At 68.1% G+C, this 56,751-nt stretch carries 51 protein-coding genes (2 of these 51 running past the window's edge); 29 read left to right on the top strand and 22 right to left on the bottom strand.

Annotated features, from left to right (window positions below; translation table 11 throughout):
- Nucleotides 1-1,187 carry the 5' portion of an aspartate aminotransferase family protein gene (locus CFB50_RS25425; protein ID WP_089447576.1) on the bottom strand. It extends 169 nt beyond the left edge of the window, so 1,187 of the gene's 1,356 nt are visible here — the first part of the coding sequence; it begins with the start codon at nt 1,185-1,187; the stop codon falls past the left edge of the window.
- A 105-nt stretch (nt 1,188-1,292) separates the two neighbouring features.
- On the opposite strand from CFB50_RS25425, the gene CFB50_RS25420 reads away from it, so the two are divergent.
- A complete protein-coding gene (locus CFB50_RS25420; protein WP_071332648.1) occupies nt 1,293-2,243 on the top strand; it encodes a LysR family transcriptional regulator in 951 nt (316 codons plus the stop codon).
- Nucleotides 2,244-2,333: 90 nt separating this feature from the next.
- Here the strand turns inward: CFB50_RS25420 and CFB50_RS25415 are convergent, their stop codons facing one another.
- The 3 genes from CFB50_RS25415 to CFB50_RS25405 are packed head-to-tail and all read right to left on the bottom strand — an operon-like array spanning nt 2,334 to nt 4,412.
- Nucleotides 2,334-3,572: an MFS transporter gene (locus CFB50_RS25415; protein WP_089447575.1), complete on the bottom strand. Its 1,239-nt coding sequence runs from the start codon at nt 3,570-3,572 to the stop codon at nt 2,334-2,336.
- Nucleotides 3,569-3,904, bottom strand: coding sequence for a hypothetical protein (locus tag CFB50_RS25410; protein ID WP_089447574.1), 336 nt, complete (start codon nt 3,902-3,904; stop codon nt 3,569-3,571). The genes CFB50_RS25415 and CFB50_RS25410 overlap by 4 nt, the downstream gene beginning before the upstream one ends.
- 37 nt (nt 3,905-3,941) lie before the next feature.
- A complete protein-coding gene (locus tag CFB50_RS25405; protein ID WP_089447573.1) occupies nt 3,942-4,412 on the bottom strand; it encodes a MarR family winged helix-turn-helix transcriptional regulator in 471 nt (156 codons plus the stop codon).
- Between the two features lie 169 nt (nt 4,413-4,581).
- Between CFB50_RS25405 and CFB50_RS25400 the strand changes: the two genes are divergently transcribed.
- Nucleotides 4,582-5,073 (top strand): 2,4'-dihydroxyacetophenone dioxygenase family protein, encoded by a 492-nt coding sequence (locus CFB50_RS25400; protein WP_089447572.1) that lies wholly within the window; start codon nt 4,582-4,584, stop codon nt 5,071-5,073.
- Between the two features lie 93 nt (nt 5,074-5,166).
- Here the strand turns inward: CFB50_RS25400 and CFB50_RS25395 are convergent, their stop codons facing one another.
- Both CFB50_RS25395 and CFB50_RS25390 read right to left on the bottom strand, forming a co-directional pair.
- Nucleotides 5,167-6,315, bottom strand: a complete 1,149-nt coding sequence (locus tag CFB50_RS25395) for an epoxide hydrolase family protein (protein ID WP_089447571.1) — start codon at nt 6,313-6,315, stop codon at nt 5,167-5,169.
- A 76-nt stretch (nt 6,316-6,391) separates the two neighbouring features.
- Entirely contained in the window at nt 6,392-7,351 is a 960-nt protein-coding gene (locus CFB50_RS25390; protein ID WP_089447570.1) for a GlxA family transcriptional regulator, read from the bottom strand.
- A 135-nt stretch (nt 7,352-7,486) separates the two neighbouring features.
- On the opposite strand from CFB50_RS25390, the gene CFB50_RS25385 reads away from it, so the two are divergent.
- Nucleotides 7,487-8,287 (top strand): SDR family NAD(P)-dependent oxidoreductase, encoded by an 801-nt coding sequence (locus CFB50_RS25385; RefSeq protein ID WP_089447569.1) that lies wholly within the window; start codon nt 7,487-7,489, stop codon nt 8,285-8,287.
- A 265-nt stretch (nt 8,288-8,552) separates the two neighbouring features.
- A complete protein-coding gene (locus CFB50_RS25380; RefSeq protein ID WP_089447568.1) occupies nt 8,553-8,849 on the top strand; it encodes a hypothetical protein in 297 nt (98 codons plus the stop codon).
- A gap of 21 nt (nt 8,850-8,870) precedes the next feature.
- Here CFB50_RS25380 and CFB50_RS25375 read toward each other — a convergent pair whose 3' ends face one another.
- The 3 genes from CFB50_RS25375 to CFB50_RS25365 form a co-directional block, all read right to left on the bottom strand.
- Nucleotides 8,871-10,211: an MFS transporter gene (locus tag CFB50_RS25375; protein ID WP_089447567.1), complete on the bottom strand. Its 1,341-nt coding sequence runs from the start codon at nt 10,209-10,211 to the stop codon at nt 8,871-8,873.
- Between the two features lie 87 nt (nt 10,212-10,298).
- The gene (locus CFB50_RS25370) at nt 10,299-11,642 is read right to left on the bottom strand and encodes an MFS transporter (protein ID WP_089447566.1); all 1,344 of its coding nucleotides are present in this window, start codon (nt 11,640-11,642) and stop codon (nt 10,299-10,301) included.
- Between the two features lie 178 nt (nt 11,643-11,820).
- The gene (locus CFB50_RS25365; RefSeq protein WP_089427583.1) at nt 11,821-12,780 is read right to left on the bottom strand and encodes an MBL fold metallo-hydrolase; all 960 of its coding nucleotides are present in this window, start codon (nt 12,778-12,780) and stop codon (nt 11,821-11,823) included.
- 177 nt (nt 12,781-12,957) lie between these two features.
- Between CFB50_RS25365 and CFB50_RS25360 the strand changes: the two genes are divergently transcribed.
- The gene (locus CFB50_RS25360; RefSeq protein WP_089447565.1) at nt 12,958-14,607 is read left to right on the top strand and encodes an IclR family transcriptional regulator; all 1,650 of its coding nucleotides are present in this window, start codon (nt 12,958-12,960) and stop codon (nt 14,605-14,607) included.
- Nucleotides 14,608-14,853: 246 nt separating this feature from the next.
- On the top strand, nt 14,854-14,997 hold the full coding sequence (locus CFB50_RS25355; protein WP_256979251.1) for a hypothetical protein: 144 nt from the start codon (nt 14,854-14,856) through the stop codon (nt 14,995-14,997).
- A 131-nt stretch (nt 14,998-15,128) separates the two neighbouring features.
- Here CFB50_RS25355 and CFB50_RS25350 read toward each other — a convergent pair whose 3' ends face one another.
- Nucleotides 15,129-17,999 (bottom strand): alkaline phosphatase family protein, encoded by a 2,871-nt coding sequence (locus CFB50_RS25350; RefSeq protein ID WP_089447563.1) that lies wholly within the window; start codon nt 17,997-17,999, stop codon nt 15,129-15,131.
- Between the two features lie 268 nt (nt 18,000-18,267).
- Nucleotides 18,268-18,750, bottom strand: a complete 483-nt coding sequence (locus tag CFB50_RS25345) for an Lrp/AsnC family transcriptional regulator (protein WP_021159229.1) — start codon at nt 18,748-18,750, stop codon at nt 18,268-18,270.
- Between the two features lie 284 nt (nt 18,751-19,034).
- Here CFB50_RS25345 and CFB50_RS25340 point away from each other — a divergent pair, with 284 nt between their 5' ends.
- The 3 genes from CFB50_RS25340 to CFB50_RS25330 all read left to right on the top strand — a co-directional run bounded on the left by CFB50_RS25340 (nt 19,035) and on the right by CFB50_RS25330 (nt 22,296).
- Nucleotides 19,035-19,682, top strand: a complete 648-nt coding sequence (locus CFB50_RS25340) for a LysE family translocator (RefSeq protein WP_089447562.1) — start codon at nt 19,035-19,037, stop codon at nt 19,680-19,682.
- A 41-nt stretch (nt 19,683-19,723) separates the two neighbouring features.
- Nucleotides 19,724-20,155, top strand: a complete 432-nt coding sequence (locus CFB50_RS25335; RefSeq protein WP_069251485.1) for a YqaA family protein — start codon at nt 19,724-19,726, stop codon at nt 20,153-20,155.
- Between the two features lie 158 nt (nt 20,156-20,313).
- Nucleotides 20,314-22,296, top strand: a complete 1,983-nt coding sequence (locus CFB50_RS25330; protein WP_089447561.1) for a methyl-accepting chemotaxis protein — start codon at nt 20,314-20,316, stop codon at nt 22,294-22,296.
- Nucleotides 22,297-22,332: 36 nt separating this feature from the next.
- Here the strand turns inward: CFB50_RS25330 and CFB50_RS25325 are convergent, their stop codons facing one another.
- On the bottom strand, nt 22,333-23,994 hold the full coding sequence (locus tag CFB50_RS25325; protein WP_089447560.1) for an acyl-CoA synthetase: 1,662 nt from the start codon (nt 23,992-23,994) through the stop codon (nt 22,333-22,335).
- A gap of 168 nt (nt 23,995-24,162) precedes the next feature.
- On the opposite strand from CFB50_RS25325, the gene CFB50_RS25320 reads away from it, so the two are divergent.
- The 7 genes from CFB50_RS25320 to CFB50_RS25290 all read left to right on the top strand — a co-directional run bounded on the left by CFB50_RS25320 (nt 24,163) and on the right by CFB50_RS25290 (nt 33,964).
- The gene (locus tag CFB50_RS25320) at nt 24,163-24,918 is read left to right on the top strand and encodes a Crp/Fnr family transcriptional regulator (RefSeq protein ID WP_174943712.1); all 756 of its coding nucleotides are present in this window, start codon (nt 24,163-24,165) and stop codon (nt 24,916-24,918) included.
- Nucleotides 24,919-25,146: 228 nt separating this feature from the next.
- A complete protein-coding gene (locus CFB50_RS25315; RefSeq protein ID WP_089447559.1) occupies nt 25,147-28,314 on the top strand; it encodes an efflux RND transporter permease subunit in 3,168 nt (1,055 codons plus the stop codon).
- A gap of 36 nt (nt 28,315-28,350) precedes the next feature.
- Entirely contained in the window at nt 28,351-29,580 is a 1,230-nt protein-coding gene (locus CFB50_RS25310) for an efflux RND transporter periplasmic adaptor subunit (protein ID WP_089447558.1), read from the top strand.
- 5 nt (nt 29,581-29,585) lie between these two features.
- Nucleotides 29,586-31,112 (top strand): efflux transporter outer membrane subunit, encoded by a 1,527-nt coding sequence (locus CFB50_RS25305; protein ID WP_089448413.1) that lies wholly within the window; start codon nt 29,586-29,588, stop codon nt 31,110-31,112.
- A 28-nt stretch (nt 31,113-31,140) separates the two neighbouring features.
- Nucleotides 31,141-31,836 carry a heavy metal response regulator transcription factor gene (locus tag CFB50_RS25300; protein WP_011355331.1) on the top strand — a complete coding sequence of 232 codons (696 nt, stop codon included), beginning with the start codon at nt 31,141-31,143 and terminating at the stop codon, nt 31,834-31,836.
- Nucleotides 31,833-33,272 (top strand): heavy metal sensor histidine kinase, encoded by a 1,440-nt coding sequence (locus tag CFB50_RS25295; RefSeq protein WP_089447557.1) that lies wholly within the window; start codon nt 31,833-31,835, stop codon nt 33,270-33,272. The genes CFB50_RS25300 and CFB50_RS25295 overlap by 4 nt, the downstream gene beginning before the upstream one ends.
- A 104-nt stretch (nt 33,273-33,376) precedes the next feature.
- Nucleotides 33,377-33,964 carry a LysE family translocator gene (locus CFB50_RS25290; RefSeq protein ID WP_089447556.1) on the top strand — a complete coding sequence of 196 codons (588 nt, stop codon included), beginning with the start codon at nt 33,377-33,379 and terminating at the stop codon, nt 33,962-33,964.
- A gap of 10 nt (nt 33,965-33,974) precedes the next feature.
- Here CFB50_RS25290 and CFB50_RS25285 read toward each other — a convergent pair whose 3' ends face one another.
- Entirely contained in the window at nt 33,975-34,820 is an 846-nt protein-coding gene (locus CFB50_RS25285; RefSeq protein WP_089448412.1) for an AraC family transcriptional regulator, read from the bottom strand.
- A 175-nt stretch (nt 34,821-34,995) separates the two neighbouring features.
- Between CFB50_RS25285 and CFB50_RS25280 the strand changes: the two genes are divergently transcribed.
- On the top strand, nt 34,996-35,790 hold the full coding sequence (locus CFB50_RS25280) for an SDR family NAD(P)-dependent oxidoreductase (protein WP_089447555.1): 795 nt from the start codon (nt 34,996-34,998) through the stop codon (nt 35,788-35,790).
- A gap of 24 nt (nt 35,791-35,814) precedes the next feature.
- Here the strand turns inward: CFB50_RS25280 and CFB50_RS25275 are convergent, their stop codons facing one another.
- From CFB50_RS25275 to CFB50_RS25255, 5 genes are all read right to left on the bottom strand, one after another.
- Nucleotides 35,815-36,189 carry a hypothetical protein gene (locus CFB50_RS25275; protein ID WP_089442751.1) on the bottom strand — a complete coding sequence of 125 codons (375 nt, stop codon included), beginning with the start codon at nt 36,187-36,189 and terminating at the stop codon, nt 35,815-35,817.
- Between the two features lie 214 nt (nt 36,190-36,403).
- Nucleotides 36,404-37,474, bottom strand: a complete 1,071-nt coding sequence (locus CFB50_RS25270) for an AI-2E family transporter (RefSeq protein ID WP_089447554.1) — start codon at nt 37,472-37,474, stop codon at nt 36,404-36,406.
- 129 nt (nt 37,475-37,603) lie between these two features.
- A complete protein-coding gene (locus CFB50_RS25265) occupies nt 37,604-38,713 on the bottom strand; it encodes an NADH:flavin oxidoreductase/NADH oxidase (protein WP_089447553.1) in 1,110 nt (369 codons plus the stop codon).
- A gap of 142 nt (nt 38,714-38,855) precedes the next feature.
- On the bottom strand, nt 38,856-39,542 hold the full coding sequence (locus CFB50_RS25260) for a type 1 glutamine amidotransferase domain-containing protein (RefSeq protein WP_089447552.1): 687 nt from the start codon (nt 39,540-39,542) through the stop codon (nt 38,856-38,858).
- A 417-nt stretch (nt 39,543-39,959) separates the two neighbouring features.
- Nucleotides 39,960-40,988 carry a substrate-binding domain-containing protein gene (locus CFB50_RS25255; protein WP_089447551.1) on the bottom strand — a complete coding sequence of 343 codons (1,029 nt, stop codon included), beginning with the start codon at nt 40,986-40,988 and terminating at the stop codon, nt 39,960-39,962.
- Between the two features lie 172 nt (nt 40,989-41,160).
- Between CFB50_RS25255 and CFB50_RS25250 the strand changes: the two genes are divergently transcribed.
- Nucleotides 41,161-42,723 (top strand): glycoside hydrolase family 68 protein, encoded by a 1,563-nt coding sequence (locus CFB50_RS25250; RefSeq protein WP_089447550.1) that lies wholly within the window; start codon nt 41,161-41,163, stop codon nt 42,721-42,723.
- Between the two features lie 177 nt (nt 42,724-42,900).
- Complete coding sequence (locus tag CFB50_RS25245) at nt 42,901-44,538, top strand: glycoside hydrolase family 32 protein (protein ID WP_089447549.1); 1,638 nt, start codon at nt 42,901-42,903, stop codon at nt 44,536-44,538.
- Nucleotides 44,539-44,634: 96 nt separating this feature from the next.
- Here CFB50_RS25245 and CFB50_RS25240 read toward each other — a convergent pair whose 3' ends face one another.
- Together CFB50_RS25240 and CFB50_RS25235 are read right to left on the bottom strand one after the other, a co-directional pair.
- The gene (locus CFB50_RS25240) at nt 44,635-45,384 is read right to left on the bottom strand and encodes an SDR family oxidoreductase (protein WP_089442587.1); all 750 of its coding nucleotides are present in this window, start codon (nt 45,382-45,384) and stop codon (nt 44,635-44,637) included.
- A gap of 156 nt (nt 45,385-45,540) precedes the next feature.
- On the bottom strand, nt 45,541-46,458 hold the full coding sequence (locus tag CFB50_RS25235; protein ID WP_089447548.1) for a LysR family transcriptional regulator: 918 nt from the start codon (nt 46,456-46,458) through the stop codon (nt 45,541-45,543).
- A gap of 306 nt (nt 46,459-46,764) precedes the next feature.
- Here CFB50_RS25235 and pdxR point away from each other — a divergent pair, with 306 nt between their 5' ends.
- The 9 genes from pdxR (at nt 46,765) to CFB50_RS39635 (ending at nt 54,891) form a co-directional block, all read left to right on the top strand.
- Nucleotides 46,765-48,249 (top strand): MocR-like pyridoxine biosynthesis transcription factor PdxR, encoded by a 1,485-nt coding sequence (pdxR, locus tag CFB50_RS25230; protein ID WP_089447547.1) that lies wholly within the window; start codon nt 46,765-46,767, stop codon nt 48,247-48,249.
- A 93-nt stretch (nt 48,250-48,342) separates the two neighbouring features.
- A complete protein-coding gene (locus CFB50_RS25225) occupies nt 48,343-48,780 on the top strand; it encodes a carboxymuconolactone decarboxylase family protein (protein ID WP_069251461.1) in 438 nt (145 codons plus the stop codon).
- A 10-nt stretch (nt 48,781-48,790) separates the two neighbouring features.
- Entirely contained in the window at nt 48,791-49,213 is a 423-nt protein-coding gene (locus CFB50_RS25220) for a cupin domain-containing protein (RefSeq protein WP_089447546.1), read from the top strand.
- A 260-nt stretch (nt 49,214-49,473) separates the two neighbouring features.
- Complete coding sequence (locus tag CFB50_RS25215; RefSeq protein ID WP_089447545.1) at nt 49,474-50,172, top strand: TetR/AcrR family transcriptional regulator; 699 nt, start codon at nt 49,474-49,476, stop codon at nt 50,170-50,172.
- The gene (locus CFB50_RS25210) at nt 50,169-51,134 is read left to right on the top strand and encodes an HlyD family secretion protein (RefSeq protein ID WP_089447544.1); all 966 of its coding nucleotides are present in this window, start codon (nt 50,169-50,171) and stop codon (nt 51,132-51,134) included. The genes CFB50_RS25215 and CFB50_RS25210 overlap by 4 nt, the downstream gene beginning before the upstream one ends.
- On the top strand, nt 51,131-52,090 hold the full coding sequence (locus CFB50_RS25205) for an ABC transporter ATP-binding protein (RefSeq protein WP_089447543.1): 960 nt from the start codon (nt 51,131-51,133) through the stop codon (nt 52,088-52,090). Before CFB50_RS25210 ends, CFB50_RS25205 begins: the two co-directional genes overlap by 4 nt.
- Nucleotides 52,087-53,241 (top strand): ABC transporter permease, encoded by a 1,155-nt coding sequence (locus CFB50_RS25200; RefSeq protein ID WP_089447542.1) that lies wholly within the window; start codon nt 52,087-52,089, stop codon nt 53,239-53,241. The genes CFB50_RS25205 and CFB50_RS25200 overlap by 4 nt, the downstream gene beginning before the upstream one ends.
- A gap of 10 nt (nt 53,242-53,251) precedes the next feature.
- Nucleotides 53,252-54,742: an efflux transporter outer membrane subunit gene (locus CFB50_RS25195; RefSeq protein WP_089447541.1), complete on the top strand. Its 1,491-nt coding sequence runs from the start codon at nt 53,252-53,254 to the stop codon at nt 54,740-54,742.
- Nucleotides 54,739-54,891, top strand: coding sequence for a hypothetical protein (locus tag CFB50_RS39635; RefSeq protein ID WP_179254225.1), 153 nt, complete (start codon nt 54,739-54,741; stop codon nt 54,889-54,891). Before CFB50_RS25195 ends, CFB50_RS39635 begins: the two co-directional genes overlap by 4 nt.
- Nucleotides 54,892-55,006: 115 nt before the next feature.
- Here CFB50_RS39635 and CFB50_RS25190 read toward each other — a convergent pair whose 3' ends face one another.
- Nucleotides 55,007-55,789 (bottom strand): SDR family oxidoreductase, encoded by a 783-nt coding sequence (locus CFB50_RS25190; protein WP_089447540.1) that lies wholly within the window; start codon nt 55,787-55,789, stop codon nt 55,007-55,009.
- Between the two features lie 172 nt (nt 55,790-55,961).
- Between CFB50_RS25190 and CFB50_RS25185 the strand changes: the two genes are divergently transcribed.
- A complete protein-coding gene (locus CFB50_RS25185; RefSeq protein WP_089447539.1) occupies nt 55,962-56,306 on the top strand; it encodes a winged helix-turn-helix transcriptional regulator in 345 nt (114 codons plus the stop codon).
- Between the two features lie 377 nt (nt 56,307-56,683).
- Here CFB50_RS25185 and CFB50_RS25180 read toward each other — a convergent pair whose 3' ends face one another.
- Nucleotides 56,684-56,751 carry the 3' end of a porin gene (locus tag CFB50_RS25180; RefSeq protein WP_069251452.1) on the bottom strand. It continues 1,147 nt past the right edge of the window, so the window shows 68 of its 1,215 coding nt (coding positions 1,148-1,215); its start codon lies off the right edge, out of view; the stop codon is at nt 56,684-56,686.

The following is a 56,751-nucleotide window of genomic DNA, read 5'->3' as shown; positions in this document are numbered from 1 at the left end:
CCCGGCAGCGCCGCGATCGTCAGGCCGGCCGCCAGCCCGTAGTTGCGGATGTCGGTGATGTGGCGCTGGCCCTTCAGCCCGTGCACCGCGGCCTCGAAATGCGGCGCGAGATCGCGCACGCGGGCCACCGCGTCCTCCTTCACCAGCAGGTCGAGCGCCGCGACGCCGGCCGCGCAGGCCACCGGATGCGCCGAATACGTGTAGCCGTGCGGGAACTCGAGCATGTACTCGGGGCCGCCCGCGGCCATGAACGTGTTGTAGATTTCCTTCGTCGCGATCACGCCGCCGAGCGGCTGCACGCCGTTCGTGACCTGCTTCGCGAAGTTCAGGATGTCCGGCACCACGCCGAATGCGTCGGCACCCGTCATCGCGCCGGCCCGGCCGAAGCCCGTGATGACTTCGTCGAAAATCAGCAGGATGTCGTGCGCGGTACAGATGTCGCGCAGGCGCTTCAGATAGCCCTTCGGCGGCACGACCACGCCCGCCGAACCGGAGAACGGCTCGACGATCACGGCCGCGATGTTCGATGCATCGTGCAGCGCGATCAGCTCGAGCAGCCGGTCGGCCAGCTCGGCACCGTGCTCGGGCATCCCGCGCGAGAACTTGTTTTCAGCCAGTTGCGTGTGCGGCAGGAAGTCGGCGTCGAGGCCCTGGCCGAACAGCTTGCGGTTCGGCCCGATCCCGCCGACCGAGATGCCGCCGAAGTTCACACCGTGATAGCCCTTCTCGCGGCCGATCAGGCGCGTCTTCGTGCCCTTGCCCTTCGCGCGCCAGTAAGCGCGGGCCAGCTTCAGCGACGTATCGGCCGCTTCCGAACCCGAACCCGTGAAGAACACGTAGTCGAGGCCGGCCGGCGTCAGGTCCTTGATCTTGTTCGCGAGCTCGAACGATTTCGGATGGCCGAACTGGAACGCCGGCGCGTAGTCGAGCTGCGCGACCTGGCGGCTCACGGCTTCGACGATTTCCGTGCGGCCATGACCGAGGCCCGTGCACCAGAGACCCGACAGGCCGTCGAAGATCTTGCGGCCTTCGGCGTCCGTGTAATACGCGCCATTGCCCGACACGATCATGCGCGGATCGGCCTTGAACTGGCGGTTGGCCGTGAACGGCATCCAGTGCGCGTCGAGCCACGCGGCATCGGTGCGGAGGTTGGTTTCGTCCTGCTGGGCGGTGGTGATGTCGGTCATGTCGGTCGGCGCGTGGCGCCCCTCCTCCTTATGTTGATATTGCACATTGTCGGGAGGCCAATTAGTCTTTTGAATATCGCAATATCAATGTTCACTTGCGCATTTATGCAAGCAAAGAAACCGAAGAGTCGCGCGCTGCTCGGGCAGCTCAGCGACATGGATCTCCGCCTGCTGCGGGTCTTCAAGGGCGTCGTGCAGTGCGGCGGGATGGCCGCGGCCGAACTGGAACTGAATATCGGCATCTCGACGATCAGCCGGCACGTGAAGGATCTGGAAACGCGCCTCGGCCTCGTGCTGTGCCGGCGCGGCCGCGCGGGCTTCACGCTGACGCCCGAGGGTCAGACGGTGTACGAGGAGACGTTGCGGCTGCTCGCGTCGATGGAAGCATTTCGCAGCAGGATCGACGGCATTCACGACCGGATGGGCGGCGAACTGCACATCGCGGTATTCGACAAGACGGCCACCAACGCGAACGCGCGGCTCGGCGACGCGATCCGCCAGTTCGCCGACGAAGCGCCCGACGTCGCGCTGAACCTGCATGTCGCGTCGATCAACGAGGTCGAGCGCGGGATCATCGACGGCAGCTATCAGGTCGGGATCATTCCCGCGCACCGCAACTCGGGCAGCCTCGTGTATTCGGAGCTGTTCGACGAACGGATGCTGCTCTACTGCGGCCGCCAGCATCCGCTCTACGATGCGCCGCACGGCAAGCTCACGTGGACGACGATCGGCAACCATGCGTTCGCGGGCCTCGGCTTCCATTCGCCGAACATGGAGCTGAGCCATCGCGCGAAGCTCACGCGCAGCGCGACCGCGTCGGACCAGGAGTCGATCGCGACGCTGATTCTGTCCGGCCGCTATCTCGGCTTCCTCCCCGACCATTACGCGGAAAGCTTCGAAAACAAGGGGCTGATGCAGCCGATCGCGCCGCACCGGTTCAATTACCGGTGCCGGTTCGTGAGCCTGCTGCGGCGCTCGCCGCGGCCGTCGCGGGCGGCGCTGCTGTTTCAGTCGTGTCTGGAAGCCGCGCATGCGGCGGCGCGGCCGGCGGCGTAGCGACCTTCGTGGCTGAACGGCTGAACGGCTGAACAGCTGAATGGCTGAATGGCTGAACGGTCGGGCAGCCTACGCCGACTTCACAGCCGGTCAGACATCCCCGCCCGTACCCGCCTGCGCACGCATCCGCCTCACGTAATGCGTCGCGACGAGCGCCGCGGCAAAACCGGACATCGCACCGACACCGAGCGCCCAGCGCGGACCGAGATGATTCGCGACCCAGCCGGCCACCGGCGCGCCGATCGGCGTGCCGCCGAGCGCCACCGCGAGACGCAGCGCCATCACGCGGCCACGCATCGCCGGCTCGGTCGACAGTTGCACCAGGCTGTTGGTCGAGTTCATGAAGGTGATCGCGGCGATCCCGGTCAGCACGAGCGCGGCGCCGAACAGCCAGTAGCCCGGCGCCAGCGCGGCCAGCGTGCAGCCGAGCCCGAACAGCGCCGCGCCGATCCACAGATGCCGGAAACGCGGCCGGTCGCGGCGCGCCGCGAGCAGCGCACCGGTAATCGTGCCGACGGCCATCATCGACGACAGCACGCCGAAGCCGCGCGCATCGACGTGAAACACGCTGGCCGCCATCGTCGAGATGAACAGCTGGAAATTGAGCCCGAACGTGCCGATCAGGAACAGCATCACGAGGATCGCCTTCAGGTCCGGGCGCTGCCACACGTAGCGGAATCCGTCGAGCAGGCTCCCGCGCGTGCGATCGGCCCGCGCATGCGCGCGCAGCTCGTCGGCACGCAGCATCGACAGCGACGCCAGCACCGCGACGAAGCTGAGCCCGTTGAGCAGGAACGCCCAGCCGGTGCCGACCGACGCGATGATGAAACCGGCCGCCGCCGGCCCGATCATCCGCGCGGCGTTGAACGACGTCGAGTTGAGCGCGACGGCGTTCGCCAGTTCCCGATCGGCGACCAGCTCGGCGACGAACGTCTGCCGCACCGGCGCATCGAACGCCGACGCGCACCCGAACAGAAACGCGAACAGATACACGTGCCACAGCTGCGCGACGCCGGTCACCGTCAGCAGCCCCAGCAAGAGCGCGAGCCCGCCCATCAGCGCCTGCGTCGCCATCAGCAGCTTGCGCTGGTCGAAACGGTCGGCCGCGTAACCGGTCCACGGCAGCAGCAGAAGCTGCGGGCCGAACTGCAGCGACATCACGATACCGACGGCCGACGCGTCGTGATGCGTGAGCTGCGTGAGGACGAGCCAGTCCTGCGCGGTGCGCTGGATCCACGTGCCGATGTTCGACACCAGCGAGCCGATCGCCCACACGCGATAGTTGAAGCTGCGAAGCGAGCGGAAGACGCCCGCCGCCGGCACGCTCATGGCCGCTCCCGGTCGGGCTCGTTGCCGCCGTGCAGTTCGCCGAAATGCCGCGCGAGGAACAGGCCGAGCGCAAGGATGCCGAGGCCGAGCGCCGCCGCGTCTGCTGTCACCCGGAGGTCGAAATCGCCGACGCGGCACACCAGCACGTAGGCAATCACGAGGTTCGCGACGCCCCACACGACATTCACGGTGGACGACGACAACCCGCGCCCGGGCGGATTCGCGAACGGGGTCTGGAACGGCTCGCCGCGCAATCCGCTGACGAGATGCGGCACGACGTTCGCGAAAAACGCGCCGCCGAAGAAATACGACACGAGATGCGGGAGGTTCATGGTCGGGTTGTCCTTTCGGCGAGCGGAGCGAGGCGGTTTACGGACGCGCCGGCTCCTGGAATTCGGCGAGCCGCTGCAGCAGTTTCACGGCCGACGCGAGCTCGGCCTGCTCGGCCTCCGACAGCTGCGCATGCAGCGCGCGGAACAGCCAGTCGTCCTTGGCCGCACGGTTGGCCTGCAGCACCTTGCGGAAAGCGGGCGTGAGCGCGATCAGCGTCTGCCGGCCGTCGGAGGGATCGGGCTCGCCGCTGACGGCGCCCAGCGTCTCGAGCGTCGCGACCGTCACGCGCATCGACTGCGGCCGCACGCTTTCGGCGCGCGCGAGCGCCGACACGGTCGCGGGGCCGTCGCGGTCGAGCCGCAACAGCACCGATTTCTGCGATGACGTGAGGTCGTTCGGGTGGATCTGCTCCCGCATCCGCCGCATCAGCTTGCCGACCGAGATGCGAAGTTCGCCGGCAAGGCCGGCCAGCGGGAGCGCTTCGGAGGGAGGCAATGGCGTCTTCATGAATTCAAGATAGCAGATATACAGTCAAACTGTACAGTTTAACTGTATATTTACGAGCTGTAAGGATCGCGTCGTCGCGTGCGCTCGAGCCGATGCGAAATGTCCCGTTCGGCTGGGCGAGCCGGCTCTGCGATAATGCGGGCTCCCCATTTCCGCTCCGCCGCCCGCCATGACGCAGCCGTCCGCCCCGCTCTCCACCGACCTGCCGCCGATCTCGTGCCTGCCCGGCGACGCGCTGCCGTGGCTGCCGATGAGCGCCGACCTGCCGGGGCTGGCGATCAAGTACCTGCACATCAATGCGGCCGAGGACACGCTGACCGCGCTGCTGAAGATGCCGGCCGGCGGCACGCTGCCGCGCCACCGTCATGAAGGCGAGGTGTTCGTCCATACGTTGCAGGGGGCGTGGCGCTACCGCGAATACGACTGGGTGGCGCACGCGGGCTCGACGGTGCTCGAACCGGCCGGCTCGGTGCATACGCCGGAAACGCTCGGCGCGCCGGGTGAGGCCGTGATCACGCTCAACGTGATGCGCGGCGATCTCGTGCTGCTCGACGACGGCGGCCGCGAGACCGCGCGCGAGAACTGCCGCGTCGCGCTGCTGCGCCAGCGCAAGCATGCGCGTACGGCGCCGGACGACGCCACGCCGTTCGTCACGCGGTAACGCAGGCGCCACCGTCGCGTCACGATCCGCGTGGCGCTCGCGCCCCCTGTCGACCGAATGGCCGCCGGTGCGCTTCGCCGGCCGACCCGATCGTTATCGAAAGCGCCGGAAAAATGTCCGGATATCGTCGGCCAGCCGGTCCGGCTCTTCCATCGCCGCGAAATGGCCGCCGCTCGGCATGTCGGTCCATTGCACCACGTCGAACACGCGTTCGAGCCAGCTGCGCGGCGGGCGGCTGATTTCCTTCGGAAAGCGCGCGAACGCGACGGGCACCGTCACGCGTTGCCCGGCCGCGAAGCGCATGGGCTGCAGCCGGTTTTCCCAATACATCTGCATGGATGAGCCGATGCAGCCGGTGAACCAGTAGAGCGAGATGCCGGTCAGCAGCGCATCGTGCGAAAACCGCCGTGCGACGTCGCCGTCGCAATCGCTCCATGCGCGGAATTTCTCGGCGATCCACGCGGCCAGTCCGGCCGGCGAATCGTTGAGCGCGACGGCCAGCGTCTGCGGCTTCGTCATGTGCATATGCGCGTATCCGCCTTCCAGCGCGGCCCACTCGCCGCGCTGCGTCACGAAGGCCCGTTCATCGTCGGTCAGCGGCACAGCCGCGTCGGTCGGAGGTTCGTAGCTGCCGGGCAGGTAGTTCAGATGGATGCCGTCCACCCGGTCGGCATGCCGCGCGCCGAGCGCGATCGACACGCCTGCGCCGAGATCGCCGCCTTGTGCGCCGAAGCGTCGATATCCGAGGCCGGACATCAACGCCGCCCAGCAGTCGGCGACCTGCCATGCCGACATGCCGGGTGCCGTTGGCGCGGGCGAGAACAGGAAGCCGGGCAGCGACGGTACGACGACATCGAATGCGTCGTCAGGATCGCCGCCGAATGCCGCCGGATCGCAGAGGCGATCGATCAGCGCGTCGAATTCGAACACGGAGCCCGGCCAGCCGTGCGTGATGACGAGCGGATAAGGTTTCGGTCCCGCCCCACGCCGATGGATGAAGTGCACGCGCTGCCCGCCTGCGTCCGCGACGAACTGCGGCAACCGGTTCAGCGCACGCTCCACCGCACGCCAGTCGAAGCGCTCGGCCCAGTACTCGGTCAGTTCGCTCAGCCACGCGCCGTCCACACCCTGCCGCCACGGCTCGGCGGGCGTGAGCATCGGCGGGCGACGGGCACGCAGGCGCCGGCGCAGGTCATCCAGCGCGTGATCGGGTATCGCAATGTCGAACGGCTCGGCGTGCATGGTGTCTCCTCACGAAGCGTGCCGGAGATTCTGCGCGATTTTTCCGACGCGCGCTGGCGTCTCGCGCCTGCGGGCATCAGCCCGCTTCCCGCTCGTCCGTACGCGCGTCGCGCCGCATCGCCTGCGGCGGGACGCCGAACCCGCGCACGAACGCCTCGCGCATGTGGCGGCGGTCGCGAAAGCCGTTTTCCTTCGCGATCACGTCGAGCGAATGACGGCTCTGCTCGATCATCAGTCGCGCCCCCTCCAGCCGCAGCCGCTCGATCGCCTTCGCCGGCGACTGCCCCGTTTCGAGCGTGAACACGCGGCTGAACTGGCGCGGGCTCAGGTGGACGGCTTCGGCAAGATCCTCGACGGTCAGTGCGCGACCGAGATTCTGCCGCACGTAGTTCAGCGCGTTCTGGATCCGGTCGGATTTCGGCGCGAGCTCCAGCATTTCCGAATGCTGCGACTGGCCGCCGGCGCGCCGCTGGTGCATCACGAGCTTGTGCGCGACCGACCGGGCGGCATCGGCGCCGAGATCCTTTTCCACCATTGCAAGCGCGAGGTCGAGGCCGGCCGTCATCCCGGCCGACGTCCAGATCGGGCCGTCGACGATGTAGATCCGGTCGTCCTCGACGCGTATCTCCGGATAGCACCGCTGCATGTCGCGGCCGAACGCCCAGTGCGTCGTCGCGCGGCGCTGTGCCAGCAACCCGGCTTCGGCCAGCACGAACGCGCCCGTGCAGATGCCGGCGATCCGCCGCGCGCGAGCGTTGGTACGGCGCAGGAACCTGACGACGCCGGCCGGCGCCGGCGAAGCGAGCGGATCGTTGACGCCCGCGACGATCCACGTATCGACGGCGATCCGCCCGCGCAGCGCGTGCGTGGCGACCGGCAGCCCGAGCGACGAGCGCACGTCGCCGCCGTCGACCGAATAGTTGGCCATCACGTAGAACGGCTCGCTCATGCCCATGTTCGCGTACTCGAACACCGATTGCGCGGCGAGCGCCATGATCTGGAAGCCGTCGCTGATCAGAAAGCCGATGCGGTGCATGTGGGTTCTCCCGTCCCGGGCGAGTAGGTCACCCGATGTCCTGAATCATACCCATCTACGTCATTTGTGTCGCAGCGATTCGAGACCAGAATGGCTTCACGCCATCCGGCCATTTCCATCGAAACGGAGCACATCATGACGCAAGCACATCGCGGTACCGCCCTCATTACCGGCGCCTCGTCGGGCATCGGCGCCGTCTACGCGGACCGCCTCGCGCGCCGCGGCTACGACCTGATCCTGGTCGCGCGCAACCGCGACCGGCTAGCCGCCCTCGCCGACCGCATCACGAACGACACGCAGCGCAGCGTCGAGATCATCGACGCCGACCTCAACGACCGCGCCGCACTCGCCGCCGTCGAGGCGAAACTGAAGCAGGATGCGAGCATCACGCTGCTCGTGAACAACGCGGGCATCGGCACGCATGCACCGCTGCTCGACAGCGACGTCGACGCGATGACGCGAATGATCGACCTCAACGTGACCGCGCTCACCCGCCTCACCTATGCGGCGGTGCCCGGTTTCGTCGCCCGCGGCAACGGCGCGGTGATCAACATTTCGTCGATCGTCGCGATCTCGCCGGAAACGCTGAACGGCGTGTACGGCGGCAGCAAGGCGTTCGTGCTCGCGTTCAGCCAGTCGCTGCATCACGAACTCGCCGACAAGGGCGTGCAGGTGCAGGCCGTGCTGCCCGGCGCGACCGCCACCGATTTCTGGCAGACGGGCGGCCTGCCGCTCGAGCACCTGCCGAAGGAAATCGTGATGTCGGCGACCGACATGGTCGACGCGGCGCTGGTCGGCTTCGATCGCGGCGAACTCGTGACGATTCCGTCGCTGCACGCGGTTGACGAATGGACCGCGTACGAGGCCGCGCGCCGCACGATGGCGCCGCACCTGTCGGCCGACACGCCCGCGCCGCGCTATTCGACGGCACGCTGAGCACGCGGCATCCCGCAGGTCGAAAGCAACCGGCACGTCACTCTCCGGAATGTGCCGCGGAACACGGTGATACGTGGCGCATCGCCCGTCATCATCCGAAGTTCCGCGGCACGTTTCCGGGCATCTGCGGATTGATGAATTCGCCTGCGGGAACGCACACCGGATTGTTTCCCGATCTGCCTGGCGTCCCGCTGCCCCGTTGCTCGACATATTCGGGACGGATCGTGTAGGCTGGCGCCCCTGCCCCTACACACCCCGACTCGCCATGGACAATGCCAAACGAACCGCGCGCATCGCGTCAGGTCTTCTCGTCGTCGCGCTCATCGAGCTGCTGGCGCTTCTGTTCGGCTACGGGTTCGCCAGTTCGATGGACGATCCGTACATGGGCGTTCGCGTGCTCATCACCGCGCTCTTCTGGGCGGCAGGCCTGTCGGTCATCGGGGTCATTGCGGCGATCGCGTGCCTGTCGATCGACCAGCAGGCACGCGGCGGCACGATTTACTGGGCGCTGGCGCTGCACGGCCTGATCGTCCTGCCCGGGCTGTTTCTGACCTTCCACTGAACCGCCCCGCCGCCGCCCGCGTCACGCCGATTCCGCACGCGGCACCGCCCGCACACCCAGCAGCATCGCGACCGCGCACGCGGCCAGCAGCGCCGCGATCATCAGCATCGCCGGGTCCATGCTGCCGGTTCGGGTGCGGATCAGCCCGACGAGCCACGGCGTGATCATGCCGCTCGACACGCCGATGCTGCTGATCAGCGCGATCCCGCCCGCCGCGCCCGCGCCGGAGAAATACGCGGACGGCACGGCCCAGAACACCGGATGCGCGGCGAAGATCAGCATCGCCGCGACCGACAGCAGCGCCATCATCGCGACGATGCTCGACAGGTGCAGCGTCAGCAGCGCGAGCGCCACCGCACCGCCGAACGCGCATGCGGCGAAGTGCCAGCGCCGTTCGCGCTTGCGATCGGAGCGCCGCGCGATCGCGATCAGGCCGGCCGCGCCGATCGCGTTCGGCACGACCGACAACAGGCTGATCTGCACAACGTCGTGAATGCCGAATTCGCGGATCATCAGCGGCATCCAGAACAGCAGCATCAGGAGCGCGGTGGTCAGCGAGAAATAGATGAACGCGAACAGGTACGTGCGCGGTTCGGCCAGCACCTGCCGCAGCGAATGCGGCGCCGGCGTATCGGCACCGGCGCGGTCGGCGGCAAGGTCGGTCGCGAGCCGCTGGCGGTCGGCCTCGGACAGCCAGCTCGCCTGCTCGGGACGATCGCACAGCCAGAACCAGGCAACCACGCCGAGCAGGATCGCGGGCGCGCCTTCGATCGCGAACATCCATTGCCAGCCGTGCAGCCCAAGCACGCCCGACATCCCGCGCATCAGCCAGCCCGACAGCAGCCCGCCGACCATCCCCGCCACGGCGACGCCCGCGTAGAAGATCGACAGCACCGACGCGCGCCGGCGTGCCGGATACCAGTACGTCAGGTAGAACACCACGCCCGGAAAGAACCCGGCCTCGAACAGCCCGAGCAGGAAACGCAGCACGTAGAAATGCTTCGCGCTGTCGACGGTGATCATCGCGACCGACACCGCGCCCCACAGGAACATGATCCGCGCAAACGTGCGGCGCGCGCCGAAGCGGCGCAGCAGCGCGTTGCTCGGCACCTCGAACAATACATAGCCGACGAAGAACAGCACCGCGCCGAGGCTGTACATCGCGTCGGTCAGGCCGAGGTCCTGCCGCATCTGCAACTGCGCGAAGCCGATGTTGCTGCGATCGAGGATCGATACGATGTAGCAGATGAACAGGAACGGCACGATTCGCGCGCCGATGCGGCGGTACAGCGCGTCGTCGTCCGTTGATGTGACACCGGACGCGACGGCACGCGCGGCGTCCGCTTGAACAGGGGCTGACATCGATCGTCTCCTCGATGGATTCAGGTACGGGGCTCACACGTCGTGCCAGTCGCCGCCGCCCGCGAGCGGCGACCGGCCGTTGCTCGCTCAGTCGCGCGGCGCGGCTTCGGCTTTCACGCCGAGCATCAGCGCGACGCCGCTCGCCACCAGCAGCGCGGCCAGCAGATACACGGCGAGATCCATGCTGCCGGTGCGCGTGCGGATCATCCCGATCACCCACGGGCTGACGATCCCGCTCGTGATCCCGATGCTGCTGATCAGCGCGATCCCGGCCGCGGCGGCGTTGCCCGACAGGTAGCGGGTCGGCACGGCCCAGAAGATCGGCAGCGCGGCGAAGATCAGCGTCGCCGCGACCGACAGGCACGCGAGCATCGCCGCGAAGCTGTGCAGATGCAGCGTCAGCGCCGCGAGCGCGAGCCCGCCACCGATCGTGCAGCACGCGAAGTGCTTGCGGCGCTCGCCGGTGCGGTCCGAACGGCGCGCGATCAGGATCAGCCCCACCGCGCCGACCGCGTTCGGCACGACCGTGTACAGGCTCACCGCCACGACGTCGGTCACGCCGAAGTCGCGGATCATCAGCGGCATCCAGAAGTTGAGCGTCAGCGACGCGCAGGTCAGCGAGAAATAGATGAACGCGAACAGGTACACGCGCGGGTTCGAAAGCGCCGCCACGAGGCTGCGCCCGTCGTGCGCGTGGCCGTGGCCGCGGCCGTCGGCGCACAGCGCGGCGACCCGCGCCTTTTCATCCGGCGTGAGCCACGTGGCGTCCTGCGGCCGGTCGACCAGCAACGTGAACGCGGCGAACGCGAGCAGGATCGCCGGCGCGCCTTCGATCGCGAACATCCACTGCCAGCCGTGCAGCCCGAGCACGCCGCTCATGTCGCGCATGATCCAGCCCGACATCAGGCCGCCGAGCACGCCGGCCACCGCGACGCCCGCGAAGAACACCGAGATCGCGGCCGCCCGCCGGTTCGCGGGGAACCAGTAGGTCAGGTACAGCACGATGCCGGGAAAGAAGCCCGCTTCGAACACGCCGAGCAGGAAGCGCAGCACGTAGAAATGCGACGGCTGCGACACGAACATCATCCCGGTCGACGCGATGCCCCACAGCAGCATGATCCGCGTGAAGGTGCGGCGCGCGCCGAAACGCGCGAGCAGCAGGTTGCTCGGCACTTCGCAGAACACGTAGCCGACGTAGAACACCGCGGCGCCGAGGCCGTACATCGCGTCGCTGAAGCCGAGATCGTGCTTCATCTGCAACTGCGCGAAGCCGATGTTGATCCGGTCGAGGAACGAGATGACGTAGCAGAGGAACAGGAACGGCACGATTCGCCAGGCGATCTTGCGGAACAGCAGCGCATCGTCCGTGGCGGCGGAAGCCGAAGCGCTCGCGTGCGCGAGCGTCGCTTCGGCGGGAAACGATCGAGGCATGTCTCTCTCCAAACAGGCTGCGCGATTCGAGCGCGCAGCCGTCTCCCAGGGCGTACGTGCGCCCTCTTTCTTGTGAGATCGGATACGGCGGCCGGAAAGCCGGCACGAAGCCCTGGCCAGTCGCCGCTTCAGAAAAAAGGCGGAGCGCCCTGTCGGACACCCCGCCTGTGCAAGCTGCTCAGTCCTGCAGCGCGGCCCACATTTCCTTGTCGCGCTGCGCGGTCCAGATGCGCGGATGCGTGATGCCGCTCGCTTCGTCGAACGCACGCGACACGTCGAACGGCAAGCAGTGCTCGTAGATGAACACGTGGCCGAACTTCGGATCCATCGCCTCACGCGTGAGCGCCATCGACGCCTTCAGGTCGAGCTTCTGCTCGACGGCCTTGCGGCCCTGTGCGAGCAGCGTCGTGACGAAATCCTTCGTGTAGTCGAGGCCCTTGTTCACGTCGGCCGGGTTCAGCAGCGCGGGGCCGCGGCCCGGCACGAGCTTCTCGGCGCCGAGCGCGCGCAGCGCTTCGAGCGTGGCCGGCCATTGTTCGAGCTGCGCATCGCCGCAGTAGCACGCGGCGTCGTATTCGACGAGGTCGCCCGAGAACAGCACCTTCTGCGACGGAATCCAGACGATCGTGTCGCCCTTCGTGTGGCCCGAACCGACGTGCATGATCTTCACTTCGAGCTTGCCAAGGAACAGCGTGATCTCGCGCTCGAACACGAGCGTCGGCCAGGTCAGGCCGGGCACCGTCTCGACCCCGGCGAACAGGCGCGGGAAGCGTTCGATCTCCGACTTCATGTCGGCCTCGCCGCGCTCGACGATCATCTCGTACGTGCCGCGGCTCGCGATCACGTGCTGCGCGCCTTCGTCGAAATACGCGGACGCGCCGAGCACGCGCACCGCGTGGTAATGCGACAGCACCACGTGCTTGATCGGCTTGTCGGTCACGCTGCGGATCTTCGCGATCAGGTCCTGCGCCATTGCCGGCGTCGCGGTCGTGTCGACGATCAGCACGCTGTCGTCGCCGATGATCACGCCCGAGTTCGGGTCGCCTTCGGCGGTGTACGCGTATGCGTTCTCGGACAGCTTCGTCCAGGTGACTTTCTTCTCTTCCAGATCGGCTTGGGAGGCGAATGCTTTGGCCATGTTGCGTTCCGTGGCTGCGAGCCATGTGTTGAGGGGAGTGAGCGGATCATCTTCCCGTGCTGAATATTTGTCAATGACAAAGGCGCTTGCTATTGTCTAATACGGGTAAACCTGCGGGCTGGCGCGATAAATGGCGTCGGATACCATGCGGGGTTTCGTCAACGGAAGAATCATCGCGTGCAGAACCACGAAGTCAGCGCAGACGACGCGCCGCCCAAGGCGCAGCGCGGGATCCAGAGTGTCGAGGTCGGCGGCCGGCTGCTCGACGCGCTCGCGCGCCGGCGCAAGCCGCTCGGCCTGTCCGAGCTGGCCGCGGCGGCCGACTTGTCGACCGCGCAGGCGCACACCTATCTCGTCAGCCTGACGCGGCTCGCGCTCGTGAAGCGCGACGCGCTCACCGGTAACTACGAGCCGGGCCCGTTGTCGCTGCGGCTCGGGCTGATGTCAATCGAGCGCCAGCCGGCCTATCGCGCGGCGCTGCCGCACGCGGCGCGGCTCGCGGAAGCGGTCGGCCTGAGCGTCGCGCTGTCGGTGCCGGGCGTGCTCGGGCCGACGATCGTGCGCATCGAGCACGGCGGCTATCCGCTGCACGTGAACCTGCATGTGGGCTCGGTGATGTCGCTCGACACGACCGCCACCGGCCGCGTGTTCCGCGCGTTCGGCGATCCCGCCCAACTCGACGCGATGGCGGCCAGCCAGGCCGGCGCGGGCGCCACGCTCGCGGGCGCCGAACAGCCCGTGCCGGACGCCGGCGTGCCGCAAGCGGAACTCGATGCGATCCGCGCACGCGGTATCGAGCGCGGCGTCGATCTGCCGAGCCCCGGCGTCAGCGCGATGTGCGTGCCGGTGTTCGACGCGCAGGGCAAGCTGCAGCTCGCGTTGACGGTGATCGGTTCGACGGGATCGATCGACGTCGACTGGGACGGCCCGATCGCGGCGGCATTGCGCGACGCGGCACGGCTGGCCACCGCATCGCTCGGCGCGGCGCACGATGCGCCTGCGCCCACCGCCAGCCTGGCGCCTGCCACTCCGCGCATGCCGCCCGCGCTGGCCGACGATATGAAGGCGCAGCGCGGCATCAATGCGCTCGACAGCACCGGCGAACTGCTGCTCGCGCTGGTGTCGGCGGGCCGCGCACTGCCGCTGCGCGATCTCGCGGCGGCCGCCGGCATGCCGGCCGCAAAGGCCTTTCCGCACCTCGTCAGCCTGCAGAAGATCGGCCTGCTGAGCCGCGACGACGCCGGCTGCTTCGGCGGCGGCCCGCTCGGGCAGGCGCTCGGCCTGATCGCGATGCAGCGCGTGTCGCCGACGCGCGACGCGGAAGCGGAGATCGTCGCGCTGGCCGGCGCGACCGACATGAGCGTGGCAGCCGCGACGCTGGGGCCGCTCGGCCCGACCGTGATCCGCCTCGAAGAGTCAGCGCGACCTCAGCACGTGAGCCTGCAGGTCGGCACGGTGATGTCGCTCGTCAATACGGCGATCGGCCGGATCTTCGCGGCCGGCATGTCCGACGACGTGCTGGCCGACCTGCTCGCCAACGAGCCCGTGCGCCTCGCTGGCCGCGCCGCCGCGCCGGCCGACGACGCCTTCCGCGCGCGGCTCGCGACGATCCGCGCGGATGAACTCGATTTCGCGTTCGACGCGCCGGTGCCGGGCATCGGGACGGTCGCCGCGCCCGTGTTCGATCACACCGGCAGCATCCGGCTCGTGATCGCGATCATCGGCTCGTCGCGCGGCTTCCCGCGCGGGCCGGACAGCGACCTCGCGCAGGCGCTGCTCGCCGCGACGCGACGGCTGTCGTGGCGGTTCGGGTGGATCGGCGGGTAAGCCGCCGCCCGCCACGCCCCTCGTCCTCCTCACTGCTCGAATCCCCCTCTCTTGTTCTTATGCGAGGCCGTGCAGGCGCGGCCTCGTCACGGCTGTAGGCCAGGCGCAGGCATCCGATATTCATGTTGCGAAGCAGCAACACAAATTGTCAGTAATTCTCATATAACGAAATCGCATTTCACAAAGCGAAGCTGCTTCGCTATGATTAGGGTTATCCCTAACTCGCCACCTATACGGGGCTTCGTCATGCAAACGTCTAACATCTCCGACCGTTCCACCGAATCCGCTGGCTGGCTCGCACGTCTGGGCGAGCTGATTGCAGAAGCTTGGACGCTCCACCTCGAGAACTGCGAAGTCATCGCCGAAGCACACGCACGCCTGCCGCACTGAACGGCACGACCACGGCAGGACAGGTTTGAAACGAAAGACGGCCCGTCAAGCGGGCCGACTTTCGTGAGCGGACATGCTGCCCGCCGCGGCCTGCGCCGGTCTCCCGGCCAGGTTCCTGCGACGGGTGGCCGTCAACCCTTCACCGCATGCCTCGAGGTCGCCGGCCGCGCGTCGTCATCGTCGTCGTGCCGCCGCGTCGCCTGCTGCGTGTCGCCCGGCCGCATCGGGTACGGCTTCGCACCCATCAGCCCCTTCCACAGCACCTTGTTGTATGCGACCGCATCCAGCCGGTCCTCGACCGAGAAGTCCATCCCGCGCGTGACCGCCGCCCAGTAGCGCATCCCGTGCGTCGGCTTCAGCGCCGCCGTCTTGATGTCGCCCGCCGGGATCGGCAGCTGCGTGTTCGCGAGCAGGCCCGACGCGACCGCCTTGTACGTCCACTTCGACTGACTCATGTCGAACACGTCGGTCATCGGCCCTTGCGTCGCATCGAACAGCCCGAGGTGATCCAGGTTCAGCACCTCCGTGATCGTGCGGATCATGTTGACTGTCGTGTAATGCGTGCTGACGACCGCGTTCTGCTTCACGTACGGCCCGATCACGAACGCCGTGCTGCGATGTGCGTCGACGTGGTCCGGTCCGTCCTGCGCATCGTCCTCGACGATGAAGATCAGCGTATCCGCCGCATACGGGCTGTTCGCCAGCGCCTGCGCGACGCGGCCGACCGCATAGTCGTTGTCGGCCATGTCGAGCTCCGGCGTGTTGACGCCGTCCAGCGACGACCCGAAGCTGCCGGTATGGTCATGCGGCAGGCGCAACAGCGTCAGCGCGGGCAGCTGGCCGTTGCCGACGAACTGGTTGAATTCGCGCTCCCACTCCAGCTCGCGATACAGGTCCGGATACGCGTTGTCATAACCGCGGAAATACGGATCCGTGCGATCGACGAGCGCGGGCGTCACGCTGTACCCCTGCACCTTGTTGTCGGCGAACGGCGCGCGATCCATCGGAATCGCGTTCGGGCCGCCGTTGCGCGAGATATCCATGAAGAAGCCGTAGTTGCGCACCGTCAGGCCCGCGCGCAACGCGGCGTTCCAGATGTAGCCCTGCTGTACGGCGTCGGACGGGCCGTCCGGCGCCGACACGTCTGCCGTGCCGGGCAGCAGGTCAGGATCGGCCGGCGTGAGCGGGTTCGCCGTCGTGCGTTGCGCGCCGGTCAGGCCCACGTCGACGTTTCGATTCTGGCCTTCCCAGTCGTAAGAGCCGCCGCGCGAGCCGCTGCGTGCCGGGCTGCTGGCGTAGTTGACGGGCAACATCTTCGCGCCGGCGTCGGATTCGCGTGCGCCGGTCGACCACGGCCAGCCGTTGCCGCTCACGTCGCCGGAATCGTGAAAGTTGTCGAGCGTGACGAACGTCTTCGCGAGCGCATGCATGCTCGGCGTCGTCGCGTCCGGGAACTCGGCCAGCGACGGATCGCCGTTCCCGCGGCCCAGATCGCCGAGGATCTGGTCATACGTGCGGTTCTCCTTGACGATATAGATCACGTGCTTGATCTTCTGCCGCAGCGCGTTCATCGTCGCGACGTCGGCGCTGGAGAGCGCGGCATTGAAGCTGTTGTTGTCGGCGACCTGCTTCGTCAGTAGATCGAGCGTCGCGCTGTCCGGCGCGGGCATCCACATGAAACCGCCCTTGCTCAACTGCTCGATGTACTGGTTCTCCACCAGATGCACGGGCGAGTTCTTGACCGGGCACGGCACGGTCCGGCCGCTGTCCTTGCAGTTGCCCGGATTCGGCCCCGGCATGTTCTTCGTGTAGACCATGTAGAGCGCATTGTTCGCGCCCACTGCGACATCGGACGGATACCATCCGGTCGGAATCAGTCCGGTCACTTTCGCGGTATCGCCGGACAGCGATACGACCGCGACGTCGTTGGTGCCGCGATTGGTCACGTACAGCGTGGTTTCGTCCGGCGACAGCGCGAGCCCGTTCGGCGACGCGCCGCGATACTGCATTTCGGTGACGAGCCCCGCGGGCGCAACCGTCGATACGCTCGACACGACCTTGTTCGATGTCGTATCGATCACCGACACGATGTCGGCGTTGTCCGACGCGACGTAGAGGCGACTCTGCGCCCGGTTCAGCACCATCTTGTTCGGGTTGCCCTTGACCGGGATACGCGTGACGATCTGCGGCGCACCGGTCGAGATATCGACGACGACGATCTCCCGATCGCGTTCGCTCGACACGTAGGCCGTCTTGTTGCCGACGATGCGAACCGCGTTCGGATATTCGCCGCCCGGCGTGCCCGACGCACCGCCGCTCTTGCCCGGACGGAGATCGCGTTCGGCGAGCACGGCGCCCGCGGCGAGATCGACCAGCGTGACGCTGTCGTGATAGCGGTTCGCGACGACCGCGCGCTTGCCGTCCGCCGTCACGTCGACACCGGTCGCAAGCGGCGAGCTGCCGAGACCGTTGCCGCCCTTGTGACTCAGCGCGATCGGTGCGCCGGCTTCGCCCCATACGCCTTGCGACAGTGCGAACACGTGCAGGTTGTCGTCGCCGCCGCCGGTCACGTAGAAATGCTGGCCGTCCGGCGCGAATGCGATGCCGACATAGGTATCGGGCACCGGCAGCGCCTGCTTCTTTACCGGCGTGCCGCCCGACACGTCGAACACGAACACATACTCGTTCGAGTCGGCATTGATCAGCTTGCCGCCCGCATCCAGCCGGTTGTTGTAGCCGCTCGTCAGCACGAGCAGCGTCTTGCGGTCGGGACTGAGCGCCTCCGACACCGGCTGGCCGGCGATCAGGTCCGGCACGTCCTGCAGCCCCGGATTCAGCGCGACGAGCGTCGTGCCAGGCGCAGCCGACGGCGTGATGCGCTGTCCGGTCGACAGCAGCGTCGACGTCGTGTCTCCCAGCGTCGCGGTCGTGTTCACGGAATCGCTGTTGCAGGCGGTCAATGTCGCGGCAACTGCTCCGGCCAGAACGAAAGTGTTGTACACGGATGCTCCTGTTTCGAACGAAAACGTTTTCACCGCCCCGTCGTAACGGGGAGTAATAATTCGTAACGAGCAGCAGGATAGTGACCGTGAATGAACCACCGGTGACGGCAACCTTGCCAAAGGCGTGCATGCCCTTTCGTTTTGCCTTCAATCGCAACTCGGTGCGAAGGTCGGCCAGTGAGCATTGCGCGTCGACGACGGCCAAGGACGCCGGTCGCGGCCAGCGGACAATACGCGCACCGTGCAGCCTGCACGGCGCCCGGAACGCTCACACCTGAATCGACGGCACGTCCTTCATGCAGCGCAGCGCGAACATCGAGCGGCTGTGGCGGATGCTCGAAATCTTGTACAGCTTTTCGCGCAGGAAACGCTCGTAGCCTGCCGTGCCATCCACCGCGACCTTGATCCAGTAGTCGTACTCGCCCGACACGAGATAAGCCTCGAGCACCTCGGGCAGCGCGGCGAGCTCCTCGCCGAAGCGCGCGAGCGCGTCGTCCTCGTGGCGATCGAGCGTGACTTCGAGGATCACGATGTCCGCATAGCCCAGCTTCCGCTGGTTGACGAGCGCGACGTAACCGTCGATGTAGCCGTCCACCTCCAGCTGCCGCGTGCGGTTCCAGCACGCGGTGGTCGACATGCCGATCTGTTCGGCCAGTTCGGCGTTCGACAGACGCGCATTTTTCTGCAGTGCACCGAGGATCTTGCGGTCCTGGCTGTCGAGCGTTTTCGGCGAGCGTTCACGTGTGGCCATGGCAAAAAGAATCTTCTACTGAAAACGGGGATTCTATCTGAACGCTATTCCGGATTTATGTCGGTTTGTGTGGAAAAGCGGAAGCCTTTTAATCCGGCCCCTTGATATATTTTTACCCATGCCTGCTGTCCGGCACGTTCCCCGCGACAACCCCTTCGCACCGGGACGCGCAGCCGCAATCACGAGTTGCGGTGCCGGCCGCAGGCATGCGATTCCCCGCCGCCCGCGCGCCTATCCGGCCGCGCGGCTTCGGCGCCCATGTTCCTGTTCCTGCCCTACCCGTCATGTCGTTCAGGCTTTACCTCTCGTTTCTCGCGGCTTCCGCCGTTCTCGTCTACGCCCCCGGCCCCGTCAACCTCCTCACCATGAACCAGGCGCTCCGCGCCGGCTGGCGCCGCGCGCTGCCGTGCGTCTGGGGCGGCACGCTCGCCGTGCTGCTGCAACTCGCACTGACCGCGCTGTGCCTGAATTCGCTCGTGCATCTCGACGAGCGCGCGCTGACCGTGCTGCGCTGGGCCGGCGCGGCCTACCTCGTCTGGCTCGGCTGCAAGCAATGGCTCAGCCGTACGCCGGCCGGCGCACCTGCCGCCTCGGCCGGGCCGGCCGGAACGGCCATGCCGGACACCGACTCGCACCGCGCACTGTTCTGGCGCGGCCTGGCGACCTCGGGCATCAATCCAAAGACGCTGCTGTTCTTCCCGTCGTTCTTTCCGCAGTTCATCAGCCCCAGCGCCGACTGGAGCCTGAACCAGCAGTACCTGCTGCTCGCGACGACGTTCGCGGTGCTGTTCGCGGGCGGCGTCGCGTCGATGGCGCTGTTCTCGCACCGGCTGAGCCGCGCGCTGCAGCGGCCCGCTCGGATGCGCGCGATGAACCGCGTCACGGGCGGCCTGCTCGTCGGGATGGGCGCGATCATGGTCGGCTGGAACTGACAGCGACCGGGCGGCCGGCACGTGCCCGGTACAATCGCGCGATGTCCGAATTGCTCACTTACGGCGGCCTGTTCGCCGTGTCGATGGTCGCCGCGACCCTGTTCCCGCTCCAGTCCGAAGCCGTGCTCGCCGGCCTGCTGCTCGCCGGGCGCGAACCCGTGTGGGCACTGGTGCTCGTCGCGAGCATCGGCAACGTGGCCGGCTCGGTGATCAACTGGGCGCTCGGGCGCGGCATCGAGCACTTCCGCGAACGCCGCTGGTTTCCCGTCAAGCCCGCCGCGCTCGCGCGCGCCGAGCGCTGGTATGCGCGCTACGGCCGCTGGTCGCTGCTGCTGAGCTGGGCGCCCGTGATCGGCGATCCGCTGACGATGATCGCCGGCGTGCTGCGCGAGCCGCTGCCGTCGTTCCTCGCGATCGTCACCGTCGCGAAGGTCGCGCGGTATCTCGTGATCGCGTGGCTCGTGACGCACTGACAACCGCTTCTCGTCGCACACCCGCCTGACGGCCGCACCGGCAGGCGCCGCCTTCCACGACACACCGCTAAAGATTTCGCCGAAGTTGCCGTATTAACCGGTCAACGAGCGGTGACGCGTGCGTTCCGCCTCCTCTCCCTCCCCACTCAGGATGTTTCATGAGATTGACCCACTTGGGCCGGGTGAGCGTCGGCGCGCGTCTTGCGGCGCTGGCGTGCGCGCTCGTCGCCCTGCTGTTTACCGTTTTCGCGTGGACGCTCGCGCATTTCGCCGGCCAGCAACTGGCTGAAGAAGCCCACATGCGGATCGTCGACAAGGAACAGTCGATCCGCGCGATGGTCGACCTGTTCGACAAGGCGCTGACGGCCGAAGCCAACCGCTCCATGTCGCTGTTCGCGAGCTTCCTGCCGCCTGATTTCTCGCTCGACCCGGCGCGCACAGTCGACATCGGCGGCGTCGCCGCGCCGACCCTGCTCGCGGGCGGCCAGCCGCTCGACCTCGACTATTCGATTCCCGACCAGTTCCTGAAGAAAAGCGGCGCGATCGCGACGATCTTCGCGCGCGACGGCGACGATTTCGTGCGCATCACGACGTCGCTGAAGAAGCAGGACGGCGCGCGCGCCGTCGGGACGAAACTCGACCGTGCCGGCCCCGCCTACGCGCCGCTCGTCGCCGGGCGCAGCTACACGGGCCTCGCGAAGCTGTTCGGCCGGTCGTACATCACGCAGTACAAGCCGGTGACCGACGCGGCCGGCCGCGTGATCGGCGCGCTGTTCGTCGGCCTCGACATCGGCAACGAACTCAAGCTCGTCGAGGACGGCATCCGCTCGCTGAAGATCGGCGACAACGGCTACTACTTCGTGCTCGATGCGTCGCAGGGCCCGTCGCGCGGCACCTTCGTCGTGCATCCGGATGCCGACGGCCGGCCGGCCGACGACACGCGTGCGCCGTATGCGCAGATGCTCGCGGCCGGCGAGGGGCGGCTCGCGTACACGTCGACCGACCCGGCCGCGCACGATGGCGGGCCGACCGCGAAATTCGTGTCGTTCACGACGATTCCGCAGTGGCAATGGCTCGTCGGCGGCATCGCGCTCGACGACGAACTGCTCGCCACCATGCGCGCCACCCGCAACCGCTTCCTGATGATCGGCGCCGTGCTCGTCGCGGCGTTCGCGACGCTGTTCGTCATCGTGGTGCGCCGCGTCGTGAGCCGGCCGCTCGATGCGGCGGCACGGGCCTCCGAACGCTATGCAGCGGGCGATCTCAGCGTGCGCATCCGTGATGGCGCGGCCACGCGCGGCCATGCGGGCGACGACGAGATCGGCCGGCTCGTTCAGGCGGTCGACGGGATCGGCGACGGCCTCGCTCGGATCGTCGCGCAGGTGCGCAACAGCTCCGCCGACATCGCGCGCGGCACGGTCGACATCGCGGCCGGCAGCAGCAACATCGCCGCGCGGATCGCGACGCAGGCGAGCAGCGTCGAACAGACGGCCGCCAGCATGGAACAGATCACCGCCGCCGTGCAGCAGAGCGCCGAGCACGCGGCGCAAGCCAATGCGCTGGTCGCGGACGCGTCGGCCGCCGCGACGAACGGCGACGCCGCGGTGCAGCGCGTGGTCGCGACGATGGACGACATCGGCCGCGCGACGCGCCGGATCGCCGAGATCACGGGCACGATCGAAGGCATCGCGTTCCAGACCAACATCCTGGCGCTGAACGCGGCCGTCGAAGCCGCGCGCGCGGGCGAACACGGCAAGGGCTTCGCAGTGGTCGCGGCCGAAGTGCGCGCGCTCGCGCAGCGCAGCGCGGCCGCGGTCAAGGAGATCGACGCGCTGAGCGCCGAATCGTCGACAACCGTCGAACAGGGTTACCGGATCGCGGAGGCCGCACGCGGCACGATGCGCGACATCGTCGCGCGCGTCGACCAGGTCAGCACGCTGATCGGCGAGATCAGCGCCGCGTCGCGCGAACAGTCGACCGGTATCGAGCAGGTGAACCTGGCCGTCACGCAGATCGGCGACGCGACGCACCAGAACGCGTTGCTGATCTCGGATGCCGAACGCGCGGCCGTCGCGCTGCGCGACCAGGCCGCGCACCTGTCGGATGCGGTCAGCGTGTTCCGGCTCGAACGGAACGCGTGACGGAGAACGACTGGCCGGCGACGGCCGGCCCATCGCCTACTTCTTGTTCTTGTCGTCGCCCGCCAGATCGATCGCCTTGTCCGATCCCACTGCATTGCGCAGCTGGAACTTCTGGATCTTGCCGGTCGATGTTTTCGGCAGTTCGCCGAACCGCACGGCCTTCGGCACCTTGAATCCCGCGAGCAGCGCCTTGCAATGCGCGACGATCTCCTCCTCGGTCGCGCTCGCGCCTTCGCGCAACTCGACGAACGCGCACGGCACCTCGCCCCACTTCGGGTCGGGCATCGCGACGACGGCCGCCACCGCCACCGCAGGGTGCCGGTACAGCGCATCCTCGACCTCGATGCTCGAGATGTTCTCGCCGCCCGAGATGATGATGTCCTTCTTGCGATCCTTGATCCGGATATAGCCGTCCGGCATCAGCACCGCGAGATCGCCCGTATGGAACCAGCCACCGTGGAACGCCTCGTCGGTCGCCTTCGGGTTCTTCAGGTAGCCCTTCATGCAGATGTTGCCGCGGAACATGATCTCGCCGAGCGTCTCGCCGTCGGCCGGCACCGGCGCCATCGTGTCGGGATCGAGCACCGTCGCGCCCGCCTCCAGGTGATAGCGCACGCCCTGGCGCGCATTGAGCCGCGCGCGCTCCTCGTCGCTCAGTTCCTCCCAGTGCGACTGCTTCGCGCAGACGGTCGCTGGGCCGTAGACCTCGGTCAGTCCGTAGACGTGCAGCAGGTCGAAGCCGATCTCCTTCATCTTCGCGATCACGGCCGGCGCGGGCGCCGCGCCCGCCACCATCGCGTGCACAGTGTGATCGATGCCTTCACGGAATTCGACCGGTGCGTTCGCGATCGCGCTCTGCACGATCGGCGCGCCGCAGTAATGCGTGATGCGTTCGCGGCGGATCAGGTCGAACACCGTCTTCGCATCGAACTTGCGCAGGCAGACGTTCACGCCCGCGCGCGCCGCGACGGCCCACGGGAAGCACCAGCCGTTGCAGTGGAACATCGGCAGCGTCCACAGGTAGACGGCGTGCTTCGGCATGTCCCATTCGAGGAGGTTGCTGACGGCCGCGAGATACGCGCCGCGATGGTGGTAGACGACGCCCTTCGGGTCACCGGTCGTGCCGGAGGTGTAGTTCAGCGCGATCGCATCCCATTCGTCGGCCGGCGGCGTCCACGCGTAGTCGGCGTCGCCGCTCGCGACGAGCGCCTCGTAGTCGGTCGCGCCCGCGAAGCGCGCGGGATCGGCCGGCATCGCGTCGGCCACGCTGACGATCTTCAGACCCGGCACCTCGAGCGCCGCGCGATGCGCGAACTCCGCGTACTCGGTGTCGACGATCAGCACCTTCGCCTCGCCATGACGCAGCATGAACAGCACCGACGACACGTCGAGCCGCGTGTTGATCGTGTTCAGCACCGCGCCGGCCATCGGCACGCCGAAGTGCGCCTCGACCATTGCCGGAATGTTCGGCAGCATCGCCGCGACCGTGTCGCCACGTTCGACGCCGAGCCGCGCGAGCGCGCTCGCCAGCTGCTTCGCGCGCGTGTAGGTCTCGCCCCAGGTGCGCCGCACGTCGCCGTGCACGATCGCGAGGCGCTCGCCGTAGACTTCGGCCGTCCTGACCAGGAAGTCGATCGGGGTGAGCGGCACGTAATTCGCGTCGCGGCGGCCGAGTCCGGCCTCGAACATCTGCGTCATGATCCTGTCTCCCGTGTCCTGTCGACCGGGGCGCATCCACCCCGGATCGTTTTGATGTGGTTCAATTGCCGACAGCCTAACGGGCGCTATTGTGAGCCGTCTGTCATCGAAACGACAGAGTGCCTTTCACGCGCTGCGCGTTATCCCTATCCTCGCAAACCCGCACCCATGCATGCCCCTCTCGTTGCCCCGCCCGACGCGCCCGCCCACCCGGCCGACGCGCTGCCCGAACCGGGCCCGCTGCCGGCGCTGGCCATGCTGTTCGGCCAGTGCGCCTGGTTCCGCACGCTCGCGCCCGAGCACCAGGCGCTCGTGCTCGCGCAGTCGCGCGTCGAGCAGTGCGAGGCCGGCGATGTGATCGCCCATCGGCTCGCGCCATCCGAATACTGGATCGGCGTGCACCGCGGGCTGCTGAAGCTCGCGATCTTCAACGCGTCGGGGCGCGGCTGCACGTTCTCCGGCGTACCGTCGGGCGGCTGGTTCGGCGAAGGCAGCGTGATCAAGCGCGAGCTGCGCAAGTACGAGGTCGTCGCGATCCAGCGCTCGACCGTGCTGTTCGTGCCGGTCGACACGTTCCATGCGCTGCTCGATACGAGCCTGCCGTTCACGCGCTTCGTGATCCATCAACTGAACAACCGGATGGGCGAGTTCATCGCGTCGATCCAGAACAGCCGGCTGCTCGACGTCGATGCGCGCGTCGCGCAGGCGCTCGCGCAGCTCTTCAACCCCGACCTGTACCCGGACACCGGCCCGTCGCTGTCGATCTCGCAGGAGGAACTGGGGATGCTCGTCGGCGTATCGCGGCAGCGCATCAACCAGGCGCTGCAGCAGCTCGAGAAGCTCGGCGCGCTGCGGCTCGCGTACAACCAGATCGACGTCGTCGATCTCGGTGCGCTCGCGCGCGTCGGGATGGAGCAGATCTGAGCGCGGGCCGATGAACGGAATCGCCATCGAAGCAGCACACCCATCCGGTATCGCGACCGTTTTCCGGCCGTCGCGCCGCGCTGCGTTTCCTCTGCCGAATCGGCAATCGGCCGCCCCGCCCCGACCTGACAATTCCGCCAGTTTCGCGACAGTAACCCGTTGCGGGCCGACGCCTATCATTCGGGTTCCATTTACCCACGCCTGATCACCGCCCGTCCCGCTGCCTCCATGTGGATCGTCAATCTCGCGCTCAAGCGCCCCTACACGTTCATCGTGATGGCCATCATGATCGTGCTGGCCACCCCGCTTGCGTTGATGCGCACGCCGGTCGACGTGCTGCCCGCGATCAACATTCCCGTGATCAGCGTCATCTGGAATTACAGCGGCTTCTCCGCGACCGAGATGACGAACCGCATCACGTCCGTGCATGAGCGGATCCTGACGACGACCGTCAACAACATCCAGCACGTCGAATCGACGTCGTTGCCCGGCATCGCGGTCGTGAAGGTGTTCCTGCAGCCGGGCGCGAACGTGCAGACGGCGATCGCGCAGACGGTCTCGTCCGCGCAGGCGATCGTGCGGCAGATGCCGCAGGGCGCGACGCCGCCGCTCGTGATCACCTATTCGGCGTCGAGCATCCCGGTGATCCAGCTCGGGCTGTCGAGCAAGACGCTCAGCGAACAGTCGCTCGCCGACATCGCGCTCAACTTCCTGCGCCCGCAACTGATCACGGTTCCGGGCGTGCAGATCCCGTTCCCGTACGGCGGCCGCACGCGCGTGGTCGCGATCGACCTCGATCCGCAGGCGCTGCAGTCGAAGGGGCTCACGCCCGCCGACATCGTCAACGCGGTCAACGCGCAGAACCTCGTGCTGCCGACCGGCACCGCGAAGATGGGGCAGACCGAATACCGGATCGACACGAACGCGTCGGCCGATACGGTCGCCGACATCAGCAGCCTGCCGGTCCAGACGATCAACGGCGCGACCACCTACCTGCGCGAGGTGGCGTCGGTACGCGACGGCTTCGCGCCGCAGACCAACGTCGTGCGTCAGAACGGCCAGCGCGGCGTGCTCATCTCGATCCTGAAAAGCGGCGATGCGTCGACGCTCAAGGTCGTGTCGGACCTGAAGACGCTGCTGCCGAGGGTGATCCCGACGCTGCCCGAAGGGCTCACGATCACGCCGCTGTTCGACCAGTCGGTGTTCGTCAACGCGGCCGTCCAGGGCGTGATCCACGAGGCGCTGATCGCCGCCGTGCTGACCGCGATGATGATCCTGCTGTTCCTCGGCAACTGGCGCAGCACGCTGATCATCGCGATCTCGATCCCGCTGTCGATCTTCACGTCGCTGATCGCGCTGTCCGCGCTCGGCGAGACCATCAACATCATGACGCTCGGCGGGCTCGCGCTCGCGGTCGGGATCCTGGTGGACGATGCGACCGTCACGATCGAGAACATCGAGCGGCACCTGCATCTCGGCACCAACCTTCACGACGCGATCCTCGAAGGCGCGGGCGAGATCGCGGTGCCCGCGTTCGTGTCGACGCTGTGCATCTGTATCGTGTTCGTGCCGATGTTCTTCCTGACGGGCGTCGCGCGCTTCCTGTTCGTGCCGCTCGCGGAAGCGGTCGTGTTCGCGATGCTCGCGTCGTACGTGCTGTCGCGCACGCTGGTGCCGACGCTCGCGATGCTGCTGTTCCGCGCGCAGCAGGCGGGCACCGGCCCCGACCATGCGACGTCGCGCTTCGCGCGCATCCATCACGCGTTCAACGCTGCGTTCGAGCGGCTGCGGGCGTGGTACATCGTGCTGCTCAGCATCCTGCTGGTGCGCCGCCGTTTCTACGCGACGTGCTTCCTCGGTTTCTGCGTGCTGTCGACGGGCCTCGTGTTCGTGCTCGGCCGCGACTTCTTCCCGAATGCCGATTCCGGCAACATCCGGCTGCACATGCGCGCGCCGACCGGCTACCGGATCGAGGAAACCGCGCGCCTCGCCGACCAGGTCGAGCGCGTGATCCGCGAAACCGTGCCGCCCGACGAACTCGGCGCGATCGTCGACAACCTCGGCCTGCCGGTAAGCGGCATCAACCTGTCGTACAGCAACGCGGGCACGATCGGCACGCTCGACGGCGAGCTGCTGATCGCGCTGAAGCCCGGCCACCGCGCGACCCAGCACTACGTGCAGGCGCTGCGCAAAGTGCTGCCCGAGCGCTTCCCGGGCGTCGAGTTCTTCTTCCAGCCGTCGGACATCATCACGCAGATCCTCAACTTCGGCCAACCGGCCGCGATCGACCTGCAGGTGCTCGGCAACGATCTCGCGAGTAACATGACTATTGCGAGCGGCCTGATGAAAAAGATCAGGCAAATCCCCGGCGCCGTCGACGTGCACGTGCTGCAACGTAACGACGAACCGACCCTGCTGGCCGACATGGACCGTACGCGCATGCAGCAGCTCAACCTCTCCGCGCAGAACGTCGCGCAGAACATGCTGATCTCGCTGTCCGGCAGTTCTCAGACCACGCCGTCGTTCTGGATCAACCCGCGCACCGGCGTCCAGTACCCGCTGCAGATCCAGACCCCGCAATACAACATCTCGTCAGTCGACGACCTGCTCGGCACACCGATCTCGGCGAGCGGCCGCACGGGCATGCCGCTGCAACTGCTCGGCAACCTCGTGCAGGTGCGCAGCACCGCGAACCCCGCCGTGATCACGCACTACAACATCCGCCCGGCGATCGACGTGTACGTGAGCGTCGAAGGCCGCGACCTCGGCGCGGTGGCCGGCGAGATCGACCGCATCGTGTCGAATGCGCGCGCGACGCTGCCGCGCGGCACCGAGCTGACGATGCGCGGCCAGATCGAGACGATGCGCACGTCGTATATCGGCCTCGGCGCGGGCGTCGCGATGGCGATCGTGCTGGTCTACCTGCTGATCGTCGTCAATTTTCAGTCGTGGCTCGACCCGCTGATCATCATCAGCGCGATGCCGGCCGCGCTCGCCGGCATCGTCTGGATGCTGTTCATCACCGGCACGCACCTGAGCGTGCCCGCGCTGACGGGCGCGATCATGACGGTGGGCGTCGCGACCGCGAACAGCATCCTGGTCGTGTCGTTCGCGCGCCAGCGCCTCGAGGCCGGCGCGCCGCCGCTCACGGCTGCGCTGGAAGCCGGCGCGACACGGATCCGGCCGGTGCTGATGACAGCGCTCGCGATGATCATCGGGATGGTGCCGATGGCGCTCGGTCTCGGCGAAGGCGCCGAGCAGAATGCACCGCTCGGCCGCGCGGTGATCGGCGGGCTGTTGTTCGCGACCGTGTCGACCTTGCTGTTCGTGCCGCTCGTGTTCGGCGGCGTGCATGCGCGGTTGGCCCGCCGGCGTGCGCGCCAGGCCGGCCACTGACTTTCGTCCCACTACCCGGTTGATTTGGTTGAATTCATGGAAGAGAAACATCACAGCGCCGTCGGCATCCAGGTGGACGAACACGGCATGCACCTGCCGACACGGTCGTCGGTGTCGCGACGCGGGAAAATCGTCCTGATCGTGATCGGCGTGCTGCTGGCCGCCGGCGCCGCGCGCACGGTCGTCGTCAACGTGCTGAACCACAATCGGCTCGACGCGGTCGCCCAGCAGAACACGCGCCAGTACGTGACCATCGCGCATCCGGTCGATGCGGCCACCGGCGGCAAGCTGACGCTGCCCGGCACGCTGCGCGGCTTCGTCGAGGCGCCGATCTACGCCCGCGCGAGCGGCTACGTGCTGCGCTGGCAGGCCGACATCGGCGCGCACGTGAAGCAGGGCCAGACGCTCGCCGAACTCGACACGCCCGAGCTGAACCAGGAACTCGCGCAGGCCACCGCGCAGCGCCAGCAGGCGCAAGCCGCACTCGCGCTCGCGAAAACGTCGTTCGACCGCGCGCAGCAGTTGCGCCAGCGCGATGCCGTCTCGCAGCAGGAACTCGACGACCGGCAAGGCGCGTTCAACCAGGGCACCGCGAACCTCGCCGCGGCCGATGCGAACATGCGCCGCCTCACCGAACTGAAAGGCTTCCAGCGGATCGTCGCGCCGATCGACGGGATCGTCACGCAGCGCAACGTCGACGTCGGCGATCTCGTCAGCTCCGGCAACGCGGGCCGCTCGCTGTTCACGGTCGTGCAGGCCGACCGGCTGCGCCTCTACGTGCAGGTGCCGCAGGCGTACGCGCAGCAGGTGAAGGTCGGCCAGCACGTGAGCGTCGCGCAGGCCGAGCTGCCGGGCCGGACCTTCGACGGGACGGTCACGCGCACGTCCGAGGCGATCGACGTCGCGACGCGCTCGCTGCAGATCGAGATCACGCTGCCGAACCCGGACGGCCGGCTGCTGCCCGGCGCGTACGTGCAGGCGACGCTGCCGATGACGCCGGTCGGCCGCCTGCAGGTGCCGGCCAATACGCTGCTGTTCCGCGCCGAAGGCCCGACGGTCGCCACCGTCGATGCGAATGGCCAGGTGCGCCTGAAGCAGGTGACGGTCGTGCGCACGATCGGGCAGACGCTCGAAGTCGACGGCCCGCTCACGCCGAATGACCGCCTCGTCACGAACCCGAGCGACGCGCTCGCGAACGGCGACCCGGTGATCGTCACGGCACCGGCCGCGAAGCCGGCCTCCGGCGCCGCGGAGGCGAAGTCGTGATCGCGATGCGCATCCGCCGGCGGCCTGCCGCCGTCTCCATCACGTCGGTTGCGCTCGCCGCCGCGCTCGCCGGCTGCACGGTCGGCCCTGATTACAAGCGGCCCGACGTCGACACACCGGCCGCGTGGCACCTCGACCCGGCGGATGCGTACTGGCATCCGGCCGCGCCGGCCCGCGCGCCGCTCGACCCGGCATGGTGGACCGCGTTCGGCGATCCGCAGCTCGATGCGCTTGAAGCCGACGCGCTGCGCAACAACCAGAACCTGAAGGCCGTCGCCGCGCGCTACGACCAGGCGAAGGCGACGCTCGCGTCGGTCGCCTCGGCGCAGTATCCGGCCGTCGGCCTGAACGCGAGCGGCCAGCGCTTCAAGATCTCCGCCGACCGGCCGCAGACCAACTACGCGACGAAAAGCACGTCGACCGTGCAGAACGAGATCCAGGTCGGCGCGGCCGTCAGCTACGAGCTCGACCTGTTCGGCCGCGTGCGGCGCAGCGTCGAATCGGCGCAGGCGACCACCGAGCAGGCCGGCGACGATTTCGCGAACGCGCGCCTGGTGCTGACCGCCAATCTCGCGTCGAGCTATTTCGCGCTGCGCGAATTCGATACCGAGATCGATGTCGTCAAGCGCTCGATCGACCTGCAGCAGAAAGCGCTCGACTACGTGAGCGCGCGCCACGACCTCGGCGCGGTGTCGGGCCTCGACCTGCTGCAGCAGCGCGCGCAGCTCGACGCGACGCGCACGCAGGCGCAGTTGCTGCTCCAGCAGCGCGTGCAGGTCGAAACCGCGATCGCGACGCTGGTCGGCACGCCGGCCCCCGCCTTCTCGATCGCGCCGCGCGTCGTGCCGATCAACGCGCCGGCGCTGCCGACCGGCCTGCCGAGCGACGTGCTGCAGCGGCGCCCCGACGTCGCGTCGGCCGAGCGCGCGATGGCCGCCGCGAATGCGCAGATCGGCGTCGCGCGCGCCGCGTATTTCCCGCGCATCACGTTGTCGCCCGATCTCGGCTGGGACGCGACGCGCTTCGCCGGCCTGTTCACCGTGCCGGCGTTGCTGTGGTCGGTCGGCGGGTCGCTCAGCCAGCCGCTGTTCCAAGGCGGCAAGCTGAAAGCCGGCGTCGATTTCGCGCAGGCCGGCTATGTCGCCGCGCAGGCCAGCTACCGGCAGACCGTACTCACCGCGTTCCAGGAGGTGCAGAATGCGGTCACGGGACTGTCGGTGCTCGCCGACGCCGCGCAGCAGGCCTCCGCGGCCGTCGACGATGCGCGCAAGCTCGTGTCGCTCGCGCAGGATCGCTACGCGGGCGGCCTGACGCCGTTCATCGACGTGCTGACGGCCCAACAGCAGTTGCTGACGAGCGAGCGCCAGGCCGTGCAGATCCAGGGCCAGCGCGCGGCGCTCGTCGTGTTTCTCGCGAAGGCGCTGGGCGGCGGCTGGGATGGCCAAGCCGCAGGCGGCCCCGCGCCGGCCGAGGTCGCCACGGCAGCGCCGGCGCCGGCCCCGGCGCCGGCTGCGGCGCACCCGAGCCCTTAACCGGATTACCCGGACAACGGATTCCCACATGAAAGTCCTGATCGTCGAAGACGAACCGAAAGTCGTTGAATACCTGAAGAGCGGCCTGACCGAGGAAGGCTGGGTCGTCGACACCGCGCTCGACGGCGAGGACGGCGCGTGGAAAGCCGTCGAATTCGACTACGACGTCGTCGTGCTCGACGTGATGCTGCCGAAGCTGGACGGCTTCGGCGTGCTGCGTGCACTGCGCGCGCAGAAGCAGACGCCCGTCATCATGCTGACCGCGCGCGACCGCGTCGACGACCGCGTGCGGGGCTTGCGCGGCGGCGCCGACGACTACCTGACCAAGCCGTTCTCGTTCCTCGAACTGATCGAGCGGCTGCGCGCGCTGACGCGCCGCGCCCGTGTGCAGGAATCGACGCTGATCTCGATCGGCGACCTGCGGGTCGACCTGATCGGCCGCCGCGCGACCCGCGACGGCACGCGGCTCGACCTGACCGCGCAGGAATTCCAGCTGCTCGGCGTGCTCGCACGGCGCAGCGGCGAGGTGCTCTCGAAGACGACCATCGCCGAACTCGTGTGGGACGTGAACTTCGACAGCAACGCGAACGTCGTCGAAACGGCGATCAAGCGCCTGCGCGCGAAACTCGACGGCCCGTTCACGGACAAGCTGCTGCACACGATCCGCGGCATGGGCTACGTGCTCGAGGCGCGCGAGGACGGCGACACCGAGAGGCCCGCATGAAACGCTCGATCGTCCTGCGGCTGTCGGCGATGTTCGGCATCGTGTCGCTGCTCGTGTTCACGCTGGTGGGCTGCGGGCTGTTCGTGATGATGGAGCGCCAGCTGTTCGCCGAGCTGCGCGCGACGCTCGATACGCGCACCAAGGTTGCCGAGATGATCGTGTCGCATGCGACCACGGCCATGCGCGGGCGGCTCATGCAGGAAAAGCTCGCCGACCTCGAGCCGCCCGACGGCTCGACGCACTACCAGGTCGACAGCCCGAATCCGGATTTCCGCTTCGGCACGCCCGTCGACGGCGTGCCCGTCGGCGCACCGTTCGGCGCGTTCCAGCGCTACGCGCTGAACCACAGCACCTACGACGTGATGACGAAGACCGTCATGGTGGCCGGTAACGGCGAGCGGCCGACGCTGAAGCTGATCGTCGCCAGCTCGTGCGAGCGCACGCAGCGGATGCTGCGCCGCTTCGGCTGGACGCTCGCGGGGCTGATCGCGATCGCCACGATCATCACGCTGCTGCTGAGCCGCGCGGTGGCCCGCTTCGGGCTCGCGCCGCTCGACCGGCTGTCGCAGGACGCATCGGCGATCAGCCTCGCGAACCGCCGCCAGCGGCTGCAGACCGACGCGCTGCCGCCCGAGCTGCGCGACCTCGCGACGTCGTTCAACGGTGCGCTCGACCGCATCCAGCAAACCTACGCACGGCTCGAGGCGTTCAACGCGGACGTCGCGCACGAGCTGCGCACGCCGGTCAGCATCCTGATCGGCCAGACCCAGGTCGCGCTGACCAGCCGCGACCGCACGGTCGAGCGGATGCAGCGGACGCTGCAGTCGAACCTCGAGGAATTCGAGCGGCTGCGCGTGATCATCAACGACATGCTGTTCCTGTCGCGCAGCGACCGCGGCGAACGCGCGACCGACCTGAAGGACGTGTCGCTCGCCGACGAAGTGCGGCGCATGCTCGACTTCCTCGAAATTCCGCTCGACGAGGCGCAGTTGCGCGCCGAGCTGCACGGCGATGCGCGCGCGGCCGTCGATCCGTCGCTATTCCGCCGCGCGATGACGAACCTGCTGATCAACGCGATCCAGCATTCGGCGCCCGGCGCGACGCTCAGCGTGACGATCGTGCGTCGCGACACGCTCGTCGAAATGTCCGTCGCGAACCCCGGCGAGCCGATCGACCCGGCCCGGCGCTCGCACGTGTTCGAGCGCTTCTACCGGCTCGAGGAAGCCCGCGCCAACAGCAAGGAGAACCACGGGCTCGGGCTGTCGATCGTCAAGGCCGTCGCCGAGATGCACGGCGGCAGCGTATTCGTCGCCTGTTCCGGCGGCATCAACACGTTCGGGTTCTCGGTATCGACGAAACCCTGCGCCGGCGGCCCGCTGCCCCCGGCCGACAGGCACGAGACCCGGCCGGCGCACGCGCCAAGCGCGCTGCACTGACGGCGGCCCTGCGGCCGCCGGACGAGGGCAGTTTTCTTCAATACGGGCCCGTGCGGCTCCCGTAGTCTCGATGCGACTTTCGACCTTTCGCATGGAGACATCCAATGAGCATGCTGGTTTCGATGGCCGCGTTCGCGCTCGCCTCGTCGATCACCCCCGGTCCCGTCAACATCGTCGCGCTCAGTGCCGGCGCACGCCACGGCCTCGGCGCGAGCCTGCGCTATGCGGCCGGCGCGACGCTCGGGTTCGTCGCGCTGTTCCTGCTGATCGGCCTCGGGCTGCACGCGGCGCTCGCGCGCTGGCCGATGCTGACGACCGCCACGCAATGGTCGGGAATCGCGTTCCTGCTGTATATGGCGCTGCGGCTCGCGCTCGATGACGGCCGGCTGTCGGCCGACCAGGACGTGGCCGGCCCGTCGGCGGCCGCCGGCGCGGCGATGCAATGGCTGAATCCGAAGGCGTGGCTCGCGTGCGTTGCCGCGATGGGCGCGTATGCGGCCGATGGCGACCGCACGCAGGTCTGGCAGTTCGCCGCGCTGTATCTGGTGATCTGTTTCGCGTCGATCGCGTGCTGGTCGTATGCGGGTGCGTCGCTGCGGCATCGGCTGGCGAACGCGCGGCACATGCGCGTGTTCAACCGGCTGATGGCGCTGCTGCTCGCGGGCAGCGCGCTCTTCCTGCTCGACGCCTAGGGGTTGCTGTTCAGCTCGTCGCGCTGCGGTACTGGCCGGGCGTCGCCGCCGCGATCCGCCGGAACGCGCGCTGGAAGTGCGCCTGGTCGGCGAAGCCCGCGTCCAGCGCGACCTCGGCGATCGGCCGGCCGCGGCGCAGCTCCGTGCGGCCGTACTGCACGCGGCGATCGATCAGGAAGGCATGCGGCGTCATCCCGTAGCGGGCGTTGAACGCGCGGATCAGGTAAGACGGCGACAGATCGGCCGCCGTGCAGATCGCATCGAGCGTGACGCCCTCACGGCAATGTGCGGCGATGTAGTCGGCCGCGCGCGCGAGCCGGGCGTTGTCGTCCCCGGCGCGCGGGCCGGGCAGTTCGCGATCGAGCGCGCCGTGCAGCGCCGTGAAGAATTCGACCGCCGCGCTCTCCTTGCCGAGCGGATCGATGCCGGGCGCGACGAGCGTGCGGTAGAAGCCGCCAAATTGCGCGAACAGATCGCGCCGCTCCGTCAACTTCTGCGAAAAGCCGTGAAAATCGCTGTTCGGATCGCGACCGAGCGAATGCTGAAGCCGCGCGAGCCACGGCACGTCGACATAGACCATCCGGTACGCCCATGCGTCGGCGCCATACGGATTGCACGCATGCACCTGTTCCGGATCGATGACCACGAGCACGCCGCGCCCGACGTGCTCGTTCGTCGCGCCGTTCACGTAGGTGCTCGTGCCGCCGACGATCGCGCCCACCGAAAACGTGTCGTGCGTGTGCTTCGCGTAACAGATCGCGCGGCCGTCGTCGACGGTGCGCGCCTCGATGAACGGCAGCGCGGCGTCACGCCAGAACGGCGACGGGACGACGGATCGGTTGGCGGTACGGCTCACGCGGCGGGCTCCCGGTTCGGACGGCGAACGCTCACCGTACAAGACTGTGCGGCGCCGCGCAACCGGATCGGCGGATTGCAGCTTCAATACCGGATCGCGCCGTTTCGCCTAAGCTTTGAATTCCGTCCGCCGCGGCACGCGCAGCGATTCCGTTCATTCCTCTCCCGTCACGCACATGCATATCGATCTGAAAGGCAAGACCGCGGTCGTCACCGCCTCCACCGCCGGCATCGGGCTCGCGATCGCCGAAGGGCTCGCGCGCGCCGGCGCGCGCGTCGTCGTCAACGGCCGCAGCGATGCGTCGGTGCAGTCCGCGCTCAAGCACCTGCGCGCCGCCATCCCCGATGCAGACTTCGACGGCGTCGCGGCCGACCTGTCCGATGCCGCCGGCGTTGCGCGCATCACGCAGCACACAGCCGCGGCCGACATCCTCGTCAACAACGCGGGCATCTACGGCCTGAAGGCGTTCTTCGACATCGACGACGCCGAATGGGACCACTATTTCCAGACCAACGTGATGTCCGGCGTGCGCCTCGCGCGGCATTACCTGAAGGGGATGATCGAACGCAATGCCGGGCGCATCGTGTTCATTTCGTCGGAATCGGGCCTGAACATCCCGGTCGACATGATTCATTACGGTTTCACGAAAACGGCGCAGCTGTCGATCGCACGCGGCCTCGCGAAGCTCGCGGCCGGCACCCACGTGACCGTCAACTCGGTGCTGCCGGGGCCGACGATGTCGGACGGCGTGCGGGCACTGCTGAAGGAAACGGCCGACGAAACCGGCCGCAGCGTCGAGGACGTCGCCGTGGATTTCGTGCGCAACCACCGCTCGAGCTCGATCATCCAGCGGCCGGCGACGCCGGAGGAAGTCGCGAACATGGTCGTCTACGTGTGCTCGCCGCTCGCCTCGGCAACGACGGGCGCCGCGTTGCGGGTGGACGGCGGCGTGGTCGACACGATCGCGTAACGGCGAACGGGCAAGGCCGCCGCGCTAGCGCGAGGCGGCCTTGCCCGGCTGAAGCGTGCCCTTGCGGTCGGCGTTCATGCAGGAATCGAAGCCGTATTGCGTGACGACGCCGGCCCTGTCGAACACGACGAAATACTCGCGGTGATCGTTGCCGTGCTCGATGAAGTAGTTGTAGCAGACACCGTTGCCGTTGCGGACCATCCAGACACTGCGCGGATTGCCGGCGGCCCGGACGACATCGGCGCGTGTCGCGCCGTGCCGCGACGCGGCCCTCGCGAGCGGCGTGCGCGAATACGAGAATGGCAGCCACGAGTCGAACCACGCGCAACCGTGCAACATCAGGCAGCTGGCGGCCAGGGACAGCGTCGCTGCGGGACGGGACATCGTAATCAATCGCATGCTTGGGAAAATCGGCCGCGCCATGCCGGCGTAATCGAAAGCCCCATGCTACTCGACCTTTGGGTCCGGATCGAAAAGAAATGTAGAGATCTTTATCCGAATCCTGGCATTGCATACTCCGGCACCAGCCTGATCGGCGCCCGTTGCGGCGGCCGACGCGCGCTTGAACATGCATCCGTACCGCCGCTTCATGCCGCCGCCCCGGCATGCATCGTCATGCAATCCACTCGGCCCACAGCATCGTCAGCACCGTCATCAGCGCGGGGCCGACGAACAGCCCGATCAGGCCGAACGTCTCGGCACCGCCGAGGATGCCGAACAGCACGAGCAGGAACGGCAGCCGCGCAGAACTGCCGATCAGCACCGGCCGCACGAAGTGCTCGGCGACGAACACGACGACGAACCCGAGCACGGCCACCACGATGGCCCACATGGTCGCGCCCTGCACGAACAGCCAGAGCGCGGCGCCGCAGAACACGACGGGGGCGCAGAACGGCAGCATCGCGGCGATCGCCGTGACGAGGCCGAGCAGTGCCGCATGCGGGACGCCGGCCAGCGCATACGCGATACCGAGCAGCGCGCCCTCGCCGAGCCCGACGACGACGAGCCCCGTCACCGTGCCGAACACGGCCGCGACCATCCGCTCGATCAGCTCCGCGCCGCTGCGCCCGAACGCGCGCCGCGCGCCCTGCAGCAATGCCCCCGACAGCTTGTGGCCGGCGCGCAGGATCACGAACAGCGTGACGAGCATGAAGCCGAATTCGAGCAGCGCGTGCGCGAGCTTCGTGCCGAACTGCCGGCCGAACGCGAGGAATTTCTCGCTGTTGACGCCGTGCATCGCGGTGGCCGCATGCAGCGGATGGGCGAGGTTGGTCTGCCACCATTCGGTGATCTGCGCCGCGCCGTAAGGCAGCCGGGCGACCACCTCCGGCACCGGGATGCCGTTGTCCTGGATCGTGCGCAGCCACTCGCGCAGGTCGTGCGCCTGTCCGATCGCCTGGGTCGCCGCGACGGCCACCGGCAGCACGACCAGCAACGAGATCGCCGCCGTGATGACGAGCGCGATGAGCGTCGGGCGGTTGCGGAACAGCCGGTGCGATTCGAAGCGCTTCAGCATCGGCCACATCGCGATGGCGATCACGCAGGCCCACGCGATGGCGGGAATGAAATCGCGGATCACCCACAGCGCGATCACCAGCAGCGCCGCAACCAGCACGGCGCGGGAGACCTGCTGCGTGCGCGGCCGAGCGGCGGGCTCGGGAGACGACGGGACATGCGCGCCCATGGCACCTCTGTCGAAATGAAAAAAATGGCGGTTCGCGCAGGCAACCGGCCTGCGCGAACCGCCATTCTATCCATCGGCGCCGGATCGGCGGCGCATGTGATGCGCGCGCCGCCCCGGCGCCCCGCCCCCTCAGGCCACCTTGTCGGCGGTCCGGTAACGCTCGAGCCAGTGCGCGTACGGTGCGGGCAGCGTCCACGACGGACGCTCGACGCCGAGTTGCTTGGCCGCGTAGTACGGCCAGTGCGGGTCGGCCAGATGCGCGCGGCCGACCATCACGAGATCGAGCTGCTCCTCCGCTACCACGCGGTTCGCCAGTTGCGGCGTGTCGATCCCCCACGCGGACGACACCGGCAGCCCGGCCTCGCGGCGCACGCGCTCGGCGATCGGCGCGAGGAACGCCGGGCCCCACGGGATTTGCGCGTCGGGCGTCGAGAAACCGATCGACACGCTCAGCATGTCGAGCCCTTCCCGCTTCAGCCGCTGCGTGAGCGCGATCGACTCGGCGAGCGTCTCCTCGTCGCGGCCGTCGTACTCGATCACGCCGAAACGCGCGGTCAGCGGCAGATGCTCCGGCCACACCTTGCGCACGGCCGCCAGCGTCTCGACGAGGAAGCGGCCGCGATTCTCGGCCGAGCCGCCGTATTCGTCGTCACGCTGGTTCGCATGCACCGAGAAGAAGCTCTGGCCGAGATAGCCGTGCGCGAAGTGCAGTTCGAGCCATTCGAAACCCAGGTCGCGCGCGCGCTTGGCCGACGCAACGAAGTCGGCCTGCACGCGTGCGATGTCGTCGCGCGTCATCGCGCGCGGCGTCTTCGGCAGATGCGCGCCGAACGGCACGGCCGACGGCGCGATGGTTTGCCAGCCGCGCGGATCGCCGTCGACGATGTGGTCGTCGCCTTCCCACGGGCGGTTCGCGCTCGCCTTGCGGCCCGCGTGCGCGATCTGGATGCCCGGCACCGCGCCGGCCGCCTTGATCGCCGCGACCGACGGCGCGAACGCTTCGGCCTGCGCATCGTTCCACAGCCCCGCGCAGCCCGGCGTGATGCGCCCTTCCGGCGACACGGCCGTCGCCTCGGCGATCACGAGGCCCGCACCGCCACGCGCGATGCCGGCCAGATGCACGTGATGCCAGTCGTTGACGACGCCGTCCTCGGCGACGTACTGGCACATCGGCGGCACCGCGATGCGGTTGCGCAGCGTGACATCCTTGAGTTTGAACGGTTCGAACAGGGCAGACATCCACGGCTCCTTTGCTTGGTTCTGCAAAACGACTGGAAACGCGTCGAGCAATGTGCACGACGGAACGATTCGCGCCGTCGACGGGCCGGCCTGCGCCCGGCGACGGATACGGGATGGCGCCGGCCCGGCCGGCGCCCTTGGCTCAACGGCGGCCGAGCTGCGCGAGCAGCGCCTCGGCGGCAGGCTCCGACGACGCGGGGTTCTGCCCCGTGATCAGCAGCCCGTCGGTGACGACATGCGGCGCCCAGTCGGCGCTGCGCTCGAACTCCGCGCCGTTGGTCTTAAGCATGTCCTCGACGAGGAACGGCACGACTTCCGTCAGTTCGACGGCCGCTTCCTCGCTGTTGGTGAAGCCCGTCACACGCTTGCCGCGCACGACCGATTCGCCGGTCTGCGGGTTCTTCACGTGACGCAGCACGCCCGGCGCGTGGCACACGGCCGCGACCGGCTTGCCGGCCGCCAGCGCGCGCTCGATCAGGCCGATCGAATGCAGATCCTCGGCGAGATCCCACAGCGGGCCATGCCCGCCCGGGTAGAACACGGCGTCGTAGTCGTCCACCGACACGTCGGTCAGCTTGCGCGTCGAAGCCAGTTCGGCCTTGGCCGCCGCATCGGCGTCGAAGCGGCGCGTCGCGTCGGTCTGGGCCGTCGGATCGCTGCTTTTCGGGTCGAGCGGCGGCTGGCCGCCCTTCGGCGACGCGAGCGTCAGCTCGACGCCCGCATCCTTGAACGTGTAGTACGGCGCGGCCAGTTCCTCGAGCCAGAAGCCGGTTTTCTTGCCGGTGTCGCCGAGCGTGTCGTGCGAGGTCAGGACAACCAGAATCTTCATGATCGGACACTCCTTCGAAAAATGGATGACAGGAACGGGGCCGCTCGACCGGCAAATCCGGCCGGTCAGCGCGGCACGCCTGTGGGTTAGTCAGCTGTGACGCGTCAACGTGCGACCCGTGTATCCGAATGCGACTTGCGTCTATTAGACCAGTCGTCTAGGACAATTCGAAATAAAACGACGGCGTCTCGCTGCACCACCAGCATCGCAGCGCGAAATGGCATTCAAATGGCATTTTCGCGTCTTCGTTGCCTGCGCCGCGGACGTCGTCGCATTCATGGGAACGGATGATAGCCTCGGATTAGACCGGTCGTCTAGTAAACGGGCAATCGCCCCTGCCGTCGTCATGGCCTTTTCCGTGGAGCGCGATCCGCCGGCGTCTGCCGTCGCTCACGCCCCTCACCGGCGCCGCGGCGGCTAGCCGCGCAACGGACCGTCCGTGTCGCCCGCCTCGATCGCCGGTGCTTCGAGCCGCTGCTCGCGAACCCCGTCGCCCAGCAGCCGCAGCATCAGTTCCGCCAGTGCGCGCCCCGACGCGTGGCCGGTCGGCTGCACGACCGCCGTCACGCGATACGGATGCGCGAGGTCCGGAGGCACGCCGTCGTAGACGATCAGCGACATGTCCTCGCCCAGGCGCAGCCCGCTGTCCACGAGCGCCCGAAACGCGCCGCCGCCCGCGATATTATTGTCGACCAGCAGCGCCGTCGGCCGCTCGGTGCGCGCGAGCAGCGCCCGCGCCGCCTGCAACCCGCCGTCGTGCGTAAACGGGCACTCGACCAGCAGTGCCGGATCCGGCTCGATGCCGGCTTCGCGCAGGGCCGACAGATAGCCGGCACGGCGCTGCGCGGCGAAATTCAGTGCCAGCGGCGCGCTGATCATCGCAATGCGCCGGTGCCCGAACGCCGTCAGCCGACGCACCGCGTCCCGCGCGCCGGCCTCGTTGTCGAAATCGAACCACGCATACGGCTCGGCCACCTGCGTCCGGCCGTAGGCCACGTACGGGAACGCGCTCGCCTGCAAGTACGCGATGCGCGGATCGTCGACCCGCGTGCGCGCGACGATCAGCCCGTCGACGAGCTTGCCGTCGACGATGCGCCGATAGGTGTCCAGTTCCGCATTCGGCCGCGCCGACGCGATGATGAAATCGAGATTGCGTTCCGCGAGCCGCTCCGTGATACCCGCGACGACCTCGCCGAAACGCGGATCGCCGAGATCGCCCGCGCCGAACGGATAGACGATGCCGATCATGTCGGCCCGGCCGGTCGCCAGCCGGCGCGCGGTCGGATCGGCCACGTAGCCCATTTCCCGCGCGGCCTTCGCCACGCGCTCGCGCGTCGCCTCGCTGACGTCGTCGTAACCGTTCAGCGCGCGACTGACCGTCGTCCGCGACAGCCCGAGCGCGTCCGATAGCGCCTTCAGATTCACCTTCACCGTCGTTCCTCGCACTCGATGCGCCGCGCGGCATGCCGCTGACCGGCAATTATTTCCGCTCGGTAGTGATTACCGTCAAATAACTATCTTTTGACGCCCAAACCGGTTTGAATTAGCATCCAAACCGGTTTGGACATCGATGCCCACTCAGCCGTTCACTTTCACCTTTCCTGGAAACGACGACGAGATGACATACTTTTCCCTTTTCCGCCCGACGGCGGCCCAACGCTTGTTCCTCGCTGGCGGCGCACTCGCCGCCTTCGCGTCCGTCGCGCACGCGCAGTCCAGCGGCACGGGCGCGCCCGTGCCCACGCCCCATACGCAGCAGGCCTACGATCCCGAAGGCAACTTTACGATGCGCTGGACGCGGGCGGACATCCGCCAGATCGTCGCGCAGTCGCATACCGCCGGTGCCGACAAGAACTCGCTGCCGCAGGCGCTGACGATGCCGGACATCCCGCAGGATTTCCCGCTGATCAACTCGAACGTGTGGGTGTGGGACACGTGGCCGCTGGCCGACCTGCGCGCGAACCAGCTCAGCTACAAGGGCTGGGAGGTGATCTTCTCGCTCACCGCCGATCCGCACGCGGGTTACACGTTCGACGACCGTCACGTCCATGCGCGCATCGGCTTCTTCTACCGCCGCGCGGGCATCCCCGCGTCGCAGCGCCCCGCGAACGGCGGCTGGACCTGGGGCGGCCACCTGTTCCCGGATGGCGCGAGCGCCAAGGTGTTCGGCACGTCACCGATGACCAACAACGCCGAATGGTCGGGCTCGGCACGCCTCACGAACGGCGACAACGTCAGCCTCTACTACACCGCGACGTCGTTCAACCGCTCGGCGCCCGGCGGCGCCGACATCACGCCGCCGCAGGCGATCATCACGCGCGCCGACGGCCATATCCACGCCGACGCCACGCATGTCTGGTTCAGCGGCTTCGACGATCACAAGGCGCTGCTGCAACCGGACGGCAACTACTATCAAACCGGCCAGCAGAACACCTACTTCTCGTTCCGCGATCCGTTCGTGTTCACCGATCCCGCGCACCCGGGCAAGACCTACATGGTCTTCGAGGGTAATACGGGCGGCCCGCGCGGCGCACGCACCTGCACCAACGCGGATCTCGGCTACGCGCCGAACGATCCGTACAAGGAAGATCTCAACGCGGTGATGAATTCGGGCGCAGTGTATCAAAAGGCCAATGTCGGCCTGGCGATCGCGACGAACCCGCAATTGACCGAGTGGAAGTTCCTGCCGCCGATCCTGTCGGCGAACTGCGTCGACGACCAGACCGAGCGCCCGCAGATCTACCTGAAGGACGGCAAGTACTACCTGTTCACGATCAGCCACCGCACGACGATGGCGGCCGGCGTCGACGGGCCGGACGGCGTGTACGGCTTCGTGGGCAACGGCATCCGCAGCGACTTCCTGCCGCTGAACGGCGGCAGCGGCCTCGTGCTCGGCAACCCGACGGACTTCTCCGCGCCGGCCGGCGCGCCGTATTCGCAGGATCCGAACCAGAATCCGCGTGAATTCCAGTCGTATTCGCACTACGTGATGCCGGGCGGGCTCGTCGAGTCGTTCATCGATGCGATCGGCCCGCGCCGCGGCGGCACGCTCGCGCCGACGGTGAAGGTCAACATCAACGGAACGTCGACGGCGGTCGACCGCGCCTATGGACGCGGCGGGCTCGGCGGCTACGGCGACATTCCGGCGAACCTGCCTGCAACGGGAGCCGGCCACAACTGACGGCAAACAGGGTAACCAACCATAACGAAAGCCGGTAAAGGCACGGGGTTGAGGAGGCGCTCATCGCGCGTGTCGTGTGTGCGCCTCCCTTTTTTCTTTGGACCATCGCGCATGCCGCCGTTGAAAACGGCATGCGCCCTCCTTTCCCGCTTCGCCCGACGAAGCACGGGACCGCGCATGAATTCGACGTCTTTCCGCTTTTCCTTCCTGATCGCCCGGCTGCTGCTCGCCTGCCTGGCGTGCACGCAGGCCGCCGCCGCACCGTGCAGCGCACCGGCCGACCCAGGCACGCCGCAATGGCGGCCCGCGCTCCACTACACGCCGCAGCGCAACTGGATGAACGACCCGAACGGGCTCGTCTACGACAACGGCCGCTATCACCTGTTCTATCAATACAATCCGCTCGGCAACGACTGGGGCAACATGTCGTGGGGCCACGCGACGAGCACCGACCTCGTCCACTGGCGCGAGCAGCCGGTCGCGATGCGCGCGAACGCGACTGAGGAAATCTTCTCCGGCTCGATCGTCGCCGACACGCTCAATACGTCCGGCCTGGGCCAACCGGGCCACACACCGCTCGTCGCGCTTTATACGAGCGTGTACAAGGCAGGCTCCGGTCACGCACCGGGCGTCCAGGCGCAGTCGCTGGCGTACAGCCTCGATCAAGGCGCGACCTGGCAGCCGTACGCACGCAATCCGGTGCTGACGCTCGATCCGGAATCGAAGCAATTTCGCGATCCGAAAGTGTCGTGGTATGCGCCGGGCGGCTACTGGCTGATGACGACGGTCGTCGCCGACGCGCACGTCGTGAAGCTCTATCGCTCGGACGACCTGATCCACTGGAATTTCCTGAGCGACTTCACGCGGCCGGGCGTGCCGCACGACGGCGCGCTGTGGGAAATGCCCGACCTCGTACCGCTGCCGCTCGACGGCGACCCCGCACGCATCCGGTGGGTCATGATCGTCAACGTCAATCCGTGGTCGATCGCCGGCGGCTCCGGCGCGATGTACTTCGTCGGCGACTTCGACGGCCGCACGTTTACGCCGGATCGCATTGCGCCCGCCGGCTCCGATCCCGCGCAATTCCGCTGGGTCGACCATGGCGCGGACTTCTACGCAGCCGGCACCTTCTCGGGCGCGCCCGGCTCCCGGCCGGTCGCGATCGCGTGGATGAGCAACTGGGATTACGCGGCGAAAGTGCCGACCACGCCGTGGCGCGGCGCGACGACCCTGCCGCGCGAACTGTCGCTGAAAACGATCGACGGCGAACCGACGCTCATCGTCACACCGGCCGCCGCGTTCGATGCCTGGGCGGACGGCAGGCCCGCCGTGCATGAAGGCGATCTCGCGGTCGATTCCACGACTCGCGTGCTGTCGGCCGCGACGCGCGGCGTCGTCCAGCGCATCACGGTCACGATCGCGCCGCAGCATGCGGCACGGGCGGGCCTGATCGTCCGGCGCTCGGCGGATGGCTCGGTCGGCACCCGGATCGTGTACGACACGTCAAAGGGCACGCTGACGCTCGACCGCTCGCAGTCCGGCGAAACGAATTTCGCCGACACGTTCAGCCGCGAACACATCGTGGACCTGCCGCTCGAGCACGGGCAGTTGCGGCTCGAGATCGTCGTCGATCGCGGTTCGGTCGAAGTGTTCGCGAACGGCGGCCGCGTGGCGCTCACGGACCTGATCTTCCCGCCGCTCGATGCGGATCGCGTTGCCGTGTTTGCCGAACACGGCCGCGCGACGTTCTCCGGGCTCACGGTGACGCAGCTCGAAGCCGGTGGTGACAGGCATGGCGCCTGTGCGGCGCGATAGATGCGATGGGCGGACGGCCGTTGGTCCCGCATGCGACGGGGGCTCTCCGACCGGCATCACGCCGGTCGGTGATAGCCCCCGCCGGCGCCCCACCGATCAGAGCAAGCCCATCCCGCCCGACGCGATGATCTCCGCGCCGACGATGAACGCGGATTCGGGCGCGCTGAGGTGCAGCACCGTCGACGCGATCTCGTCCGGCGTGCCGAACCGGCCGACCGGGACGAGGCCCTTGATCTTCTCTGCCGTTTCGTCGAGCGTGGCCGCGTCGAGCCCGAGCTTGCCGTAGAGCGGCGTCTGCACGGGCCCGGGGCTCACGACGTTCACGCGCACGCCGTGCGGCAGCAACTCCGTCGACAGCGTCTTCGCGAACGAATTGACGGCCGCCTTGCTCGCCGCATACACCGACGAGCCGGGCATCCCGATATGCGCGTTGATCGAGCCGTTGATCACGATCGACGCGCCCCGGTTCAGCAGCGGCACCAGCGACTGGATCTGGAAATACGCGCCCTTCACGTTGGTGTTGAACACGAGATCCCACATGGCCTCGTCGCTGTCGGCGAACGGCGCGAGTTTCGCGACGCCCGCGTTGATGAACACGGCGTCGAGCCGCGCCCCCGCCGACGCGATCGCATCGGCCAGCGCGCGGGCCGACGCGACGCTGCCGGCCTCGTTGCGGATCGCGAGCGCGTCTGCGCCGAGCGTTTGCCGCGCGGCCTCGAGCGTCTGCGCATCGCGCCCGGTGATGATGACGCGCGCACCTTCGGCCGCGAATGCCTTGGCGGCTGCCAGGCCGATACCGCTATTACCCCCCGTGACGAGGACCGTCTTTCCTTCGAAGCGTTGCATGATGTTCTCCTGTGAACCGGTGAGTTGACCGTGAACACAGGATGCGCGCGCCGCCCGGTCATGCCGTACGACGGGCGTGACGAACATGTTCGAAATCCTCGAACGTGTTCGGGCGGGCGGGTTCGATTGCCTTGTGCTGTTCCGTTCCGCGCCGCGTCAGCCGGCCACGTCGATGCCGTCGAGCAGGCGCTGCCCGAGCCGCGGTTCGCGCAATTGCTCGAGCCACCATTGCAGCGCGCGGCCGTCCCGGTCGCCGTGCCATGCGACATACAGCAGGTTCGGCTCGCGCGGATCGGCCGTCTGCCTTTCCACGAGGTCGCCGCGCGCGAGCAGCGACGCCACGCGCCGGCGCGGCACCCAGCCAACGCCAAGCCCGTCGCGCTGCGCGAGGATCTTCGCGCGCATCGACGGCACCGCAAGCACGGCCTGCCCGCCGAGCAGGCCATACGCGCGGCCGACCGCGCGCCGCGACGAATCGGCGACGACGACGGCCCGGTGCGCACCGATCGCGTCCCGCGTCAGCGCGCCGCTCACGGCGGCCAGCGGATGGCGCGGCGACACCGCGAACACCCACTCCATCGCGCCCAGCTCGAACCACTTGAAACCGGGAATCGCCGGCGGCTCGTTGGTCGCGCCGATCACCAGGTCCGCGCGCCCGTCGCGCAGCGCTTCCCAGGTCCCGCCGAGCACTTCGTGCGTGAATCGCAGCGACACGCCCGAGTCGAGCGCATCGAACGCGCGGACGACCGGCAGCAGCGTGTCGAACTCGAGCACCTCGTCGCTGACGATCCACAGCCGGTCCTCCCAGCCGCTCGCGACCTGCCGCACCCGCTGCGTCAGCCGCGCGACGTCCAGCGCCAGCCGCGCGGCTTCGTCGGTCAGCAACTGGCCGGCCGGCGTGAGCTGCAGCCGATAGCCGCGGCGGTCGAACAGCAGCGCGTCGAAGCGCGTTTCGAGCTGGCGCGCCGCGTGCGACACCGTCGACGGCGCCTTGCCGAGCCGCGCCGCCGCGCGCGACAGGCTGCCGGTGGCGCGGATCGCGTCGAGCAGCGCAAGTTCGTCTTCAGACAGCATGGCTCGCTCCGGTGTGGGGTTGTCGTGGATCGTAAGGCAGCGGCGGGCCGAGGTCCAATCGCTCGACGGGGCTGCGCCGTCTGACGATGCCCGTCACCCCTGACGAATACCGCCGGGCCAGCGTTCCACGATGCACGGGTTCGCCGGCCGCCCGCGTCGCCCTGTCGGGATTCCTTGCACCGTGCGGCCGGTTCGTGCATCGCGCGACACCCGCGAAGCCGTCATGCCGCGCAGAGCCACCCATTCTTTCGTCGCCTTCGGTATGCTGATCGGCACGAAATTACTGCAATCGAGGTAACCACTGCGATGGACATCGCGATCCGCATCGAAGGCCGTCACGACCTGACGGGGCAGATCTTCCGGCAACTGCGCACCGCGATCGTCGACGGACGGCTCGCCGGCGGCGCGCGGCTGCCGTCAACGCGCGACCTCGCGAAACAGCTCGGCGTATCGCGCAAGACGACGCTCGACGCGTTCGAGCGTCTCGTCGCCGAGGGTTACCTGACCACGCGCGCGGGCGACGGCACGTTCGTCGCCGACGGCCTTGCGCGCGTGCCGCACGCCGCGGCCATGTCGGCGCCCTCCCTCGTCGAATACACGCCCCGCGTCGACGCAGTCGATGCGCGTGCGCTGTGGAACGACCTGCCCGACGCGCTCTCGATGCCCACGCCGCAGGATGCGCCCGGCTTCGACTTCCGCGGCGGCGTGACCGACAAGGCGCTGTTCCCGTTCGACGCGTGGCGGCGCTGCCTGCATCACGCGCTGCGCCAGCAGATGCGCGGCCCGGCCCAGTACCACGACCCGGCCGGCGACCCGCAGTTGCGCGGCGCGATCGCGCGCTACGTCGCGTTCAGCCGCGCGGTCGCGTGCGGCTGGGACGACGTGCTCGTCACGCAAGGCGCGCAACAGGCGCTCGACCTGCTCGCCCGCGTCGTCGTGCGGCCCGGCGATGTGGTGGCGGTCGAGGATCCCGGCTATCCACCCGCCCGCGCCGCGTTCGCGTCGCTCGGCGCGACGGTGATCGGCGTGCCAGTCGACGCGCAGGGGCTGGTGACGGAACGGCTGCCCGACGACGCGCGCCTCGTCTACGTGACGCCGTCGCATCAGTTCCCGCTCGGCATGCCGATGACGCTGGACCGGCGCGTCGCGCTGCTCGAATGGGCGCAGCGCCGTCGCGCGGTGATCATCGAGGACGACTACGACGGCGAGTTCCGCTTCGAGGGCCGGCCGGTGGAATCGCTGAAGAGCCTCGACCGCACGGGCCTCGTTGCGTACGTCGGCACGTTTTCGAAGACGATCTTTCCGGAACTGCGGATCGGCTACACGATTCCGCCGCGCGCGCTGCGCGGCGCGCTGACCAAGGCGAAGCAGATCGTCGACTGGCACACCTGCACGCTGACGCAGGCGGCGCTCGCGCGCTTCATGCTCGAAGGCGATTTCGCGCGGCACCTGAAGCGCGTGCAGAAGCACTACGAGGCGCGCCGCAAGATGCTGGTCGCGCATCTGCGCGGCGAACTCGCGTCATGGTTCGACGCGATCGTGCCGAGCGCCGGCATCCACCTCGCGGCCTACCTGAAGCCGGGGCTCGACGAAGCGGCGCTGGTCCGCGCGGCCCGCGCGCAGGACATCGGCCTGTACGGCATCTCGGCGTTCCACGTCGGCGTGCCGGTCCGTGCGGGGCTGCTGTTCGGCTATGGCGGGATCGACGCGCTGCGCATCGACACGGCGCTCGCGACGCTGGCCGGCCTGCTGGGTTCGGACGCCATCGGCGGCTCGGCACTGGTTACCTGAATTTCCCGGAAATTGGCCATTCAAGCAGGCCAGCATGCGTCTTAAAGTGGGTCCTGTCGCGCCACCGTGCGCTCCAACCGAAAAGGACCTGCCATGCAACCGCGCCTGAACTTCTACGCCGCCAGCCCGAATGCGATCAAGGTGATGCGCAACGCCGAGGAATTCCTCGCGAAGAGTTCGATCGAGAAGCCGCTCGCCGAACTCGTCCGCCTGCGTGCATCGCAGATCAACGGCTGCGCGTTCTGCGTCGACATGCACACGACCGACGCGCGCAAGGGCGGCGAAACCGAGCGCCGGCTGGCCACCGTCGTCACGTGGCGCGAAACGCCGTTCTTCACCGAGCGCGAACGCGCGGCGCTGGAATGGACCGAGGCGCTGACGCTGGTCGCCAGCAACCACGTGCCCGATGCCGTCTGGGAAGCCGTGAAGCCGCATTTCACCGATGAAGAGCTGTTCGACCTGTCGATGCTGATCGCGACGATCAACTCGTGGAACCGTTTCGCGATTGCGTTCCGCAAGATGCCCGAGTAAGGAGACGACGATGATGGACGCTACGCTCCGTCGCGCCGCCCTGTGCGCATCGCTCGCGGCCGGCGTCGCGCTGCTGCCGGCCGCTGCCCGGGCGCACGACGCCGGCGACAACGTGCACACGATCATGCAGCAGGCCGTGCCCGAAGCCCCCGGCAAGCTCGCGGTCGTCGCGACCGTCGACTATGCGCCCGGCCAGGCGTCCGAAGCGCACCGGCACCTCGGCTCGGTGTTCGCGGTCGTGTCGAAAGGCGAAGTACTGTCGCAGGTGAACGGCGGCCCGCTGCACCGCTATCGCGCCGGCGAAGGCTGGTACGAGGCGCCCGGCTCGCGCCACCAGGTGTCGCGCAACGCGAGCGCGACCGAGCCCGCGCAGCTCGTCGTGTTCGGGCTGACCGGCGAACACGTGCCGCTGACGTCACCGATCGATCAGTAAGCGCTTTCCGGGGGGCGTGCCATCGTCCAGGCACGCGCCCCCCGCTTCGCGACCGGCTTTCCATACCGTGTGGTCCCGCCACGTCCCGCCGCGTCTCCATTAGCTGCTCCCTACACTCCGCCGCCGGCTTGCCGCACCGCGCCGCATCACGTCACCTCCCCGCCCACCCGCGCCCCCGTTCGACGCTCGCCTGATCGCGATCAACTCGGGCGGAAAACCCTTCCTTGAAATTAACTAACTCATCAATTAGCGTCGATTTCATGAACGCGAAATCCACCGTCGCCAGGCCGCGCGGGCGCCGCCCGTCGGTCGACGATTTCGACCTGCGCGGCCATATGCTCGACGTCGCGATGCAGTTGTTCGCCGAGCGCGGCATCGCCGCGACGACCGTCGCGCAGATCGCCGCCGCCGCCGGCGTCACGTCGGCGATGGTTCACTACTACTTCACGAATCGCGAGCAGTTGCTCGACGCGATCGTCGAGGAACGGCTCGCGCAGGCCATCGCGTTCGTGTGGCGGCCGACCGAGCCGCAAATCGAAAACGACCCGTTCGCGCTCGTCGCCGAACTCGTCGACCGCTTCTTCGACGTCACGCACCGCATGCCGTGGCTGCCGTCGATCTGGCTGCGCGAGATCATCCATGAAGGCGGGCTGCTGCGCGAGCGGATGGTCCGGCGCATTCCGCTCGAACATGTCGGGCGCTTCGCCGAACGCATCCGCGGCGCGCAGCAGGCCGGCACGCTGAACCCCGCGCTCGAACCCGCGTTCCTGTTCCACTCGATCATCGCGCTGGTGATGCTGCCGCTCGCGACCGCGAAACTGTGGCAAAGCGCGCGCGGCCTGCCGCCGATCGACCGCGACGTGCTACACCGCCACGTCCGCGCGCTGCTCGGGTCGGGCATGCAGCCGCCGGCTGCCGCGCGTCGCGCACGGGCCCGCTCGCCGCGGAGGCCATCGTGAACATGGCGCGCGCACTGCCGCTCGCGCTGGCCGCCGCGGTCGCGCTGCTCGCCGGTTGCGGACGGCAAGCGAGCAACGGCACGACCTACCAGGGCTACGTCGAAGGCGAATTCGTGTACCTGTCGTCGTCGCAATCGGGCACGCTGGCGCAGTTGTCGGTCGCGCGCGGCCAGACCCTCGCCGCCGGCACGCCGGCCTTCTCGCTCGAAGCCGCCAACGAAACGGCCGCGCTGCTGCAGGCGCAGCACCAGCTCGCAGCCGCCCGCGCACAGCTTGCCGACCTGCAGACCGGCAAGCGCCCGCCGGAAATCGCGGTCACGCAGGCGCAGCTCGCACAGGCCACCGCGCAAGCCGCGCGGGCCGCCGCGCAACGCGTGCGCGACGAAAGCCAGTACGCGGCCGGCGGCTTGTCGAAACAGCAGCTCGACGATTCGCGCACGTCCGCGCAAACCACCGCCGCGCAGATGCGCGAATTGCAGAAACAGGTCGACGTCGCACGCCTGCCGGGCCGCGCGCAGCAAGTGACCGCGCAGGCCGCGCAGGTGGATGCCGCGCAGGCGGCGGTTGCCGAGGCGCAATGGAAGCTCGACCAGAAGCGCGTCGCCGCGCCCGCCGGCGGGCGCGTGTACGACACGCTGTACCGCGTCGGCGAATGGGTGCAGGCCGGCAATCCGGTCGTGCAGATGCTGCCGCCGCAAAACCTGAAGGTGCGCTTCTTCGTGCCGGAGGCCGCCGTCGCCTCGCTCGCGCCGGGGCGCACGGTCGCGATCCACTGCGACGGCTGTGCGGCCGACGTGCCCGCGCGCATCACCTACGTGTCGAGCGAGGCCGAATACACGCCGCCCGTGATCTACAGCAACGAGAGCCGGACCAAGCTCGTGTTCATGATCGAGGCGCGCCCCACCGTCGCCGATGCGCCGAAGCTGCATCCGGGCCAGCCCGTCGCCGTGAACGTGCCATGAACGTGCCACCCGCACCGTATGCGATCGACGTCGATCGCCTGAACAAGCATTTCGGCGACAAGCACGTCGTGAAGGACGTGTCGCTGCGCGTCGCACGCGGCGAGATCTTCGGCTTTCTCGGCCCGAACGGCAGCGGCAAGACCACGTCGATCCGGATGATGTGCGGGCTGCTCACGCCCGACTCGGGCAGCGGCACCTGCCTCGGCTACGACATCGTGCGCGACAGCGCGCAGATCAAGCGGCGCGTCGGCTACATGACGCAGCGCTTCTCGTACTGGGAAGACCTGTCGATCCGCGAGAACCTCGACTTCGTCGCGCGCGTGTACGGGATGCCCGACCGCAAGGCGGCCGTCGCGCGCGCACTCGACGGGCTCGGCCTCGCGAGCCGCGCGGATCAACTCACCGGCGCGCTGTCGGGCGGCTGGAAGCAGCGCCTCGCGCTGGCCGCCTGCATGCTGCACGAGCCGGCGCTGCTGCTGCTCGACGAGCCGACGGCCGGCGTCGACCCGGCCGCGCGCCGCGACTTCTGGGAAGAACTGCACCGGCTGGCCGCACAAGGCATCTCGGTGCTCGTCAGCACGCACTACATGGACGAAGCCGAGCGCTGCCACAAGCTCGCGTACATCGCGTACGGCGAGCTGCTCGCGCAGGGCACGTCGGCGGAGATCGTCGCGTCGCAGGGGCTCGCGACTCGCGCGATCACCGGCGCGCATCTGAGTGAACTGTCCGCTCGGCTGCGCACGATGCCGGGCGTCGACCAGACGGTCGTGTTCGGCTCGGTGCTCCATGTGAGCGGCCGTGATCAGGCGCAGCTCGACGCGACGCTCGCTCAGGTCGCGGCGCAAGCCGACGGGTCTGCCGCGCTGCAGGTCGCGCCGATCGACACCGGGCTCGAGGACGTCTTCATCTTCATGATGGGCCGCGCATCCGGGCCGTCCGGCGGAGCGTCGTCATGAACGCGTGGGCGCGCCTGCGCGATGCGTTCTCGGTCGCCCGCTGGTGGAGCATCGTGCTGAAGGAATTCCTGCAGCTGCGGCGCGACCGCGTGACGTTCGCGATGATCGTCGGCGTGCCGATCATCCAGCTCACGCTGTTCGGCTTCGCGATCAACACCGATCCGAAGCATCTGCCCACGGCCGTGATCGTCGCCGATGCGAGCCCGTTCGCGCGCAGCTTCATCGCCGCGATGCGCAATTCCGCGTACTTCGACATCGTCGAGACCCTGCCCGACGAGGCGGCCGGCCGGCATGCGCTCGCCCGCGGCGACGTGCAGTTCGTGCTGAACGTGCCGGCCGATTTCTCGCGGCGGCTGCTGCGCGGCGAGCGTCCGTCGCTGCTCGTCGAGGCGGACGCGACCGATCCCGTCGCGACCGCGTCGGCGATCGCCGCGCTGCCGGGCCTCGTGCAGCCCGTCGCCGACAAGGACCTGACGGGCCCGCTCGCCTACCTGAACGGCCGCCCGGCTGCGTTCAACGTCGTGCTGCACCGGCTGTACAACCCCGAGGGCATCACGCAGTACAACGTCGTGCCCGGCCTGATGGGCGTGATCCTGACGATGACGATGGTGATGATGACGGGCCTCGCGATCACGCGCGAACGCGAGCGCGGCACGATGGAGAACCTGCTCGCGACGCCGGTGCGGCCGCTCGAGGTGATGACGGGCAAGATCGTCCCGTACGTGCTGATCGGGCTGATCCAGGTGTCGATCATCGTCGCCGCGGCGCGCTTCGTGTTCGAGGTGCCGTTTGTCGGCGGCGTGTTCGCGATCTACCTGTCCGCGCTGCTGTTCATCGCCGCGAACCTGACGGTCGGCATCACGCTGTCGTCGCTCGCGCAGAACCAGTTGCAGGCGATGCAGCTCGCGGTGTTCTACTTCCTGCCGAACATCCTGCTGTCGGGCTTCATGTTCCCGTTCGCCGGGATGCCGAAGTGGGCGCAGTTCATCGGCAACCTGCTGCCGCTCACCTACTTCAACCGCCTCGTGCGCGGGATCCTGCTGAAAGGCAACGGCTGGAGCGACCTGTGGCCGTCGGTGTGGCCGGTCGCGCTGTTCACCGTCGTCGTGATGGGCATCGCGCTGCGCTTCTACCGGCGCACGCTCGACTAGGTGCCGCACGATGAAACCGGCTTCGCGTCGCCCCTTCCACGCCGCCCGCGGTTGCATGCTGGTCGCCGCTGCGCTGCTCGTCGCCGGATGCGCGGTCGGGCCGGATTTCCACGCGCCGGATGCGCCCGCCACGCAGCGCTACACGCGCGGCGAGCCGCCCGCGACGACGGCCTCCAGCGCCGGACCGACCGGCGATGCGCAGACGTTCGCATCGGCCGCGCATACCCCGCAGCACTGGTGGACGCGGTTCGGCTCCGAACCGCTGAACCGGCTCGTCGATACCGCGTGGCACAACAGCCCGACGCTTGCGCAAGCCCGTGCGCGACTCGACGAAGCGCGGCAGAACCACGCGGCCGAAGCCGGCGCGACGATGTTGCCGAAAGTCGATGCGAGCCTGTCCGCCACACGCCAGCGAGTCGACACGACCGCGTTCGGCCTGCCCGCCAACGTGCCCAGCCCGGGACCGTTCACGCTGTACGACGCGTCGGTGAGCGTGTCGTACGTGCTCGACGTGTTCGGCGGCAACCGGCGTGCGCTCGAAGCCCTGCGCGCGCAGGTCGACTACCAGGCGTACACGCTTGACGCCGCGCGCCTGACGCTCGCGGGCAACGTCGTCGCGACCGCGATCCTGCGCGCGTCGCTCGCGCAGCAGGTCGCGCTCACGCGGCAACTGATCGATGCGCAGGCGCGGCAGCTACGCATCGTCGAAGCGCGTTTCGCGGCGGGTGGCGTTTCGCAGGCCGACGTGCATGCGCAGCGCGCGCTGCTCGCGCAGACGCGGGCGTCGCTGCCACCGCTCGAGGCCCGCTTCGCGCAAGCCGTCCACCGGCTCGCGATCCTGCTCGGCGTGCCGCCGTCCGATGCCGTGCTGCCCGACCTCACACTCGATACGCTCGTGTTGCCGCGCACGCTGCCGGTCGCTTTACCGTCGACGCTCGCACGCGAACGCCCCGACATCCGCGCGGCCGAAGCCGTGCTGCACCAGGCGAGCGCGAACGTGGGCGTGGCCACCGCGAACCTGTATCCGCGCTTTTCGATTTCGGCGGGAATCGGCTCGGAGCGCACGCGCATCGCGGATCTCGTGAGCGGGCTCAATGTGTGGAATGTCGGCCTCGGGCTGACGCAACCGCTCTTTCACGGCGGTGAACTGCGCGCGAAGAAACGTGCGGCCGAAGCGGCGTACGACGCGGCCTTCGCGAGCTACCGTGAAACCGTGCTCGAGGCGCTGCAGCAGGTGGCCGATGCAATGCGCGCGGTCGAGCACGACGCGGCTGCCCTGCAGGCGAGAGACACCGCCGCGCAGGAAGCGGCGGCCAGCAACCGGATTGCCGGCGACCGCTACGCGGCGGGCGGGATCAGCACGTTCGACCTGCTCGACGCGCAGCGGCAGGCGCTGCAGACGGCGCTCGATCGTACGCGCGCGCAGGCCGACCGGCTCGCCGATACGGCGGCGCTGTTTCAGGCGCTGGCGGGGAACTGGACGGACGATGCGGCGCAATGACCTGCTCGAGCGCGTCGCCGCCGCTGCACGACAAGCGCGACGCGACGTTCCTCTGCGACGGCCATTCCATTGACGACGACCACCTCGACGCGTTCTCGTATCGACCGGCGTGCGTCATCTGCTGCCGTCGGAAGCAGCATGCCGAGTGATCGTGGACGATGTCGACTGCCTGCATCCACGCATGGACGATGCGTCGGGCCGACATCCTTGAATCCTTGTTGCTTCAGCGCGCTTCAACAGATGCGGGTCATGCATCCGTCGATGCTAGACCGTCGGAATGGTCCCGCCATCGATCACATATTCGGTGCCGCTGATCGACGCCGCGCGCGGCGATACGAGGAAGGTGATCAGGTCGGCCACTTCTTGAGGCTTCGCCGGGCGACCGAGTGGAATTCCGCCAAGCGCATCCATGATGATTTTCTTGCCGCCCTCGTAGTCGGTCCCTGCCGCATCCGCCAGCCGCTCGGCTAGCCGCATGGCGGCCTCGGTCTCGACCCACCCCGGCGAAACGCGCACGACGCGAACGCCTTTCGGCGTGACTTCCTTCGACAGGCTCTTGCTGTAAGTCGACAGTGCCGCCTTCGCTGCCGCATAGGCGGTGGTCGCCTCGGGCAGCGGCAGTGCGTTCTGTATCGACGTAACATGGATGATGACACCTGCCCCCTGTGCGATCATCGACGGGAGCAACGCCCGGTCGATGCGCACGGCCGCCATCAGGTTCAGATTGAGTGCGGCATCCCATTCATCATCGCTCAGGACTGCGAATCCGCCGCCCGGGGCGCTCGATCCCCCCAGGACATTGACGATCACGTCGATGCCGCCGAGGCGATCGAGCACTGCATTCGACAGAACCTGGCATCCGGCCGCCGTCGTCAGATCGGCGGCGATCCAGGTGACGCCTTCAGCGGCTGTATCGGGAACCGAACGCGCCGCGGCGACGACCGTTACGCCGGCGTTTCGCAAGGATTCGACGACAGCCGCGCCAACACCTTTCGTGCCGCCGGTGACAAGGGCCCTGCGGCCGGTAAGCTCGAGGTTGAAGGTCATGGCGTGATTTCCAGAGAGAGGATCTTGCTGCACCCGACTTGACGGCACCTTGACGGGGCACCGGATCGCCCGGTGCAATCAGGGTCGATCAGCCGGAATGATGAAGCCAAGCGCCCGAAACAGGAAGAACGCACGAAAAAGTAAGGTGCTTACTCAACGGTAAGGATGAAAATTGGAAAAGAAATGGACCCCGACCTCGGCCGCCGCGGGTGTCGGCCAGGCGCTCAAGATATTCGACGGAAAATGGAAGCTGGTTATCCTGTTCCATCTGTTCGGCGGCAACCTGCTGCGATTCTCTGAACTCGAACGAGCGATCCCTGCCATCACGCAGAAGATGCTTGCTCAGCAACTTCGCCAGATGGAGATAGATGGGGTGGTTCGCCGGATCGTTCACCCTCAGGTGCCGCCGAAGGTCGAGTACGGCCTGACCGATTGGGGGCAGGCGCTCTGTCCGACGCTCGATGCGCTGCTGAAATGGGCCGCTCTACGCCCGCACCCCGACGAGAACGATGCCTGATTCACACGTCACGGGCGCAACCCGAATCGCGGGATGCGTGCGCGTTCTCGTGATTTGATCTTCTCGCTGTGACGGCTGTACCGGACGATGCCGGCGTCAGCGGCGATTCCACGCTGCCCGGATTGATTCGGTCCACTGGCCGCCACGGCACAAGACTGAACTCCGCCCCGTCATCGGGCATTGCACGGCGCCCACGCGCCAGCATGACGGACCTTCGACACCCTCACGCAGTTGCGCCGCGCTTCGTTCGCCATGACCGGCTTATGGCGGGACTTGTCCCCGCGGGAGTGCGCCCATGCCGGGTGCATAAAAAAACCGGCCCGAAGGCCGGTTCTTCATACCGCATGCCGTAAGCGGCGCTCGCGCGCCGCGCGACATCAGAAGCGGTGGATCAGGCCGACGCCGACGCCGATCTGGTTCTGCTTCGAACCTGCGCCCACGCCGT

The sequence above is a fragment of the Burkholderia sp. AU33423 genome, assembly GCF_002223135.1.
GTDB lineage: Bacteria > Pseudomonadota > Gammaproteobacteria > Burkholderiales > Burkholderiaceae > Burkholderia > Burkholderia lata_D.
Note: the sequence above shows the minus strand (reverse complement) of the source record. Positions and strands in the feature narration are given on the sequence as shown.

Coding starts and splice junctions, on each gene's coding strand:
- CFB50_RS25420 (WP_071332648.1), top strand. CDS start 1,293: ATGCAAGCAAAGAAACCGAAGAGTCGCGCGCTGCTCGGGCAGCTCAGC.
- CFB50_RS25415 (WP_089447575.1), bottom strand. CDS start 3,572: ATGAGCGTGCCGGCGGCGGGCGTCTTCCGCTCGCTTCGCAGCTTCAAC.
- CFB50_RS25410 (WP_089447574.1), bottom strand. CDS start 3,904: ATGAACCTCCCGCATCTCGTGTCGTATTTCTTCGGCGGCGCGTTTTTC.
- CFB50_RS25405 (WP_089447573.1), bottom strand. CDS start 4,412: ATGAAGACGCCATTGCCTCCCTCCGAAGCGCTCCCGCTGGCCGGCCTT.
- CFB50_RS25400 (WP_089447572.1), top strand. CDS start 4,582: ATGACGCAGCCGTCCGCCCCGCTCTCCACCGACCTGCCGCCGATCTCG.
- CFB50_RS25395 (WP_089447571.1), bottom strand. CDS start 6,315: ATGCACGCCGAGCCGTTCGACATTGCGATACCCGATCACGCGCTGGAT.
- CFB50_RS25390 (WP_089447570.1), bottom strand. CDS start 7,351: ATGCACCGCATCGGCTTTCTGATCAGCGACGGCTTCCAGATCATGGCG.
- CFB50_RS25385 (WP_089447569.1), top strand. CDS start 7,487: ATGACGCAAGCACATCGCGGTACCGCCCTCATTACCGGCGCCTCGTCG.
- CFB50_RS25380 (WP_089447568.1), top strand. CDS start 8,553: ATGGACAATGCCAAACGAACCGCGCGCATCGCGTCAGGTCTTCTCGTC.
- CFB50_RS25375 (WP_089447567.1), bottom strand. CDS start 10,211: ATGTCAGCCCCTGTTCAAGCGGACGCCGCGCGTGCCGTCGCGTCCGGT.
- CFB50_RS25370 (WP_089447566.1), bottom strand. CDS start 11,642: ATGCCTCGATCGTTTCCCGCCGAAGCGACGCTCGCGCACGCGAGCGCT.
- CFB50_RS25365 (WP_089427583.1), bottom strand. CDS start 12,780: ATGGCCAAAGCATTCGCCTCCCAAGCCGATCTGGAAGAGAAGAAAGTC.
- CFB50_RS25355 (WP_256979251.1), top strand. CDS start 14,854: ATGCAAACGTCTAACATCTCCGACCGTTCCACCGAATCCGCTGGCTGG.
- CFB50_RS25345 (WP_021159229.1), bottom strand. CDS start 18,750: ATGGCCACACGTGAACGCTCGCCGAAAACGCTCGACAGCCAGGACCGC.
- CFB50_RS25340 (WP_089447562.1), top strand. CDS start 19,035: ATGTCGTTCAGGCTTTACCTCTCGTTTCTCGCGGCTTCCGCCGTTCTC.
- CFB50_RS25335 (WP_069251485.1), top strand. CDS start 19,724: ATGTCCGAATTGCTCACTTACGGCGGCCTGTTCGCCGTGTCGATGGTC.
- CFB50_RS25330 (WP_089447561.1), top strand. CDS start 20,314: ATGAGATTGACCCACTTGGGCCGGGTGAGCGTCGGCGCGCGTCTTGCG.
- CFB50_RS25325 (WP_089447560.1), bottom strand. CDS start 23,994: ATGACGCAGATGTTCGAGGCCGGACTCGGCCGCCGCGACGCGAATTAC.
- CFB50_RS25320 (WP_174943712.1), top strand. CDS start 24,163: ATGCATGCCCCTCTCGTTGCCCCGCCCGACGCGCCCGCCCACCCGGCC.
- CFB50_RS25315 (WP_089447559.1), top strand. CDS start 25,147: ATGTGGATCGTCAATCTCGCGCTCAAGCGCCCCTACACGTTCATCGTG.
- CFB50_RS25310 (WP_089447558.1), top strand. CDS start 28,351: ATGGAAGAGAAACATCACAGCGCCGTCGGCATCCAGGTGGACGAACAC.
- CFB50_RS25305 (WP_089448413.1), top strand. CDS start 29,586: ATGCGCATCCGCCGGCGGCCTGCCGCCGTCTCCATCACGTCGGTTGCG.
- CFB50_RS25300 (WP_011355331.1), top strand. CDS start 31,141: ATGAAAGTCCTGATCGTCGAAGACGAACCGAAAGTCGTTGAATACCTG.
- CFB50_RS25295 (WP_089447557.1), top strand. CDS start 31,833: ATGAAACGCTCGATCGTCCTGCGGCTGTCGGCGATGTTCGGCATCGTG.
- CFB50_RS25290 (WP_089447556.1), top strand. CDS start 33,377: ATGAGCATGCTGGTTTCGATGGCCGCGTTCGCGCTCGCCTCGTCGATC.
- CFB50_RS25280 (WP_089447555.1), top strand. CDS start 34,996: ATGCATATCGATCTGAAAGGCAAGACCGCGGTCGTCACCGCCTCCACC.
- CFB50_RS25275 (WP_089442751.1), bottom strand. CDS start 36,189: ATGCGATTGATTACGATGTCCCGTCCCGCAGCGACGCTGTCCCTGGCC.
- CFB50_RS25270 (WP_089447554.1), bottom strand. CDS start 37,474: ATGGGCGCGCATGTCCCGTCGTCTCCCGAGCCCGCCGCTCGGCCGCGC.
- CFB50_RS25265 (WP_089447553.1), bottom strand. CDS start 38,713: ATGTCTGCCCTGTTCGAACCGTTCAAACTCAAGGATGTCACGCTGCGC.
- CFB50_RS25260 (WP_089447552.1), bottom strand. CDS start 39,542: ATGAAGATTCTGGTTGTCCTGACCTCGCACGACACGCTCGGCGACACC.
- CFB50_RS25250 (WP_089447550.1), top strand. CDS start 41,161: ATGACATACTTTTCCCTTTTCCGCCCGACGGCGGCCCAACGCTTGTTC.
- CFB50_RS25245 (WP_089447549.1), top strand. CDS start 42,901: ATGAATTCGACGTCTTTCCGCTTTTCCTTCCTGATCGCCCGGCTGCTG.
- CFB50_RS25240 (WP_089442587.1), bottom strand. CDS start 45,384: ATGCAACGCTTCGAAGGAAAGACGGTCCTCGTCACGGGGGGTAATAGC.
- CFB50_RS25235 (WP_089447548.1), bottom strand. CDS start 46,458: ATGCTGTCTGAAGACGAACTTGCGCTGCTCGACGCGATCCGCGCCACC.
- pdxR (WP_089447547.1), top strand. CDS start 46,765: ATGGACATCGCGATCCGCATCGAAGGCCGTCACGACCTGACGGGGCAG.
- CFB50_RS25225 (WP_069251461.1), top strand. CDS start 48,343: ATGCAACCGCGCCTGAACTTCTACGCCGCCAGCCCGAATGCGATCAAG.
- CFB50_RS25220 (WP_089447546.1), top strand. CDS start 48,791: ATGATGGACGCTACGCTCCGTCGCGCCGCCCTGTGCGCATCGCTCGCG.
- CFB50_RS25215 (WP_089447545.1), top strand. CDS start 49,474: ATGAACGCGAAATCCACCGTCGCCAGGCCGCGCGGGCGCCGCCCGTCG.
- CFB50_RS25205 (WP_089447543.1), top strand. CDS start 51,131: ATGAACGTGCCACCCGCACCGTATGCGATCGACGTCGATCGCCTGAAC.
- CFB50_RS25200 (WP_089447542.1), top strand. CDS start 52,087: ATGAACGCGTGGGCGCGCCTGCGCGATGCGTTCTCGGTCGCCCGCTGG.
- CFB50_RS25195 (WP_089447541.1), top strand. CDS start 53,252: ATGAAACCGGCTTCGCGTCGCCCCTTCCACGCCGCCCGCGGTTGCATG.
- CFB50_RS39635 (WP_179254225.1), top strand. CDS start 54,739: ATGACCTGCTCGAGCGCGTCGCCGCCGCTGCACGACAAGCGCGACGCG.
- CFB50_RS25190 (WP_089447540.1), bottom strand. CDS start 55,789: ATGACCTTCAACCTCGAGCTTACCGGCCGCAGGGCCCTTGTCACCGGC.